The 56235-nt window shown below is 59.2% G+C and carries 55 protein-coding genes (2 of these 55 only partly in view); 44 read left to right on the top strand and 11 right to left on the bottom strand.

The window, feature by feature from the left end:
• Positions 1-641, top strand: partial view of an acyl-CoA thioesterase II gene (tesB, locus tag COA55_RS01820; RefSeq protein ID WP_063520590.1) — the 3' portion only. 238 nt of this gene lie to the left of the window's left edge; 641 of the gene's 879 nt are visible here — the last part of the coding sequence; its start codon lies off the left edge, out of view; the stop codon is at positions 639-641.
• Positions 638-1234 carry a uracil-DNA glycosylase family protein gene (locus tag COA55_RS01815; RefSeq protein WP_290500344.1) on the top strand — a complete coding sequence of 199 codons (597 nt, stop codon included), beginning with the start codon at positions 638-640 and terminating at the stop codon, positions 1232-1234. The genes tesB and COA55_RS01815 overlap by 4 nt, the downstream gene beginning before the upstream one ends.
• 13 nt (positions 1235-1247) lie before the next feature.
• On the opposite strand, the gene COA55_RS01810 is transcribed toward COA55_RS01815, so the two are convergent.
• Positions 1248-1433 (bottom strand): hypothetical protein, encoded by a 186-nt coding sequence (locus tag COA55_RS01810; RefSeq protein WP_063520592.1) that lies wholly within the window; start codon positions 1431-1433, stop codon positions 1248-1250.
• A gap of 4 nt (positions 1434-1437) precedes the next feature.
• On the opposite strand from COA55_RS01810, the gene COA55_RS01805 reads away from it, so the two are divergent.
• The 9 genes from COA55_RS01805 to nqrM all read left to right on the top strand — a co-directional run bounded on the left by COA55_RS01805 (position 1438) and on the right by nqrM (position 10577).
• Positions 1438-2877, top strand: coding sequence for a glyceraldehyde-3-phosphate dehydrogenase (locus tag COA55_RS01805; RefSeq protein WP_290500343.1), 1440 nt, complete (start codon positions 1438-1440; stop codon positions 2875-2877).
• Positions 2878-3144: 267 nt separating this feature from the next.
• On the top strand, positions 3145-4491 hold the full coding sequence (locus COA55_RS01800; RefSeq protein ID WP_290500342.1) for a Na(+)-translocating NADH-quinone reductase subunit A: 1347 nt from the start codon (positions 3145-3147) through the stop codon (positions 4489-4491).
• Between the two features lie 2 nt (positions 4492-4493).
• Positions 4494-5753 carry an NADH:ubiquinone reductase (Na(+)-transporting) subunit B gene (locus COA55_RS01795; RefSeq protein ID WP_063518774.1) on the top strand — a complete coding sequence of 420 codons (1260 nt, stop codon included), beginning with the start codon at positions 4494-4496 and terminating at the stop codon, positions 5751-5753.
• Complete coding sequence (locus COA55_RS01790; protein ID WP_063518775.1) at positions 5753-6583, top strand: Na(+)-translocating NADH-quinone reductase subunit C; 831 nt, start codon at positions 5753-5755, stop codon at positions 6581-6583. The genes COA55_RS01795 and COA55_RS01790 overlap by 1 nt, the downstream gene beginning before the upstream one ends.
• Positions 6583-7248 (top strand): NADH:ubiquinone reductase (Na(+)-transporting) subunit D, encoded by a 666-nt coding sequence (locus tag COA55_RS01785; RefSeq protein WP_063518776.1) that lies wholly within the window; start codon positions 6583-6585, stop codon positions 7246-7248. The genes COA55_RS01790 and COA55_RS01785 overlap by 1 nt, the downstream gene beginning before the upstream one ends.
• A gap of 12 nt (positions 7249-7260) precedes the next feature.
• On the top strand, positions 7261-7881 hold the full coding sequence (nqrE, locus tag COA55_RS01780; RefSeq protein ID WP_007150757.1) for an NADH:ubiquinone reductase (Na(+)-transporting) subunit E: 621 nt from the start codon (positions 7261-7263) through the stop codon (positions 7879-7881).
• A 15-nt stretch (positions 7882-7896) separates the two neighbouring features.
• Positions 7897-9126, top strand: a complete 1230-nt coding sequence (nqrF, locus tag COA55_RS01775; RefSeq protein ID WP_063539375.1) for an NADH:ubiquinone reductase (Na(+)-transporting) subunit F — start codon at positions 7897-7899, stop codon at positions 9124-9126.
• Between the two features lie 202 nt (positions 9127-9328).
• Positions 9329-10339 (top strand): FAD:protein FMN transferase, encoded by a 1011-nt coding sequence (locus COA55_RS01770; protein ID WP_290500339.1) that lies wholly within the window; start codon positions 9329-9331, stop codon positions 10337-10339.
• A gap of 1 nt (position 10340) precedes the next feature.
• Entirely contained in the window at positions 10341-10577 is a 237-nt protein-coding gene (gene nqrM / locus COA55_RS01765; protein ID WP_290500337.1) for a (Na+)-NQR maturation NqrM, read from the top strand.
• A gap of 198 nt (positions 10578-10775) precedes the next feature.
• Here nqrM and COA55_RS01760 read toward each other — a convergent pair whose 3' ends face one another.
• The gene (locus tag COA55_RS01760) at positions 10776-11900 is read right to left on the bottom strand and encodes a GNAT family N-acetyltransferase/peptidase C39 family protein (protein WP_290500336.1); all 1125 of its coding nucleotides are present in this window, start codon (positions 11898-11900) and stop codon (positions 10776-10778) included.
• Positions 11901-12030: 130 nt separating this feature from the next.
• Here COA55_RS01760 and COA55_RS01755 point away from each other — a divergent pair, with 130 nt between their 5' ends.
• Entirely contained in the window at positions 12031-13200 is a 1170-nt protein-coding gene (locus COA55_RS01755; protein ID WP_290500334.1) for a patatin-like phospholipase family protein, read from the top strand.
• On the opposite strand, the gene COA55_RS01750 is transcribed toward COA55_RS01755, so the two are convergent.
• Positions 13164-13964: a glycerophosphodiester phosphodiesterase gene (locus COA55_RS01750; RefSeq protein ID WP_290500333.1), complete on the bottom strand. Its 801-nt coding sequence runs from the start codon at positions 13962-13964 to the stop codon at positions 13164-13166. The genes COA55_RS01755 and COA55_RS01750 overlap by 37 nt on opposite strands.
• Before the next feature lie 120 nt (positions 13965-14084).
• Between COA55_RS01750 and COA55_RS01745 the strand changes: the two genes are divergently transcribed.
• The 3 genes from COA55_RS01745 to COA55_RS01735 all read left to right on the top strand — a co-directional run bounded on the left by COA55_RS01745 (position 14085) and on the right by COA55_RS01735 (position 17369).
• Complete coding sequence (locus tag COA55_RS01745) at positions 14085-15254, top strand: sulfotransferase (protein ID WP_290500332.1); 1170 nt, start codon at positions 14085-14087, stop codon at positions 15252-15254.
• A gap of 206 nt (positions 15255-15460) precedes the next feature.
• On the top strand, positions 15461-16639 hold the full coding sequence (locus COA55_RS01740) for a glycosyltransferase (protein WP_290500331.1): 1179 nt from the start codon (positions 15461-15463) through the stop codon (positions 16637-16639).
• Positions 16629-17369, top strand: a complete 741-nt coding sequence (locus COA55_RS01735; protein ID WP_290500330.1) for a polysaccharide deacetylase family protein — start codon at positions 16629-16631, stop codon at positions 17367-17369. The genes COA55_RS01740 and COA55_RS01735 overlap by 11 nt, the downstream gene beginning before the upstream one ends.
• Positions 17370-17450: 81 nt before the next feature.
• Here the strand turns inward: COA55_RS01735 and COA55_RS01730 are convergent, their stop codons facing one another.
• The 3 genes from COA55_RS01730 to COA55_RS01720 are packed head-to-tail and all read right to left on the bottom strand — an operon-like array spanning position 17451 to position 20450.
• Positions 17451-18344 carry a carbon-nitrogen hydrolase gene (locus COA55_RS01730; RefSeq protein WP_290500329.1) on the bottom strand — a complete coding sequence of 298 codons (894 nt, stop codon included), beginning with the start codon at positions 18342-18344 and terminating at the stop codon, positions 17451-17453.
• A gap of 49 nt (positions 18345-18393) precedes the next feature.
• Complete coding sequence (locus COA55_RS01725; protein ID WP_290500327.1) at positions 18394-19401, bottom strand: agmatine deiminase family protein; 1008 nt, start codon at positions 19399-19401, stop codon at positions 18394-18396.
• Positions 19402-19442: 41 nt separating this feature from the next.
• Complete coding sequence (locus COA55_RS01720; protein ID WP_290500326.1) at positions 19443-20450, bottom strand: hypothetical protein; 1008 nt, start codon at positions 20448-20450, stop codon at positions 19443-19445.
• Positions 20451-20631: 181 nt separating this feature from the next.
• Between COA55_RS01720 and COA55_RS01715 the strand changes: the two genes are divergently transcribed.
• Both COA55_RS01715 and lolD read left to right on the top strand, forming a co-directional pair.
• Positions 20632-21867: a lipoprotein-releasing ABC transporter permease subunit gene (locus COA55_RS01715; protein WP_290500324.1), complete on the top strand. Its 1236-nt coding sequence runs from the start codon at positions 20632-20634 to the stop codon at positions 21865-21867.
• Positions 21860-22546 carry a lipoprotein-releasing ABC transporter ATP-binding protein LolD gene (gene lolD, locus COA55_RS01710; protein WP_290500322.1) on the top strand — a complete coding sequence of 229 codons (687 nt, stop codon included), beginning with the start codon at positions 21860-21862 and terminating at the stop codon, positions 22544-22546. Before COA55_RS01715 ends, lolD begins: the two co-directional genes overlap by 8 nt.
• Here the strand turns inward: lolD and COA55_RS01705 are convergent.
• Entirely contained in the window at positions 22529-23131 is a 603-nt protein-coding gene (locus COA55_RS01705; protein ID WP_290500320.1) for a DUF2062 domain-containing protein, read from the bottom strand. The two genes, lolD and COA55_RS01705, sit on opposite strands and share 18 nt — an antisense overlap.
• A 332-nt stretch (positions 23132-23463) precedes the next feature.
• Here COA55_RS01705 and COA55_RS01700 point away from each other — a divergent pair, with 332 nt between their 5' ends.
• From COA55_RS01700 to murB, 8 genes are all read left to right on the top strand, one after another.
• Positions 23464-25692, top strand: coding sequence for a DNA internalization-related competence protein ComEC/Rec2 (locus COA55_RS01700; RefSeq protein ID WP_290500318.1), 2229 nt, complete (start codon positions 23464-23466; stop codon positions 25690-25692).
• Between the two features lie 30 nt (positions 25693-25722).
• On the top strand, positions 25723-26352 hold the full coding sequence (locus tag COA55_RS01695) for a MotA/TolQ/ExbB proton channel family protein (RefSeq protein ID WP_039925832.1): 630 nt from the start codon (positions 25723-25725) through the stop codon (positions 26350-26352).
• Positions 26349-26774 (top strand): biopolymer transporter ExbD, encoded by a 426-nt coding sequence (locus tag COA55_RS01690; protein ID WP_063519846.1) that lies wholly within the window; start codon positions 26349-26351, stop codon positions 26772-26774. Before COA55_RS01695 ends, COA55_RS01690 begins: the two co-directional genes overlap by 4 nt.
• The gene (gene msbA, locus COA55_RS01685; RefSeq protein ID WP_290500316.1) at positions 26771-28519 is read left to right on the top strand and encodes a lipid A export permease/ATP-binding protein MsbA; all 1749 of its coding nucleotides are present in this window, start codon (positions 26771-26773) and stop codon (positions 28517-28519) included. The genes COA55_RS01690 and msbA overlap by 4 nt, the downstream gene beginning before the upstream one ends.
• A 9-nt stretch (positions 28520-28528) precedes the next feature.
• Positions 28529-29524 carry a tetraacyldisaccharide 4'-kinase gene (gene lpxK, locus COA55_RS01680; protein ID WP_290500315.1) on the top strand — a complete coding sequence of 332 codons (996 nt, stop codon included), beginning with the start codon at positions 28529-28531 and terminating at the stop codon, positions 29522-29524.
• A 111-nt stretch (positions 29525-29635) separates the two neighbouring features.
• Positions 29636-30391: a 3-deoxy-manno-octulosonate cytidylyltransferase gene (gene kdsB / locus COA55_RS01675; RefSeq protein WP_290500314.1), complete on the top strand. Its 756-nt coding sequence runs from the start codon at positions 29636-29638 to the stop codon at positions 30389-30391.
• Positions 30391-30864: a low molecular weight protein-tyrosine-phosphatase gene (locus tag COA55_RS01670; protein WP_290500312.1), complete on the top strand. Its 474-nt coding sequence runs from the start codon at positions 30391-30393 to the stop codon at positions 30862-30864. The genes kdsB and COA55_RS01670 overlap by 1 nt, the downstream gene beginning before the upstream one ends.
• Positions 30861-31904: a UDP-N-acetylmuramate dehydrogenase gene (murB, locus tag COA55_RS01665; RefSeq protein ID WP_290500310.1), complete on the top strand. Its 1044-nt coding sequence runs from the start codon at positions 30861-30863 to the stop codon at positions 31902-31904. The genes COA55_RS01670 and murB overlap by 4 nt, the downstream gene beginning before the upstream one ends.
• Positions 31905-32235: 331 nt before the next feature.
• On the opposite strand, the gene rne is transcribed toward murB, so the two are convergent.
• The gene (gene rne, locus COA55_RS01660) at positions 32236-35481 is read right to left on the bottom strand and encodes a ribonuclease E (protein WP_290500308.1); all 3246 of its coding nucleotides are present in this window, start codon (positions 35479-35481) and stop codon (positions 32236-32238) included.
• 637 nt (positions 35482-36118) lie between these two features.
• Here rne and COA55_RS01655 point away from each other — a divergent pair.
• Genes COA55_RS01655 through sppA form a run of 3 tightly spaced genes read left to right on the top strand, consistent with a single transcriptional unit; the run spans position 36119 to position 38735 of the window.
• Positions 36119-37072, top strand: coding sequence for an RluA family pseudouridine synthase (locus COA55_RS01655; protein ID WP_063519616.1), 954 nt, complete (start codon positions 36119-36121; stop codon positions 37070-37072).
• Positions 37069-37758 carry an HAD-IA family hydrolase gene (locus COA55_RS01650; RefSeq protein WP_063519617.1) on the top strand — a complete coding sequence of 230 codons (690 nt, stop codon included), beginning with the start codon at positions 37069-37071 and terminating at the stop codon, positions 37756-37758. Before COA55_RS01655 ends, COA55_RS01650 begins: the two co-directional genes overlap by 4 nt.
• A 2-nt stretch (positions 37759-37760) precedes the next feature.
• Entirely contained in the window at positions 37761-38735 is a 975-nt protein-coding gene (sppA, locus tag COA55_RS01645) for a signal peptide peptidase SppA (RefSeq protein ID WP_063519618.1), read from the top strand.
• A gap of 134 nt (positions 38736-38869) precedes the next feature.
• On the opposite strand, the gene COA55_RS01640 is transcribed toward sppA, so the two are convergent.
• Complete coding sequence (locus COA55_RS01640) at positions 38870-39463, bottom strand: nucleoside triphosphate pyrophosphatase (RefSeq protein ID WP_290500306.1); 594 nt, start codon at positions 39461-39463, stop codon at positions 38870-38872.
• Positions 39464-39599: 136 nt separating this feature from the next.
• On the opposite strand from COA55_RS01640, the gene COA55_RS01635 reads away from it, so the two are divergent.
• The 15 genes from COA55_RS01635 (at position 39600) to COA55_RS01565 (ending at position 53433) form a co-directional block, all read left to right on the top strand.
• Positions 39600-40115 carry a YceD family protein gene (locus tag COA55_RS01635; RefSeq protein ID WP_063519620.1) on the top strand — a complete coding sequence of 172 codons (516 nt, stop codon included), beginning with the start codon at positions 39600-39602 and terminating at the stop codon, positions 40113-40115.
• A 33-nt stretch (positions 40116-40148) separates the two neighbouring features.
• Positions 40149-40337, top strand: coding sequence for a 50S ribosomal protein L32 (rpmF, locus tag COA55_RS01630; protein ID WP_007151009.1), 189 nt, complete (start codon positions 40149-40151; stop codon positions 40335-40337).
• A 213-nt stretch (positions 40338-40550) separates the two neighbouring features.
• On the top strand, positions 40551-41567 hold the full coding sequence (plsX, locus tag COA55_RS01625) for a phosphate acyltransferase PlsX (protein ID WP_063521667.1): 1017 nt from the start codon (positions 40551-40553) through the stop codon (positions 41565-41567).
• 127 nt (positions 41568-41694) lie between these two features.
• Positions 41695-42624, top strand: a complete 930-nt coding sequence (fabD, locus tag COA55_RS01620; RefSeq protein WP_290500303.1) for an ACP S-malonyltransferase — start codon at positions 41695-41697, stop codon at positions 42622-42624.
• A gap of 2 nt (positions 42625-42626) precedes the next feature.
• Positions 42627-43358: a 3-oxoacyl-ACP reductase FabG gene (gene fabG, locus COA55_RS01615; protein ID WP_063519207.1), complete on the top strand. Its 732-nt coding sequence runs from the start codon at positions 42627-42629 to the stop codon at positions 43356-43358.
• A 186-nt stretch (positions 43359-43544) separates the two neighbouring features.
• Positions 43545-43778: an acyl carrier protein gene (acpP, locus tag COA55_RS01610; protein WP_007149764.1), complete on the top strand. Its 234-nt coding sequence runs from the start codon at positions 43545-43547 to the stop codon at positions 43776-43778.
• A 187-nt stretch (positions 43779-43965) separates the two neighbouring features.
• Positions 43966-45204 carry a beta-ketoacyl-ACP synthase II gene (gene fabF, locus COA55_RS01605; RefSeq protein ID WP_290500302.1) on the top strand — a complete coding sequence of 413 codons (1239 nt, stop codon included), beginning with the start codon at positions 43966-43968 and terminating at the stop codon, positions 45202-45204.
• A complete protein-coding gene (pabC, locus tag COA55_RS01600) occupies positions 45204-46016 on the top strand; it encodes an aminodeoxychorismate lyase (RefSeq protein WP_290500300.1) in 813 nt (270 codons plus the stop codon). The genes fabF and pabC overlap by 1 nt, the downstream gene beginning before the upstream one ends.
• A gap of 10 nt (positions 46017-46026) precedes the next feature.
• A complete protein-coding gene (mltG, locus tag COA55_RS01595) occupies positions 46027-47085 on the top strand; it encodes an endolytic transglycosylase MltG (RefSeq protein WP_290500299.1) in 1059 nt (352 codons plus the stop codon).
• The gene (gene tmk / locus COA55_RS01590; RefSeq protein WP_290500297.1) at positions 47082-47708 is read left to right on the top strand and encodes a dTMP kinase; all 627 of its coding nucleotides are present in this window, start codon (positions 47082-47084) and stop codon (positions 47706-47708) included. The genes mltG and tmk overlap by 4 nt, the downstream gene beginning before the upstream one ends.
• A complete protein-coding gene (locus COA55_RS01585; protein WP_290500296.1) occupies positions 47699-48706 on the top strand; it encodes a DNA polymerase III subunit delta' in 1008 nt (335 codons plus the stop codon). The genes tmk and COA55_RS01585 overlap by 10 nt, the downstream gene beginning before the upstream one ends.
• Positions 48707-48757: 51 nt before the next feature.
• A complete protein-coding gene (locus COA55_RS01580) occupies positions 48758-49105 on the top strand; it encodes a PilZ domain-containing protein (RefSeq protein ID WP_007148593.1) in 348 nt (115 codons plus the stop codon).
• Between the two features lie 289 nt (positions 49106-49394).
• Positions 49395-50186 carry a TatD family hydrolase gene (locus COA55_RS01575; protein ID WP_290500295.1) on the top strand — a complete coding sequence of 264 codons (792 nt, stop codon included), beginning with the start codon at positions 49395-49397 and terminating at the stop codon, positions 50184-50186.
• Entirely contained in the window at positions 50183-51532 is a 1350-nt protein-coding gene (locus COA55_RS01570) for a DNA recombination protein RmuC (RefSeq protein WP_290500293.1), read from the top strand. Before COA55_RS01575 ends, COA55_RS01570 begins: the two co-directional genes overlap by 4 nt.
• A gap of 254 nt (positions 51533-51786) precedes the next feature.
• On the top strand, positions 51787-53433 hold the full coding sequence (locus COA55_RS01565; RefSeq protein ID WP_290500292.1) for a serine protease: 1647 nt from the start codon (positions 51787-51789) through the stop codon (positions 53431-53433).
• Here the strand turns inward: COA55_RS01565 and COA55_RS01560 are convergent.
• Both COA55_RS01560 and COA55_RS01555 read right to left on the bottom strand, forming a co-directional pair.
• Complete coding sequence (locus COA55_RS01560) at positions 53398-54240, bottom strand: hypothetical protein (RefSeq protein WP_063521294.1); 843 nt, start codon at positions 54238-54240, stop codon at positions 53398-53400. The two genes, COA55_RS01565 and COA55_RS01560, sit on opposite strands and share 36 nt — an antisense overlap.
• A gap of 48 nt (positions 54241-54288) precedes the next feature.
• Entirely contained in the window at positions 54289-55422 is a 1134-nt protein-coding gene (locus COA55_RS01555; RefSeq protein WP_290500290.1) for an aminotransferase class V-fold PLP-dependent enzyme, read from the bottom strand.
• 203 nt (positions 55423-55625) lie between these two features.
• Between COA55_RS01555 and COA55_RS01550 the strand changes: the two genes are divergently transcribed.
• Positions 55626-56235 carry the 5' portion of a TetR/AcrR family transcriptional regulator gene (locus COA55_RS01550; protein WP_290500289.1) on the top strand. Its footprint extends 26 nt past the window's final position, so 610 of the gene's 636 nt are visible here — the first part of the coding sequence; its start codon is at positions 55626-55628; the stop codon falls past the right edge of the window.

Here is a 56235-nt window from a genome sequence, read left to right as displayed (position 1 = left end):
GTATCCGTGACGGCAAGAGTTTCACCACACGCCGGGTGAACGCGATCCAGCATGGCCGGCCGATTTTTTCTCTGGCGGTGTCTTACCAGGTGGCCGAGGAGGGCGTTTGCCACCAGGCGCCCATGCCGGACGTGCCGGGCCCGGAGGGGCTGGAAAATGATGAGGCGATTCGCATGAAGTTGGTGGATCGTTTACCTGAGCAGTACCGGCAGGATTTCCTGACCGAGCGCCCGGTGGAATTCCGCCCGGTAACGCCGAAAGATTCCATTTCTTCGGAGCCCAAGGCGCCGATCCGGGAAGTCTGGTTTCGGGTGGTGGATCGGGTAGATGCAGACCCCATGACCCAGCGTGCGCTGCTGGCCTATTGCTCGGATTTCGGCCTGATGGGCACCGCCATGCTGCCCCACGGGATGAATTTCTGGCAGCCCAATGTGCAGTGCGCCAGTATCGACCACGCCATGTGGTTCCATGAGGACTTCCGTATTGATGAATGGCTGCTGTATCGCAGTGATAGTCCTTTCGCAGGCGGTTCCCGTGGCCTGAACTTTGGTTCCATCTACCGCCAGGACGGCACTCTGGTGGCGTCGGTGGCCCAGGAAGGGCTGATGCGTTTGCACCCCTCTGACAGCCCGGCGGAATGACGCAGCTGATTGACCTGCTGGAAGAGGTACACGCTTGCCGGCTGTGTGAGCCGCACCTGCCACTGGGGCCGCGGCCGGTGGTACAGGCCGGGGAGGGCGCTCGGTTATTGATTGTGGGCCAGGCGCCGGGGACCCGTGTTCATGAAACCGGTATCCCCTGGAATGACCCGTCCGGTGAGCGTTTACGAGACTGGCTGCAGATCAGCCCTGAAACGTTCTACGACGCGGACCAGGTGGCGATTGTGCCCATGGGGCTGTGCTACCCGGGGCGCGGAAAGGGCGGTGATCTGCCGCCGCGCCCGGAATGTGCCCCCCAATGGCACGACCGGTTGCTGGCGGAGTTGCCGAACCGGCGCCTGACGTTGCTGGTGGGGCAGTACGCCCAACGCTATTACCTGCCGGAGCCGGGTAAAACCCTCACCGACAATGTGCGCCATTTTGCCCGGGCGCTGGAGGCGGGTTTTTTCCCGTTGCCCCATCCCAGCCCCCGCAATCGCCTGTGGCTGCGCCAGCGGCCCTGGTTTGACGACGAGGTGGTGCCGGTGCTGCGTGAACAGGTTGCCACCGCTTTGCAGGCACCGCCTGCGGGATGATAAGGCTGATGTATTAGCGGTTTGTTTCCGACAGGGCCGGCTCCCTGGGCTTGTAGCGCGCAATATCCCCGTAACCCGGGTGGATAAAGCCGCTTTTTGGCGCTATTATGCGCGCCCCGAACTCCACCACCGCAGGTGGGCCAGGAAGCAGGGCAATGACGCCGCTTTCCGCCGCCTGAACCCAAACTGAGAGGGCCATCTCCGTGAGCAAACTGGAAGACCATTTCGGACGCTGGAAAAACCGCGAAGAGATTGCAGAAGCCATGATCCCCATGATCGGCCGCCTGCATCGTGAAAAGAACGTTACCACGACCGTGTACAGCCGTTCCCTGGTCAACAAGTCTGTTATCCAGATTCTGAAGAGCCACCGTTTCGTCAAGCAGGTCGAGGACTCCGAGCTGTCTGTGGTCGATACCTTCCCGATTCTTCAGGAAGTGGTGAAGTCGGATCTCGGCCCTTGCCGTATTGATATCGGCAAACTGGCGGTGGAGTACAAGAAAGACAATCGCGGCCTGTCTATTGAAGACTACGTGCGCGAGGAGTTGGCAGAAGCGGTGAGCAGCAAGGTTGGCATGCCTGAGCGTACCGATGTGGTGCTGTACGGCTTCGGTCGTATCGGCCGAATTCTGGCCCGCCTGCTGATCGAAAAAGCCGGTTCCGGCGATGGCCTGCGCCTGAAGGCTATTGTGGTACGCGAGTCTGGCAAGGGTGATCTGCACAAGCGCGCCAGCCTGCTGCGCCGTGACTCCGTTCATGGCCCGTTCGCCGGCACCATTGCCGTGGACGAAGAAGAGAACGCGATCATCGCCAATGGCAACTTCATCAAGGTGATCTACTCCAGCGACCCGTCGTCCATCGATTACACCGCTTACGGCATCAGCAATGCCGTGGTGATCGATAACACCGGCAAGTGGCGCGATGAAGAAGGCCTGTCCCAGCACCTGCAGTGCAACGGTGTTTCCCGCGTGATGTTGACGGCGCCGGGCAAGGGCAACATGAAGAACATCGTTCACGGCGTGAACAATGATCTGATCCAGGACAGCGACAAGATCATTTCTGCTGCCAGCTGCACCACCAATGCTATCGTTCCGCCGCTGAAAGCGCTGGAAGACAAGTTTGGTATCGAGTTTGGCCACGTGGAAACCGTGCACTCCTACACCAACGACCAGAACCTGCTGGATAACTTCCACAAAGGTCCCCGTCGTGGTCGTTCTGCACCCCTGAACATGGTGCTGACTGAAACCGGTGCAGCCACTGCGGCCACCAAGGTATTGCCGAATCTGGACGGTAAGCTGACCGGTAACTCCATCCGCGTTCCAACCCCGAACGTGTCCATGGCGATCCTGAACCTGACTCTGGGCAAGGAAACCACCCTGGAAGAGCTCAACGATTACCTGCGTTGGGTAAGTCTGCATTCTCCATTGCAGCGCCAGGTGGATTTCGTGAGCAGCCCGGATGCCGTGTCTACGGATTTCGTCGGCTCTCGTCACGCCTCCGTGATCGACGCGGAAGCGACCATCGTGAATGGCCGCCACTGCGTGCTGTATGTGTGGTACGACAACGAGTTCGGCTACAGCTGCCAGGTGCTGCGTATCCTGCAGCAGATCTCCGGGGTGGAATTCCCGGTGTATCCAAAGGACTGAACCCCGGAATGAAGAAGCCCGCCCCGCGGGCTTTTTTTCGGTGCATTTCCCGTTTTTAAGTTGCACCAAGATGGTTCCATGCGACAAAAGGCGGGTCTGGCGGTGCTGGCGAACAGGCAGGTACGACTTTATAATGTGCCCGCCGGGTTTTTGTCGGCATCCATTGCATATTCCGGAATTTGCGAACATCCCCGGTAATTCCCTGTTTTTCAGGGCGATCCGGGGGTGTGCCTCGACTTCAGCAACACGCAACGTGGGCGAGAAACTATGATTAAAATCAGGAAGGGCCTTGATCTGCCCATCGCTGGTGCACCGCGCCAGACGATTGAGGAAGGTCATCAGGTTCGTTCTGTTGCCGTGCTCGGCGGTGACTATGTGGGGATGAAACCCACTATGGAAGTCCGCGAGGGAGACGTGGTCAAGAAAGGCCAGCTGATCTTCACGGACAAGAAAACCGAGGGTGTGAAATACACCGCTCCTGCTGCCGGCAAGGTGATCGCGATCAATCGTGGTCACAAGCGCGTGCTTCAATCCGTGGTGATTGAAGTGGCAGACCAGGAAGAAGAAGTCACCTTCGCCTCTCACTCTGCCGAACAGCTGGCTTCTCTGGACCGCGAAACGGTACAGCAACAGCTGGTAGATTCCGGTGAGTGGACCTTGCTGCGCACCCGCCCGTTCGGCAAGGTGCCCGCACCGGGCAGTACCCCCAATTCCGTTTTCGTTTCCATTCTCGATACCAACCCCCTGGCGCTGGACCCGGCGGTGGTGATCAAGGAAAACGAACAGGCCTTCCGCAATGGTCTGGCGGTGCTGAGCCGCTTGACGGACGGCCCGGTATGGGTGTGTCGTGGTCCGAATACGGACCTGCCGAGCTTTGCCGGTGGCCAGGTGCGTGAAGAAGCGTTTGCGGGCAAGCACCCGGCAGGCAATGTGGGCACCCACATTCATCACCTGGATCCGGTGGGCCTGAAGAAAACCGTCTGGTCCGTGGGTTATCAGGACGTGATTGCCATTGGCAACCTGTTCACCGACGGCAAGATCAGCTCCGCCCGTGTGGTTGCGCTGACCGGCCCGCAGGCAAAAACACCGCGTGCCCTGCGCACCCGTGTTGGTGCCAGCGTGGACGATTTCGTTCAGGGCGAGCTGAAAAGTGGCGATAACCGCCTGGTATCCGGCTCTGTGTTGAACGGCCACAACGCCCGTGGTCCGGTGGCCTGGTTGAGCCGCACCACCAGCCAGCTGACGGCCCTGCGTGAAGGCCATGAACGCGAGCTGCTGGGTTACATCTCACCCGGCACCAACCGTTTTTCGGTGATGAACATCTACCTGTCCAAGCTGATGCCGGGCAAGCGCTTCAATTTCACCACCACCACCAATGGCTCCGAGCGTGCCATGGTGCCGGTGGGGGCCTATGAAGAAGTGATGCCGCTGGACATTCTGCCGACGCAGCTGCTGCGCGCATTGGTCGTTGGTGATACTGACAGCGCCACGGCCCTCGGTGCCCTGGAGTTGCTGGAAGAAGACCTGTCCCTGTGCACTTTCGTGTGCCCGGGCAAATATGAATACGGTCCGATTCTGCGCGACAACCTGACCACGATTGAGGCGGAGGGCTGAGCATGGGTATGAGAAAGTTTCTGGATGACAAAGTGTCCCCCCATTTCCATGAGGGTGGCAAATTCGAGAAGTATTACACCTTCTACGAAATGTTCGACACCATGCTCTACACCCCGGATTCGGTGACCCGTTCCGCGGCCCACGTGCGTGATGGTCTCGACCTGAAGCGGATCATGATGACGGTGTGGTTCTGCACCTTCCCGGCGATCCTGTTCGGTCTGTGGAACACCGGTTATCAGGCCAACCTGCAGATTGCCGAGCTCGGTGCCAGCCCGCTGGCCGGCTGGCGCAGTGACCTGGTGGCAGCGCTGACCGGGTTTGATCCGGCCAGTATCTGGGCCAACGTGTTGCATGGTGCGGTCTACTATATTCCTATTCTGATTACCGTCTACCTGGGTGGTTTCATCTGGGAAGGCCTGTTCGCGTGGAAGCGTGGCCATGAGGTTAACGAAGGCTTCTTCGTGACCGGTATTCTGTTCACCCTGATTCTGCCGCCGTCCATTCCGCTGTGGCAGGTTTTCCTGGGGATTTCCTTTGGTGTCGTTATCGGCAAGGAAGTGTTCGGGGGAACCGGCAAGAACTTCCTCAACCCGGCATTGGTTGGCCGTGCGTTCCTGTACTTTGCCTACCCGGCGCAGATGTCCGGTGATGCAGTCTGGACCGCCGTGGACAACTTCTCCGGCGCTACCTCCCTGTCTCTGGCCGCTTCTGGCAGCCTGAACTACGCGGCTGGCCTGACCGGTAACGCCCTGACTGAAGGCGCGGCGGCGGCGACCGCCAGCCTGAGCTGGATGAATACCTTCCTGGGTAACATCCAGGGCAGCATCGGTGAGACGTCCACTCTGGCTATCCTGATCGGTGGCGCGGCCCTGTTGATGACCAAGATCGCTTCCTGGCGCATTGTGCTGGGCGTGTTCTTGGGCATGGTGGGCATGTCTGCGCTGTTCAACGTTATCGGGTCCGAGACCAACGCCATGTTTGGCATGCCGTGGTACTGGCACCTGAGCGTGGGCGGTTTCGCCTTCGGCATGATTTTCATGGCTACCGATCCTGTGTCTGCGTCCATGACCAACACCGGTAAATACATCTTCGGTGCCCTGATTGGTGTGATGACCGTTCTGATCCGGGTCATCAACCCGGCCTTCCCGGAAGGCATCATGCTGGCAATTCTGTTCGGTAACCTGTGTGCGCCGCTGATTGACTACTTTGTCACTCAGTCAAACATTCGCCGTCGTCTGCGTCGTACCGGGGGAGAAGTGTAATGGCTGGAAAAAATGAAAGCGTCAGCAAGACTCTGCTGGTTGCCTTCCTGGTGTGTGTGGTCTGCGGTGTGGTGGTTGCCACCGCCGCGGTGAGCCTGCGCCCGGTGCAGAACGAAAACAAGCTGATCGACAAGCGCATGAACATCCTGCTTGCCGCCGGCATGTACGACGCTAGCCAGGACGTGAACGAGCAGTTCAAGTCCATCGAGCGCAAGTTTGTCGACATCGAAAGCGGTGACTATGTAGAGATGCCGGAAAGCTATGATCAGCGTACCGCCGCCAAGGACCCGGCCCAGTCCGAGCGCCTTAGTGGCGACGTGGACATTGCCGGTATCAAGAACCAGGCGGACGTGGCCGAGGTATACCTGGCCCGTGGTGATAATGGCGAACTGAGCCGTATCATCCTGCCGGTTCACGGTTATGGCCTGTGGTCTACCCTCTATGGTTTCCTGGCGCTGGAGCCGGATGCCAACACCGTGGCTGGTCTGGGTTTTTATGAGCATGGCGAAACCCCTGGCCTGGGCGGTGAAGTGGATAACCCCAAATGGAAGGCCCTTTGGGAAGGCAAGAAGCTGTACGGTGATCAGGGCGAAGTGGAAATTCAGGTCATCAAGGGTACGGTGGAAAGCAACACCCCGAATGCTGAACACAAGGTAGACGGCCTGGCCGGTGCTACCCTGACCAGCAAGGGTGTCAGCAACCTGCTTCGCTTCTGGGTCGGCGAGAACGGCTTTGGCCCCTACCTGAAGCGCATGCAGCAAGGTGGCGGTGATGTGGCTCAAGCCACCGATGCCGTTGAATCCAGCGAGCAGCCGGAAGGAGACGCGTAATGGCGGAGAAAACCAAGGACATTCTGTTAGGTCCGATTTTCGACAATAACCCCATCGCGCTGCAGATCCTGGGTATCTGTTCCGCGCTGGCGGTAACCAGCAACCTGAGTACTACGGTCACCATGTGTATCGCATTGACCGCAGTAACCGCGTTCTCGAACTTCTTCGTAAGCTCGATTCGCAACAGCATTCCTTCCAGCATTCGGATCATCGTGCAGATGACCATTATTGCGTCACTGGTAATCGTGGTGGATCAGTTTCTTAAGGCGTACGCCTACAGCATTTCCAAGCAGCTGTCGGTGTTCGTGGGGTTGATCATCACCAACTGTATCGTGATGGGCCGTGCGGAAGCCTTTGCCATGAAGAATCCACCGCTCCCGTCTTTCCTGGATGGTGTGGGCAATGGCCTGGGCTACTCCGCGATCCTGTTGGGCCTCGGTTTTACCCGTGAATTGCTGGGTGCCGGTAGCCTGTTCGGTCATCAAATTCTGCCCAAGGTGTCTGAGGGTGGCTGGTACATGACCAACGGCATGATGCTGCTGCCGCCGAGTGCTTTCTTCCTGATCGGGTTGTTCATCTGGGCCATCCGTGCGTGGAAGCCGGAGCAGGTAGAGCCGGACGACTTCAAGATGAAGCCACACACCCGTGTCAGCGACGCGTTTTAACGGAGACGAGTAATGTTTGAACATTATCTGAGCCTGTTCGTCCGCGCCGTCTTTGTTGAAAACATGGCGCTGGCCTTCTTCCTGGGCATGTGTACGTTTATTGCCGTATCCAAGAAGATCTCGACTGCGATTGGCCTGGGGATTGCCGTGGTGGTGGTGCTGACCATCACCGTGCCGGTGAACAACCTGCTGCTAACCTACCTGCTTGATGAAGGGGCGCTGGCCTGGACCGGTGTACCGGCGCTGGCCGAGCTGGATCTGCGTTTCCTGGGGCTGCTCAGCTACATTGGCGTTATCGCCGCGCTGGTGCAGATTCTGGAGATGACGCTCGACAAGTATGTGCCGAGCCTCTACAACGCGCTGGGTATCTTCCTGCCGCTGATCACCGTGAATTGCGCCATTCTGGGTGCGTCCCTGTTCATGGTGGAGCGTGATTACACCCTGGGTGAGTCCATGGTATACGGCGTGGGTGCCGGCACCGGGTGGGCGCTGGCGATCACATTGCTGGCGGGTATCCGGGAAAAGCTCAAGTACAGCGACGTACCGGATGGTCTGAAAGGTCTGGGCATCACTTTCATTACCGTGGGTCTGATGTCACTGGGCTTCATGTCATTTTCCGGCGTGCAGCTGTAAGGGGAGAGTTGAATCATGAGTGTTGAGATTATTCTCGGTGTCGTCATGTTCACTGCCATTGTGCTGGCGCTGGTGGCGGTGATTCTTGCTGCCCGTTCCCGTCTGGTGGCAACCGGTAACGTACACATCGATATTAACGACGATGCCGAAAAAGGCATTGATGCGCCCGCCGGCGGCAAGCTGCTGGGCACCCTGGCAGACCAGGGTATTTTCCTGTCTTCAGCCTGTGGTGGCGGTGGTACCTGTGCGCAGTGTCGCTGCCAGGTGCTCGACGGTGGGGGAGACATTCTTCCCACCGAAGAAGGCCACTTCACCAAAGGACAGATTCGCGATGGCTGGCGCCTGAGCTGCCAGGTCAACGTGAAGCAGGACATGAAAATCCAGGTGCCGGAAGAGTTCTTCGGCGTGAAGAAGTGGGAATGCGAGGTTATTTCCAATAACAACGTTGCCACTTTTATTAAAGAGCTGACGCTGAAATTGCCGGAAGGCGAAAACGTGGATTTCCGCGCGGGTGGTTATGTGCAGCTGGAAGCACCGCCCTTTGATGTGAAGTTTTCCGACTTTGACATCGATGAGGAATACCGCGGTGACTGGGAGCGTTTCAACTTCTTCGATTTGAACACCAAGAACAACGAAGAAGTGATTCGCGCCTATTCCATGGCCAACTACCCGGAAGAGAAGGGCATCCTGAAGTTCAATATCCGTATCGCGACGCCGCCTCCGGGGTCCAAGGATATTCAGCCCGGGATCATGAGTTCCTACGTCTTCAACCTGAAGCCGGGTGACAAGATCACCGTATTCGGACCCTTCGGTGAGTTCTTCGCCAAGAAAACCGATGCGGAAATGGTCTTCATCGGTGGTGGTGCGGGCATGGCACCCATGCGTAGCCATATTTTCGACCAGCTTAAGCGGTTGAACTCCAAGCGCAAGATCAGCTTCTGGTACGGTGCGCGGAGTGTTCGTGAGTGCTTCTATAACGAAGAGTACGACTTGCTTGCGGACGAGAACGATAACTTTGAGTGGCATCTGGCCCTGTCAGACCCGCAGCCCGAAGACAACTGGGATGGTCTCACCGGTTTTATCCATAACGTGCTGTTCGAACAGTATCTCAAGGACCATCCGGCTCCTGAAGACTGCGAGTACTACATGTGTGGTCCGCCGATGATGAACGCCTCGGTAATCAAGATGCTCGAAGATCTTGGTGTGGAACCGGAAAATATCCTGCTGGATGACTTTGGCGGATGATTCCAAACGCCGGCCTTCGGGCCGGCGTTTCTTTAAGTTCAAAGTTCAAAGTTGAAAAGGTAAGCGGTGATCTTGTGCATTTCCCTGCGAAATCGCTCGTCGCGGCTATAGCAGTGTCAGTGTAGTGCCTGGGCAACGCGCGTTTTAACTTTAAACTTTGAACTTTCAACTTGCGCTCCTTGTTAACCACCGGAACATGACAATGCCTCGCATTCTTCCTCTGCTGATTGTTTCCCTGGCGCTGCTGCTGACGGGCTGTGACGACAGCAAGAATCGCCTGTCGGTACTCAGTGGCCCCACCATGGGAACCACCTGGAGCGTAAAATACAGCGGCACTCCGGACGAAGGCGTAGAAGCGTTGAAGGGTGATATTGAAGCGGCGTTGGAGCAGGTAAACGCCCAGATGAGCACCTACCGACCGGATTCCGACCTTAGCCGTTTCAACAGCGCCGAGCCGGGGACGCTGATGAATCTGCCCTCGGATACCGTTAAGGTGATGACTGCCGCCTTTTCCCTGTCGGAACAAACCGGCGGCGCCTATGACGTGACGGTGGGGCCGCTGGTTAACCTGTGGGGCTTCGGGCCGGACCCGGACCGGTTTGAGCCACCAGAGGCCAGCGAAATCGAGACAGCGCAGGAACGGGTTGGCTGGCAGAAACTGCTGCTCAGCGACCAGCAACTGCTGCAGCCCGGCGGCATCTATGTGGATTTGTCGTCCATTGCGAAAGGTTTTGCGGTGGACAAGGTGGCGGCCTTACTGGATAGCCATGGGTTGAATAACTACCTGGTAGAGGTGGGCGGAGAACTGCTGGGCAAGGGCAGCAAACCCTATAAACAGCCCTGGCGGGTTGCCGTAGAACGCCCGATTGCGGGTGTTCGCGAGGTGGAGCAGGTGGTAGACCTGAAGAATATGGCCGTGGCTACCAGTGGCGATTACCGTAACTTTTTTGAGTCGGACGGCCGCTTGTATTCCCATACCATTGATCCCCGTACCGGCTACCCGGTGGAGCATCAGTTGGCCTCGGTGTCCGTTTTGCACAAAAGTGCCATGATGGCCGACGGTCTGGCCACCGCCATGACGGTGCTGGGCCCGGATGAAGGGATGGCTTTCGCCAAAGACCAAGAACTGGCAGTGTTTTTTATTGTCAGAACCAATAAGGGCGTGGAAGAGTTATCGACTCCCGCCTTCGATGCAATTGTGGAGGGTAAGTAACATGTTCATGACCATTGTGGCAGCAGTAGTTTTCATTGGCCTGCTTTTCGCCGGCATGGCCGTGGGCGTGATTCTTTCCAACAAGCCGGTCAAAGGCTCCTGTGGTGGCCTGGCCTCACTGGGCATGAAACAGGACTGTGAAATCTGCGGCGGTAACGACGACGAATGCGAAGAGAATACCCGCAAGGTGAACAGCGAAAAAGCGGCGGCATTGGGTAAAGACGTGATGAAGATGTAAGCCCGCGCCCGGCAACAAGAAGCCCGCCCCGTGCGGGCTTTTTTGTGCCTGAACGGCCCGCAGGAGCGATAACAGCAGTCGCGAGTTGCGAGAAGCGAGTGTCGAAAAGCACAACCTCAAAGAGCGGAAACTTCAGGTTTTCGCGACTCGAAACTGCTTTATTGTGCAGCCAGCGCCGCTCCTGCAGCAAGGCGCTATTCAGAAGCTGCTCAATATCACCGCCGTACGCAGCTTTGCCTGGCCGTACTGCCGCATCTGCTCAAACTTTTGCCGGGTGATCGGTACGTGCTGGCAATCCATGGGGACCTGATCTTCGCCCGGGTCCGGGTCATGAATGTAGAAGCATTCTCCGTCGCTGCCGCTGATGGCAACCCAGTGTGGAGCCTTGCGTCCGTCCAGCCGCCAGGTGCTGATCAACACCAGGACAATGCTGCCGGCGGCAATGGCCTTGTCTACCTCATCGGCGCCGAAATCTTCGTAGCAAACAGGCACTTTTTGCCGTGCACATTCGCTGACAAAGTGGTCGTGTACCGTGGTAATCACCGCTTTCTTGTCGCTGTCGCGCACTGAGTCCACAAACAGGGGGCCAGTCTGGTTACACCAGACGCGGGCGTTGAGCCCACGCTGCCGGGCGGCCAACGCCAGCCCCAGCGGGTGGCAGCCGCCATGGCCTGCGGTCATGAAAATGGTGGTGGCTTCGCGCCACAGCAACAGTTCTTCTGTGGTCGTGGGCGTTTGTTGTTTCAGTACGGCCAGGGCCATTAGCAGGCAGGCCGGGCCACAGGTGAACGGGGTGGTCTGCTGGACCCAGGGCAAGTGCCGAGGCGTCGGCTTGTCGCGCTGATTTCCGGGTGGGTTGCCGGGTTGATAGTGCAGCCGTTTCTGGTAACGCAGGGCGTCTTCATGATCCTCGTAATAGTCCGCCGTCTGGGCAAAAAGGCGATAGCCCAGGCGTTCATACAGGGCGATGGCTGCCGCGTTATCCTTGCGCACTTCCAGTCGCAGGAACAGGCGCCGTTGCTGGTGCGCATAGTCTTCGGCGGCGTCCAGTAAACGTTCCCCGAGTTTTTTGCCACGCTGCTGTGGGTCGACAGCGATGGAATAGAGCCGCGCCAGGCGTGTGCCGGGCTGAAGCAACACCAGGGCATAGCCGGCCAGCTGCTGCTGTTCGTCCAAGGCAACAATCAGTCCCGCGTGTTGACGGTTAAGCCATTGGCGAAAGCTGCGACGAGACAGGCGATCGGATGAAAAGCAACGCTGTTCCAGCGCAGTGAGTGCATCCAGATCGTCGGGAAGAGCAGGGCGGAGGGAGAAAGCGCACATAATCCTGTGTCCTTGAGAGCGTTCAGAATAAGGCAGCGCGTATTGTCCCGCCAGTATTATTCATGTGCTGGCCGGTGGTGGCGTGGCGGGCAGCGCGGCATACTGAGCGCAACAAACAGGGAGGGTATCAATGAACAAGCAGGATCCGGTGAGAGGACTGATATTGTCCGGCGGCGGGGCGCGTGGCGCTTACCAGGTCGGTGTCCTGGCGGCGATTGCGGAAATGGTGCCGCGCGGTGCGCCCAACCCGTTTCCGATCATCTGCGGTACCTCGGCAGGGGCGATCAATGCGGCGGCGCTTTCAGCCAATGCGGGCAACTACCGCGCTGCTGTGCGAGGGCTGGAACGGGTCTGGTCGAACATTACCGCTGAACAGGTCTACCGTACGGACCTGTATGCCTGTCTGCGTGGCGTCATGCGCTGGTTTTTCTCCGGCGTGGCCACGGGTAAAACTCCGGAACGCAGTTCACTGCTCGATAACACGCCGTTGCAGCGTCTGTTGTCGCTGGTGATTAATTTTCGCCGTATCCAGGAGAGTCTGGATCAGGGACACCTGCGGGCATTGGCGATTACGGCCTCTGCCTATGCCAGTGGCGAGTCGGTGAGTTTTTTCCAGGGCGCCGACGAGCTGCCCGAATGGATCCGTGCGCGCCGCAAGGGTAAGCGTTCGAACATCGGGGTGGAGCATTTATTGGGGTCGGCGGCCATTCCTATCCTGTTCCCCGCCAGCAATGTGGATGGTGCCTACTACGGCGATGGGGCACTGCGTCAGCTGGCACCGTTGAGCCCGGCGCTGCATCTGGGGGCCACGCGCTTACTGGTGATTGGTGTCTCCGGCAACGTCAGTGCCGGGCATCAGCGCCGGCTTGGTGGTTATCCTTCCATGGCACAGGTGTTGGGCCACGTTCTGAACAGTGTGTTCGTGGATACGCTGGAAGGGGATGTGGAGCGGCTTGAACGAATCAACCACACCCTGTCTGCGCTGGGCGAGCGCACCCGCAGAAAGCATGGTATCAAACTGCGCGAAGTGGACGTGCTGAAGATTTATCCCTCGCGGCCCATTGATGAAATCGCGGCGGAGCATATTCGTGAATTGCCCCGCACCTTGCGGTTCTTCCTACGGAGTTCCGGGGCGACCCGTTCCCCCGGGGCCAGCGCCATGAGTTATCTGCTGTTTGAGCCCGGTTTCACCAATGCCTTGATCGAGATGGGGCGCAAGGACGCCATGGCCCGTAAAGAAGAGATCATGGCGTTTCTGAATGATCAGCCGTTGATGGAGGCCGCTTCTGAAGAGCCATAACGGTGTTTGCGGCGGAAGTGGCTGACAAAGCTGGTGGGAAAGTCAGTGATGATGCTGTGCACTTTCAGCTTGGCCAGCCGTTCGGCTTCGGTCAGGTCGTTCACCGTCCACACGGACACCTTCAAGCCCCTCCGTTTGGCACGGCGCATCAACGCGGGGCCAACCAGCGAGTAATGGGCGATCACCCAACTGCAGCCCAGCCCTTTGGCGCGGCGAGTGGGTTGCAGGTAACGATACTGGCACACGTAACCGCGTTCGATATCCGGGGCCATGGTGCCGATCATGCGTAGAAAGCCGGTGTGGCTGGACGTAATCACCACCCGTGATTGCAGCTGCTGATCATGGATCATGTGCGTGAGGTGATGGGCCAGCTGGTGGAGGACGGTACGGTTTGCACCTTTGACCTCGAACTGAAAACGCATTTCCGGGCCGCACAGTTCAACCACTTCCTGCAGTGAGGGAATGCCGGTGGGGCTGTGCCAGCCGGGGGTGTTGCGGCGGGCATCCATCACCCCAAGCTGGGCACGGGTGTACTGGCGCACATTGCCACGGACACCGGTGGTGCGGGTCACGTCGCTGTCGTGCAGCACGATCAGCTGGCCATCGGAAGATAGCCGCACGTCCAGTTCCATTTCCGTCACACCGGCTTCTATTGCCACTTGAAAGCTGGCCAGCGTGTTCTCCGGCGCTTCGCCGCGGGCGCCACGGTGACCCACCAGAGCAGGGTAGGTTGAAGGTGTCAGTTCGGTCATTGGCAGTGTCATAGCGCTATTCTTTGCGAGAAAGATGACAGCGCTGTGACCTGGACACAAGAGGCGGTGTTGTCATTTTTGTGACTTGAAACTGTTTTATTGTTTCAACGTTTCTTCCCTTCGAGCCTGACCATGCCAACGCTGTTGAAACGTTATACCGCACTGTTTGCCGCCAGCTGGTTCCCCGGCTACCAGGGCCAACTGCGCGGATTCTCGTTGCAGCGGCTGCTGGTAATGCTGCTGTTCTGGCCGGTATTCCTGCTGGTGCAGGGCATCAATGGCATCGGCCTGGGGCTGGATTATCTGCTGTTCCCGGCATTCCGGCGGGTGGCGGTGCGTCAGCCGTTGTTTGTGACCGGAGTGCCGCGAAGCGGCACGACCTTTCTGCATCGCCTGCTGGCCATGGATACGCGTTTCACCACCACGGCGCTGTGGGAGCTGCTGTTTGCGCCCTCGATTACCCAGCGTTATTTCTGGACCGGTGTCGCTCGTCTGGACAAAGTGATCGGTCGCCCGGGTGCGCGGCTTCTGTTCTGGGCGGAAAGGCGTTTGTTGGGCGGACTGGACGGGGTGCACAAAACCGGGCTTCTGGATCCGGAAGAGGATTATCTGGGATTGATCCCGGTGTGGGGCTGCTTTCTGCTGGTGCTTGTGGTGCCTGTTCCTGCCCTGTGGCAACTGACGTTTCTGGACCGCGATGGCCGCCCGGAAGAAAAACAACGGCTGATGCGCGCTTACCGCCGTTTTATTCAGCGCCACCTTTACTTCCACGGCCCGGAAAAAATCCTGCTGTCGAAGAACCCGTCGTTTACCCCGTGGATGGAAACCTTGGCCGACGCTTTCCCGGATGCCCGTTTTATTGGCTGCCTGCGTAGCCCCACCGCGGCGGTGCCATCGCAAGTAAATTCCATCCTTATAGGCGCGCGCCTGTTCGATGGCCGCGACACCACCGCCTACTGGCGTGAGGGGTTTCTGGCGATGCTGGAATACTACTATCGACACCTGCTGGAGGTGGTAAATCAGCTGCCGGAACAGCGCCAGGCGCTGTCGGTGATGGAAACTCTGGCATCTGCTCCTGGCGAGACTGTACTGGGTTTTTATCAGCGGTTTGGCTGGCAGCCCGACGCGCAATTTTGTCAGCGGCTGCAGGAACAGGACCGCAAAGCGAGCCAGTACCGCAGCGGTCATCACTACTCACTGGAAGCTTTGGGTGTCAGTGCTGAGGAGTTGCTACAGACGTTTGGCTGGGTGTATGAGCGCTTCGGATACCCGCTCCCCAGCACTGATGAAAAACCGCTGTAGGAGCGCCGCTTGAGGCGCGAACCAAAATAGTTTCGATTTTCGAAACTCGCTTCTCGTGGCTCGCAGCTGATGAGGCAAGCAGATTCGCGCCTCAAGCGGCGCTCCTACGGCGAGTTCGGGGTTCGTTACATCTTGTCGCAATTACACCGTCATGGTGCGACGCTCCTGTCACATTATCGACATGAGCGGCCCGGATACTGCCGGCCATGGATACCAAAGAGCTACGCATACTGTTTGTGGTGGATGCGATCAAGGGGCGGAATGGCGTCGGCGCCTACTTCCAGGACCTGGTCTCGCATCTGAAAGATCAGGTGGCGCAAGTGGAACTGGTGCAGCCCTGCATGCAGGATCCACATTCCTGCCAAGGCGCGTCCATCCCGATTCCCGGCGACCCCACCCAGCGGCTGTTCTTTCCCAAAGTGCGTGAGCTCAGTGCGCTGGTCTGGGAAATGAAACCGGATGTGATCGTGATTCCGGGGCCCGGTATTTTCTCCATGATCGGCTACTGGATCGCCAAGAAATGGGGGATTCCGGTGTGCGTTACCTTCCAGACAGATTACAACCGCCTGGTGGAGTTGTATTGGGGAAAACGGCTGGCGCGATTGGCTGGCGGTTTTCTCAACTGGGTTAACCGCACCCTGTTTCAGGGCAGCGAAACCGCCGCTACCATCTGCGAATCGATGATCGCCCAGGCCCGGGCCGCGGGGGCGCGCAATCCACAGCTGGTGGGCACACCGCTGGCCCGCGAATTCGTGCATACGCCAGTGGTCGAGCTGGATAACACCGTGCAGCGGGTTTGCTATGTGGGCCGGCTGGCGGCGGAAAAGAACATTGAATCCTTCCTCGCGCTGGCGTCCCGTCGCCCGGACCTGCAGTTTGACATTGCCGGCGACGGCCCCTTGCGCGGCAAGGTGGAAAAAGCCTGCGGCGAGCAGGGTAACCTGCATTTCCACGGCTGGTGTACCCGAGAGCAAGTAGTCAGCATGCTGGATCGCTGTCAGGTGCTGGTGTTGCCCTCATCGGTGGAAGCCTTTGGCACGGTAGCGCTGGAAGCCATGGCGCGGGAGCGGCTGGTGATTACCACGCCGGCCTGCGGCATCAATGAATGGCCGGCCTTGGCCAACGGCCTGTGGATCATGGACGAAGGGGAAAGCCTGTTCGATACCCTCGAGCGCCTGCAATCACTCAGCCCGGTGACGCGCTCGCTTAAGTCCGAGCAGGCCCGCCAGGCCGCATTATCCATGAACAACCATGCGGTGACGCAGTGGACGGCGGTGCTGGCCCACTGCGCCACGCTGGCACCCAACCCAAACCCGGCGCTGCCTTCTCCCACCCTGGCATTGCTGCGCCGCCTGAGTAGCAGTTATATCCGCAATGCGCTCTGAGCCATTAACCGCACTGGTTTCGATTCACGATGTGATGCCCGAGACCCGCACGCGCGTCACCGCCATGCTGGCGCGGCTCAACCTGCCTGCCCAAGCAGTGACCTTGCTGGTTGTTCCCGGTAAAGACTGGCAGGCCGATGACCTGGATTGGTTGCGGGCTCTGCAGGAGGCGGGGCATCCGTTGGCCGGCCATGGCTGGTCTCACCGTTGTCAGCCACCCATGACGCTTTATCACCGCTTGCACAGCGCACTGTTGTCACGGGATGTGGCAGAGCATCTGTCGTTCTCGGGCGACGGCATTCAGCGGCTGGTGTGGGACTGTTATCGCTGGTTTATCCGTAACGGTCTGACCCCGTCGCCATTGTACGTGCCGCCGGCGTGGGCATTGGGCGTGCTGACCCGGTCACAGCTAGCCGGGTTGCCGTTTCGGTATGTGGAAACCTTGTCTGGTGTTCACGATACCCACAAACACACCTTCACCCGGCTGCCGTTGGCAGGTTTTGAAGCGGACACCGCGTTTCGTGCCTGGACGTTACGCTTTTTCAATGCCATCAATATCAGCCAGTCCCGCCGCACTGGAATACCGATACGCATCGGGCTGCATCCGGACGATTTTGAGTTGCGGCTTGCCAATACGATTTTGCCTTTGGCGGCGTCGTTGTCACAGACGTTTTCTTATTCCCAGGCACTGGAAGTGTTAGTTAAGCGCTCTGCAGCTATCCCGTTATAGTGGCCGGGTTAGAATGAATGACTTTCTGTTTCTGTCCCGCTTTTTGATTATCCGCCAGACAAGCCGAAGGGCCGTTGGAGGCTAGTCCCGATAACGTTTGCGCAAGTCGCCATAGGCGTCCACGCGGCGGTCGCGCAGGTAAGGCCAGATTCGGCGTACGGATTCGCTGCGCTGCAGGTCCACGTCGGCCAGGAGCACCTGTTCATTATCGCTGTCGGCCTGGGCCAGGAATTCGCCCTGTGGCCCACAGATAAAGCTGTTTCCCCAGAATTGAATGCCGCTGTCGTCCGCCGGGCTTTGTTCAAAGCCGGTGCGGTTGGCGACCAGCACCGGTAAACCGTTGGCGACTGCATGGGCGCGCTGGATGGTGATCCAGGCGTCGAGCTGGCGTTTCTGCTCATCCTGTTCATCGGTGCGGTCCCAGCCGATGGCGGTGGGGTAGAGCAGCAGGTCGGCGCCGGCCAGTGCCATCAGGCGGGCGGCCTCCGGGTACCATTGGTCCCAGCACACCAGCAGGCCCAGTTTGCCCACGCTGGTTTCGATGGGGCTGAAGCCGCTGCGGCCATCGTTGAAGTCTGCATCGCCGGGGGTGAAGTAGAATTTTTCATAGAAGCCCGGGTCGTCGGGAATGTGCATCTTGCGGTAGATGCCGGCCAGGCTGCCGTCTTTTTCCAGCACCACGGCGGTGTTGTGGTACAGGCCGGTGGCGCGCTTTTCGAACAGACTGCCGACGATGACGATGCCCAGCTCTTTGGCCAGTGCGCCCAGGGTGTCGGTGCTGGGGCCGGGGATGGGTTCGGCCAGATCAAAGACGCGGGTGTCTTCGGTCTGACAGAAATACAGGCTGCGGTGTAATTCCTGCAGTAGCACCAGCTCCGCGCCCTGGGCGGCGGCCTCGCGCACCTGCGACAGGGAATGATCCAGGTTGGCCTGCAGGTCGGCGGTGTTTGTTTGCTGGATAACGGCAACACGCATGGGCATTTTCCTTGTACTGGGCTGGCTGGGCTCAGTGTTGAATAGATAATTAAAGCGCGCCTTGCGGCAATTGCATGGTGACACAGTGCAGGCTGCCGTGCTGTTCGATCAGTACCCGGCAGTTGACGGCCACCACGCTGCGTGGTCCGGCGACGGATTGCAGGGCATCCAGTGCTTGTTGGTCCGTGTCGCAGCCATAAATCGGCACCAGAATTTTCTCGTTGGTGATCAGAAAGTTGGCGTAGGTGGCTGGCAGGCGTTCTCCCTCGCGGCAATACTGGGCAGACGGCAGTACCAGCGGAACCAGGGTCAAATCATGCTGATCCGCCAGGCTTTGTAGTTCCTGTTCCATGGCGGCGAGACCGGGGTAGTGGCTGTCGCAGGTATCCTGGCATTGCACATAGGCCAGGGTTTTTTCGTCCACAAAGCGGGCGAGGGTGTCCACGTGGGCGTCGGTGTCGTCGCCTTCCAGCTCGCCATGGTCCAGCCACCAGATGTCACTGACGCCCAGCTGCTGTTTCAGCTGTTCGGTCAGTTCCGCTTCTGAGAGGTCCGGGTTGCGATTGGGGTTGCGCAGGCAGTGGCGGGTGGTCAGCAGGTTGCCATGGCCATCGGTATCGATGGCGCCGCCTTCCAGTACCAGGGCGTGGGTTTCCAGGGGGAGCTGCCAGGGCAGTTGCTGGTTGAGGGCGTTGTCCTTGTCGGCGGCGAACTTGCCGCCCCAGCCGGTAAAGGTGTAGTCCAGCAGCTGTGTCTGCTCGCCGTTGCGAATGGCGATGGGGCCGAAATCCCGGGCCCAGGTGTCGTTGTAGTCGGCGATCACCACCTGCAGGCGCTGGGCGTCGATGCCCCGCGCAGCGACCTGAGCGTGAATATGTTCACGGATGTGGGCGTTACGGCACACCAGCAGCACATGCTCGTGATCAAGCAGGGCAGCGAGGATATCCAGATAACAGGTTTCGGCGTCGGCCAGGTGATCGGCCCAATCGGTATGGGCGTCGGGCCAGGCGAGCAGGACCCCCCATTGGGGAGCCCATTCAGGAAGCAGTTGGCGCATAGCGAAGAGTGTCCGCAGGGTTGGCTATGCGCGCGAGTGTGCTACTGGCTGGCCCCCCAGTCAATATAGAAGCCGCCGTCATCGGCCGTGTCTTTTACGTCGTTCGCCGCGTCCTCTGCGGCCTGTTGGGTCTGCTCTGCCTGCTCGACGTGTTCTTCCACGTTTTGCTCGGCTTCAGCCTGGGCAGCCTGTGCTTTCTCGTTGGCGTCATCAACGGCGCTTTGCGCTTTGGCCTGGCTGTCTTCTACCGCTTGATTGGCCGCTTCGCTGGCCTGGTCAACGGACTGCCGGGCTTCTTTCTCTACGCTGGCGGCCTTCTTCTTTGCCGCCTGTTCTGGTGTGTCTTCGCCGGCGATGATGATGCGGCCGGTGACCGGGTCAAAGCGGAATTCGCCTTCAGCATTGCTGTCCGAGGCAGGGGCCGTTGCCGATGAAGCCGGGGCGGTTTTCGCTGCAGCGGCACCTGTGCTCGCGGTGGGGGCGGGTGCGGTTTTGGCTGTGCTTTTTGCTGGCGTGGCAGGGGCGGGTGTCGGGGCCGTGGTTGACTCTGAAGTGGCTGGCGCTGTCGTCGCGGCGGCCGCAGGGGGGGCGGCTGGTTTCGGCTCAGCGCTGCTGGCCGTTGCAGCGTCGTTGCCGCTGTTGTCTTCGCTGACAAAACGGCCGGAAACCGGGTCAAACATCAGCCCGCCTTTGTCTTCACCATTATCCGCAGTGGCGGGCGCTGGCTCGCTGGATTGCGCTGCCGTTTTTCCCTGAAGGGGGGGCAGGGTGTCGACCTGCTGGCCGGAGACCACATCCGGTGCCGCGCTCACGGGGCGATCAACCACGGTGTGCAAAGCGGTGTTGTTTTCGAAGTAAACGGTGAAACCGTTGTAGAACCAGCGGGTGATGGCGGGGCTGCCCACCGGGCCCTTGCTCTGGTTGGGGGCGCCGAATTCGGCCCGGACCTGGGATTGGGACATGCCGCGCTGGGGAACGTCGGCCGCCAGTGAGGCAGCGGGCATGGCCAGCGCTGCTGAGGCCAGCAACGTCATTATTCTTATCTTCATTTCTTCCCCCGGCGAGATTGTATTTTCTTTCGATATTAGAAAGTTAGGTAGACTTATTCAACCATTTTGCTAGCACAGGAACGCTGACGCCGATCACAAAGCGAACCCCTGGTGCATTCGTGCCGGTTTCTGACCGTGATGGCCGTAGTATTTGCCCCGGGTTTCGGGTTAAATGCGCTGCATGTTTCGACCTCTATCCTTCTATGTGGGGCTGCGCTATACCGGCGCCCGTGCCCGCAACAGTTTTATTTCGGTGATTACACTGATTTCGGCATTGGGCCTGATGTTGGGCGTCGCGGTGCTGATCACAGTGCTATCTGTCATGAACGGCTTCGATCGTGAGCTGCAAACCCGCATTCTGGGCATGGTGACGCACCTGTCGGTGCATGGCCGTGAGCCCGTGCAGGATTGGCAGGCGCTGGCCAACCGGCTGGATCACCATGACCAGATTGAGGCGGCGGCGCCTTTTGTACAGCTTGAAGGCATGCTGACCCATCGCGGTAATGTGGCCGGGGCGCTGATTAACGGCATTGAACCTGAAGCCGAGCGCAAAGTGTCCATCGTCGGGGATTTCATGCATCAGGGCGAGCTGGAAAGCCTTGCGCCGGGTGAGTTCGATGTGGTGCTGGGCTATGGGCTGGCGCGGCGTCTGGGCGCTGAACTGGGCGATAAAATCACCCTGGTGCTACCGGAAGCCACGATCTCGCCTGCCGGGGTGATGCCCCGCTTCAAACGGTTTACGGTCACCGGGATTTTCCGGGTGCGGGCGGAAGTCGACTCTCTTTATGCCTATGTGAATATGGCTGACGCGGCCAAACTGGCTCGCCAGGCGGGCACTGTGCAAGGGGTGCGATTGAAGCTGAACGATTTGTTCAGTGCCTCCAATCTCGGTTGGAAGTTGCAACAGGAGCTGGGGCCGAATTACTACACCAGTGACTGGACTCGCAGCCACGGCAATCTGTTCCAGGCCATCAAGATGGAAAAGACCATGATGACGCTGTTGCTCAGCTTCATTGTGGCGGTGGCTGCTTTCAATATCATTTCCAGCCAGGTGATGCTGGTGACTGAAAAGCGCGGCAACATCGCAGTGTTGCGCACGCTGGGGGCGTCACCGGGCACGATCATGCGCATTTTCATGGTTCAGGGCACCTTGATTGGGGTGGCGGGCACCTTGCTGGGGACCGTGCTTGGGGTGCTGTTGGCCACCAATGTGAGCAATATTGCCGAGTGGGTAGAGCGAACGTTTAACACCCGTTTGTTTGATGCCTATTTTGTGAATTATCTGCCGTCCGAGTTGCAGTGGTCCGATGTGGGCACCATTGTGGGGATCGCGCTGTTCATTAGCTTCTCTGCCACCCTGTATCCTTCCTGGCGCGCTAGCCGGGTACAACCTGCGGAGGCGCTGCGTTATGAATGATTCGACGCCTGTCCTGCATGCGCAAACGTTGGTGAAAGCCTACGAAGAGGGCAATAACGAACTGGAAGTGCTCAAGGGTGTGGACCTGACTGTGCACAAGGGCGATATCCTGGCGATTATCGGTGCGTCCGGTTCGGGGAAGTCGACCTTGCTGAATCTGCTCGGCGGGCTGGACCACGCTACCCGTGGCTCGGTTTCTATCGCTGGCACTTCGCTGACAGCTCTGAATGATCGGGAAACCGGACGGCTGCGCAATCGCTACCTGGGGTTCGTTTACCAGTTTCACCATTTGTTGCCGGAATTTACTGCCTTGGAAAATGTGGCCATGCCGCTGTTGATCCGTGGGGAGAAGCCGGCGGATTGTCAGGCCCGGGCCGCGGCGATTCTGGAGCGGGTGGGGCTTGAGCATCGTCTCAAGCACAAGCCTTCCGCGCTGAGTGGCGGCGAGCGTCAGCGGGTGGCCATTGCCCGTGCGCTGGTGACTGAGCCGGCACTGGTAATGGCGGATGAGCCCACCGGGAATCTGGATGAGCGTACTGCTGCACAGGTGCAGGCGCTAATGATCGAGTTGAATGAGAATCTGGGTACGGCATTCATGATCGTTACCCATGACCGGGAGTTCGCCTCCCGCTGCCCGCAGCAATATGAGCTGCACGATGGGTTACTGCGGCGGCTTTGAGTCGTCGCGGGCCTCGTCGGCCTCGCGCTTTGCCGCTTCTTTGGCGTTTTCCTTTGCTTCCTGTCTGGCCTCCCGGCGTTCTGCCCGGGCGCGCCGGTGTGCGCGCAGGTTCCAGCTACGAATCACCGCCAGTCGCCAACTGACCTTGACTGCCAGGTAGGCCAGCCCGCCGAACAGAAATGCGCACAGCAACGAGCCCACCCACAGGGGAATCAACTGCTCCACAAACCAGGCCACGGTAATGCCTTCGCCGCTGTGGGGCGGCATGCCCAGCAACCAGGCACCGATGCGGTAGGTGAAATAGAAGATGGGGACATAGGTGACCGGGTTGGAAATCCAGACCAGCATCACCGACAGCGGCAGGTTGCAATGAAAGCGTACCGCCAGTAACGCGGCCAGCCCCATCTGCAGGGGTATGGGTAGCAAACCGGAGAAGATGCCGATAAAGGCGGCGCCCGCCAGTGAGCGGCGGTTGATATGCCAGAGATTGGGGTCCGACAACACCTCCCCGAGAAAGCTCAACGACTTGGTCTGCCGAATGCGTTCGGGTGTTGGCAGGTATTTGCGGAATATCCGTTTTGGCATGAACTCGCATCTACTGGCTGGGGTGGGGAGCGTCTGGCGGCCCCGGTACATTCTGGCGGGCGTTATCTCGCCGTCCACGAACGCACTCTATCAGTTCGTTGCTATGCCCGGTACGTTCGTGCCGGGATTAACCGCGAAAAAAGTGGGGCAAAAGGGCGTGTGTGCTCCCTTCCTGTTTCCCCGCGGGCGCTATTATGCCCGCATCGATAAAAAAGGCATACTCCTTCGCTGACGGCTTTCAGGATTGTTGGGTTCGTCAACAGAATCGCCATGTTGTGATGTCTGTGTAATCGTTTTCACGTCGTCGTTTCAGAAAATACCGCGGAGCAAGGATGCGTATGTGGTTGACGGCAGCGGCCATGGTGGCTGGCTGCTGGCTGGGTGTGTTATGGCCGTTGCTGGTGCTTTGTGCCGTGGCGGTGGTGGGGATATGGCGTTACCGTTCCCGATGGCTCGTCTGGTTGGTGCTGGGCTACGGCTTCGGTGTGTGGCAACTGCACCAGGGGTTGGCGCAACGTCTGCCTGCAGAGCACGACCGGGCGGTGCTCAGCCTGCAGGGGCAGGTGCGGGATATTCCGGTTACCCGCCGTGAATTTCGTTTCGGCCGCTGGCAGGTTCGCCAGCAGATCCATCTGACGGTGTGGGGCAGTGAGGCATGGCCCGGCACGCACCGGGTGGTTCTCAACAGCTATGCGCCTTCGGTATTGCTGAGTGCGGGGGACCGGGTGGCTCTGGATGCAGAGCTGAAGGTGCCGCGCGGCGTGTATAACCGCTTTGGTCCGGACCGTGCCCGTGCCGACCTGGCCGTCGGGGTGGATGCCCGTGGCAAGCTCGAGCGTGTTTCGGTAATCGCCAATCACGGCGGCGTGGATGCCTGGCGGGAGGCGCTGTCCTCTCAGGTGGCGGCGTCGGTATCTGGCTCTCCCTTTGGCAAAGCGGTATTACCGGCGTTGGTAGTTGGTGACCGTGCCGGGCTGTCGTCGTCTCTCTGGCGTACCTTTCAACTCACTGGCGGGGCTCACCTGCTGGCCATTTCCGGGCTGCATATTGCCATTGTGGCGGGCTGGTTCTGGTGGCTGGGCAGAGCGCTGCTTGCGCCAGTGCTGCAAGGCGTGGTTCCAGGGCTGCGACGATATTCGCTGCAGCAACTTGCCTGGTTGCCGGCGCTGCTCGGTGCCATGTGGTATGCGGCACTGGCAGGTTTCAGCCTGCCCACCATGCGTGCACTGGTAATGCTGATCGTAGTGGCACTGGCCCAGTGGTGGCGAGTGCCGGTTTCGCTGTGGCGGGCGTTGGGCATGGCACTGTTGGTGGTGTTGTTGATCACGCCTCTGGCTGCGCTGTCAGCGAGCCTGTGGCTGTCTTTCGGTGCGGTCGCCTGTATCGCCATGCTGACCCGCAGCCATGCGCCCTGGCGGTTGATGTTGTTGCTGCCGGTGGTGATGGCCGTGGCGGGTGCGGTGCTGTTTCAGCAGTGGACACCCAGTGCCCCGCTGGCAAACCTGATTCTGGTTCCGCTCTACACCTTGTTGGTTATCCCTGCGGCATTGCTGGGGACGCTGCTCCAGCAGCCCTGGTTGTTGGGGGCTGCCGCCACCGGGGTGGAATTTTCCGTGTGGGTCATGATGTGGCTGGCGAATCTGGGCGTGCCGTCATGGCTCAGGCTGCCGTCCATGCCCGCAGGTATCGTCCTGATGATTGGGGTGATGTTGCTGCTGATGCCATTTTTGCCATTTCCTCGACGTTTGCTGCCGCTTTTCCTGCTGCCCTGGTTGACGCAGAAGCCGGCAACACTGGCGCCGGGGGAGTGGTCACTGACGGCTTTTGATGTGGGGCAGGGGCTGGCATTGGCAATACGTACCCGTGAGCACCTGCTGATTTATGATGCCGGGCCGTCCTGGCCCGGTGGCAGCATGGCGGCCCAGAGTATGAGGCCGTGGCTGTCGGTCACGGGGCAGCAGGTAGACCGCACGGTGATCAGCCATGGCGACAATGACCATGCCGGTGGGCTGACTGACTTGCCGGCACCAGGCCTGTTGCTCAGTGGCGAGCCGCACAGGGTGCCAGGCAGCCAATTATGCCAGGCCGGTGATCAGTGGCGCTGGGACGGCGTGACCTTCACGGTGCTGTGGCCCCGCGAGCCAGGGCCGGCCGGGAACGGCGCCAGCTGTGTGCTGCATGTTGATGGGCCATTTGGTTCCGCCCTGTTGCCTGGCGATATCGGCATCCAAGAGGAATACCGTTTGCTTGGGGCGTTGGCGCCCGTGGACCTGCTGGTGGTAGGCCATCATGGCAGCAAATCCAGTACCAGTGATGCCTTGCTGCGTCAGCTGCAGCCCGATGTGGCACTGGTTAGTGCCGGCTACCGTAACCGGTTCCGCCACCCTCATCCGCAGGTGCTGCACAAGCTGGACAGCGCGGGCATCACAGTTCTGCGCACGGACCTGGATGGCATGATTGTGTTTCGACAGGGGGGCGTCGATAATGGCCGGCTTATAACAAAATGGCGGCAAACGGTTGCCCGGCCCTGGCATGGACCGGCCCGTTGGCGCTTTTGGTAACCCGATTTGTGAGCAAGGGGAGAAGTTAAGGTGCAGGATCTTGTGCAGTCCGGGGGCTGGATGATGCTCCCGATCTTGATCTGTTCGGTAGTGGCGCTGGCCATCGTGGTAGAACGTTTCTGGACCTTGCGGCCCAGCAAATTAGCGCCGGCGGATACGGTGCCCCAGGTGCAGACGCTGCTGAAACGCGGCCTGCTTAATGAAGGCAATCTGGTGAAGCTGCGCGACAGCTCGCCGTTGGGTCGTATTCTGGCGACCGGTCTGGCCAATGCGCGCCATGGTCGTGACATCATGAAAGAAAGCATTCAGGAGAGTGCCACTGGTGTGGTGCACGAACTGGAGAAATTTCTCAGCACCCTGGGTTCTATCGCGGCGATTACTCCACTGTTGGGCTTGCTAGGCACCGTGGTCGGCATGATCGATGTGTTTGCAGCGATCATGATTCACGGCACCGGTGATGCGGCACAGCTGGCTGGTGGTATTTCCCAGGCACTGCTGACCACTGCAGCGGGGCTGGTGGTTGCCATTCCGGCAATCTTCTTTCACCGGTTCTTTGTACGCCGGGTAGAAGAAATTACCGTGGAATTGGAGCAAAGCGCCGTTCATGTGGTGGATCTGGTCCACGGTGATCGTGAGGCAGAACCGGGAGAGAAGGCGTGAAATTTCCCCGGCCCAGCCAGGAGGAAATCAGCGTTAACCTGACACCCTTGATTGATGTGGTGTTCCTGCTGCTGATTTTCTTCATGGTATCGACCACGTTTGATGACAAGACACAGTTGTCGATCACCTTGCCGGAAGCCGATGGCGCTCCGCAGGCCCAGGTGGATGATCAGGTTGAAGTGACGATTACCTCCACGGGCGATTACCTGGTGAACGGCGAGAAGCTGGCGGCCAGTGACAGCAATGCGCTACGCACTGCGTTGCTGCGTCTTGGGCAGGATAAAACGGATCAACCGTTGCAAATTTATGCGGACGCCAATGTGGCGTATCAGGCTGTCGTGCGTGTTTATGACGTGGCCGGGCAGCTGGGTTTTGTTAAGCTGTCGCTCACCACTCGCGAATCCCCCAACGAGGCACAATGAGTCAACCTCTTCCCCCCGAGGACGTGTGGCCTACCTATAAACGGCTGCTGAGTTACGTCCGCCCTTACTGGTTCATGCTGATTATCAGCGTTATTGGCTATGCCCTGTATGCCGGCACCCAGGCCGGGGCGGCACAGCTGGCCGGTTACTTGGGGGAAACCATCGTCAACCCGACCGATGCCCGCGTGCTAATCGTGTCGATCGCGCCATTGGTGTTGGTGATTTTTCAGGGCCTGGGCCAGTTCATGGGCAGTTATTCCATGAACTGGGTAGCCCAGCAGATTGTGTATGTGCTGCGTAATGATGTGTTCGGTCATGTGCTGAAATTGCCCCAGTCTGAATATCACCGCAATGCGTCCGGGCGCATCATGTCGAAGATTATCTTTGATGCGCAGCAGGTCACCAGTGCGGGTACCGATGCCATCATCGTGATTATCCGTGAAGGCCTCACTGTGGTGGGGCTGTTTGGTTTCCTGTTATGGCAGAACTGGAAACTGACGCTGATTCTGGTGGCCGTGGCTCCCCTGATTGCCATGGTCATGAATATCACCAGCAAGCGATTCCGCAAGATCAGCCGTCGTATCCAGTCTTCCATGGCGAACATCACCCATTTTCTGGGTGAAGCCATTGAGGGCAGTGGCGAGGTGAAAATTTTTGGCGGCCAGAAACAGGAAGCGGACCGATTCCATAACGTCAGCCGCAGTTTTGCCAAGCAGAATGTGAAGCTCAATGCCAGCAAGATTGCCAGCACGGTTATCGTACAGCTGTTTGTGGCGGTGGGCATTGGTGCCATTACCTATCTGTATATTCACTTGATGGGTGAAGAGCTGACAGTGGGGGGCTTTCTCTCCTACATTGCCGCCGCAGGCATGATCCAGAAACCGCTCAAGCAACTCACCGATGTAAACGTGAAAGTGCAGCGGGGGGTAACCGGTGCGGCCAGCTTGTTTGAACTGCTGGATACGGAGCAGGAAGTGGATACCGGTAGCTATGCGGTGGCCACCAAGGCCGATGGCAACATCGACTTTGAGGGAGTGACCTTTGGTTATGACCCGGCGTCACCGGTGGTGCGGAATCTCAACTTTTCCATCAAGGCCGGCGAGACGGTGGCATTGGTGGGGCGTTCTGGTGCGGGGAAAAGTACCATCAGTGCCATGCTGCCGCGTTTTTTCGATCCGGATCAGGGACGAATTCTTCTCGATGGCGTCCCCTTGCCGGAGTACCAGCTCGGTGAGCTGAGGAACCAGATCGCCATGGTCAGCCAGCGGGTGGTGCTGTTTAACGACAGCGTGCGAAACAATATTGCCTACGGTGAGCTGCGCAGCGCGGATGATGCCACCATCATAAAAGCGGCACAGGACGCCCACGCCTGGCGCTTTATCGAGCAGCTTGAGCATGGCCTGGATACCTTGCTGGGCCAGGATGGTGTGCAATTGTCCGGTGGCCAGCGGCAGCGGATCGCCATTGCCCGGGCGCTGCTCAAGGATGCGCCGATCTTGATTCTTGATGAAGCGACCAGTGCACTGGATAGCGAATCTGAGCACCACATCCAGCAGGCCCTGGAGCAGGTGATGGAAGGGCGAACTACCCTGGTCATTGCCCATCGCTTGTCTACCATCGAAAAAGCGGATCGTATTATGGTGCTGGATCAGGGCCAGTTGATCGAGCAGGGCTCGCACCAGGAATTGCTGGAAAAAAACGGGCTTTATACGCAGATGTACCGGATGAATTTTGCCGAGGAGTAAGCGGGCGACATGGGGGCACTGAGCGAATGGATTCAACAGGGGTGGTATAAGGGCAGTCCCTGGCTGGTTCCGCTGCGGCCTCTGTCTGCGCTGGTGTCTTTTGAGGCGCGGCGCCGTCTGCAACAATTCAGGAAACAACGCCCAAGCCCTCCCGTTCCGGTGTTGGTGGTGGGCAATATCACTGTCGGTGGTACAGGCAAAACCCCATTGGTGATTGCGTTGGTGGAAGCGGCGCGCTCGCGAGGCTTGAAAGTGGCGGTGGTATCCCGTGGCTTTGGCGGTAAAACCGAACAGTATCCCCAGCATGTGTCCGCTAGCAGTGATGCGCTGGAAGTAGGGGATGAGCCAGTGTTGATTGCTCGCCGCACCGGGGCGCCGGTGGTGCTGGATCCGGATCGGCGCAATGCCCTGGACGTGGCGATTCGCGAGTACGCCCCGGACCTGGTGATCAGCGATGATGGCTTGCAGCATTATGCGCTGCCGCGCAGCGCCGAAGTGGTGGTGGTGGATGGTCAGCGTGGCCTGGGTAATGGCCGTTGTCTGCCGGAAGGACCATTGCGGGAGCCGGCCACCCGCCTCAAGGAGGTGGACTTCGTGATCAGCACCGGCGGTGGCTGGACCGGGGCCTATCCCATGATCATGCGTCCGTCAGGCATGACATGCCTGGCCGACGACCGTACTCTCTCCCCTGACGATTTCCTGCGCCAGCACCCCCAGGTCCATGCGGTTGCCGGCATTGGCAATCCCAAACGTTTCTTTAATCTGCTCAGTATTCTGGGGCTCAGCACGACGCCTCACGTTTTCCCCGACCATCATGCCTATCAGCCGGCGGATCTGGCCTTTGCCGATGGGTTGCCTGTCCTGATGACAGAAAAGGACGCGGTGAAATGTGCCCCCTTTGCCGAACCCCACTGGTGGTTTCTTCCGGTGACTGCGAGCTTGCCGGACGGGTTGCTGGATCAGATGATTGATCGGGCGTTGGGAGTGAACGGTCAAGAGAGTTGAAAGTTAAAAGGTAAAGTTGAAACGTGAGGATGTAAGGCATGGGTTTGAACGGTTTTTTCAACTTTGAACTTTAAACTTCCAACTCGGCCCTGATTTTTTTCGAGGTAGTGAATGAGTTTTTACGTAGTGGTGCCGGCGCGGTATGCGTCTACCCGTTTGCCGGGCAAGCCGTTGGTAGACATTGCTGGAAAAACCATGGTGGAACGGGTGGCGGAGCGCTGCCAGCAAAGCCATGCCGAGCAGGTATACGTGGCCACGGATGATGCGCGCATTGCCGATGTGCTGGATGGCATCGTGCCCGTGGTCATGACCCGCGACGATCACCCCTCCGGCACGGACCGCCTGCAGGAAGTGGCCGCCAAACTGGGGCTGGCTGATGATGACATCATCGTCAATGTGCAGGGCGATGAGCCGTTGATTCCCCCGGCGGTGATTGATCAGGTGGCGGCGAATCTGGCCGCCAACCCGGACTGCCAGATGTCCACCCTGTGTGAACCCATTGAACGAGCTGACGATCTGTTTAACCCGAATGTGGTGAAAGCCGTGTTCGATGACAGCGGCAAGGCGCTGTATTTTTCCCGGGCGCCGGTGCCCTGGCATCGTGATGCCTTTGCCGATGGTAAGCAGGACATGTCCGCAGGGCAGTGGTGGCGGCATATCGGCATCTACGCGTACCGGGTAGCGTTCTTGCACCGGTATGTGCAATGGCCGCCCGCGACCCTGGAGCAGCTGGAATCTCTGGAGCAGCTGCGGGCCATGGCCAATGGCGTGGCTATCCACATTGAACCTGCCTGTGAGGCTGTGCCCGGTGGGGTCGATACCCAGGCGGATCTTGAGCGTCTGCGGTCAGAGTTGGGAGGCCGGTAATGAGCGTATCAGTATTGTTCGTTTGCCTTGGCAACATCTGTCGTTCACCCACCGCTGAAGTGGTCTTTCGTGAACGCGTGAAGGCAGCAGGCCTGGAAGATCGTATTCGTATTGATAGCGTTGGAACCGGCGATTGGCATATCGGCAAGGCGCCGGATCCTCGTACCCAGGAGGCCGCGTTGCGCCGAGGCTATTCCATGGCTGACCTGCGCGCGAGGCAAGTCAGCCCGGCGGATTTTGCGGACTATGATTGGGTGCTGGCCATGGATGACGCCAACCTGGAGGATCTGAAGGCCATGCGACCCGCATCGTATCAGGGTACTCTTGCCCGTTTTCTGGACTATGCACAGCACACTTCGGTGCGGGAAGTACCTGACCCTTACTATGGCGGTGAAGACGGATTCGATACCGTGCTGGATCTGATTGAAGATGGCGCTGAAGGATTGTTGAGCCGTGTGCGGGAGCAACTGTGAGCCAGACGGCGCCACCGACCGGTTCGGTTGAGCAGATTTGCGATGCGGATCTGACGTCGCTGAATACCTTGCGGTTGCCGGCGCGAGCCCATCGCCTGGCACGGCCGAACACACTGGATGCATTGTCACAGGTGCTGGCGGAACGTAATCCTGCAGAGCCACTTTTCGTGATTGGTGAAGGCAGCAACCTGGTAATTCGTTCTGATCTGCCGGGGCTGACACTGAGCCTGGCTATTGATGGCATGGCGCAGGTGAAAGAAGACGACACCCATGTTTGGGTCGCCGCCGGTGCTGGCGTGCACTGGGATGATCTGGTGGCCTGGACCGTCGAGCAGGGTTGGCAAGGGCTGGAAAACCTGTCCTTGATTCCCGGTACGGCGGGGGCGGCACCTTTTCAAAATATCGGTGCCTATGGCGTCGAGTTGTCCCAGGTACTGGAGCAGGTGACGGTGATGGATGTGGTCACCGCTCAGGTAGACCATTTTGCCGGCCATGAATGCGAATTTTCCTACCGCGACAGTCGTTTCAAAAGCGGTGATCGTGGCCGCTATATCATTACCGGCATCGAGCTTCGTCTGAATAAAATACCGCAATGCAATGTGAGCTACGGGCCGCTCCAGGCGCGTTTTGGCCACTTGTCGCAAGCGGATATTTCCCCCGCCGCGGTTCGCGAGCATGTGATTGCGGTGCGTCAGAGTAAGCTGCCGGACCCTGCCGTGTTGGCTAACGCGGGCAGTTTTTTCAAAAACCCGGTTGTCACCAAAGAACAGGGTGATGCGCTAAAGATGCGCTTTGCGGATGTGGTGGCGTACGCACAAGAAGATGGCGTGAAACTGGCAGCAGGGTGGCTGATCGAGCAGGCCGGCTGGAAGGGGAAGCGACTGGGGCCTGTTGGTATGCATAGTGAACAGGCGCTGGTGCTGGTCAATCATGGCGGTGCTACCAGTGCGGATGTGGTGGCGTTGGCAGAGGCGGTGTGTGCCGATGTGCTGGCGATGTTTGGTGTGTCGTTGGAGCAAGAGCCGGTGCTGTTACCATAGCCAGGAGCCTCCAGGCCCCTATAGACGCATGGGATGCATGAGACCCATGGCCACAATTGATTTCAGCATGTAGCTGGAGCAATACCTGATTATTGTCTGAATGATGGCCCTGACAATTCCTCAAAGAAACCCTCAAAAATACCTCTCAAAAAAGATACCGCAAAACGATAGCTGTTCAGGCTAAGGGGGTTACGCCAGGCATTCGGCGTCGGGTATTTACTCGCGATAAACCCTGTAGACGACGAGAAGCGTGTTATTCACTCTAATCCGGGAAGAACCATAAGCCACAAAAAAGCCCGCACGAAGCGGGCTTTTTTGTGGCTGGATGTCCTCAGTCTTCCGAGGACGATTCCGCTTGTTGCGCCTTGGCAGCGGCTTCCTGGGCGGCGAGCTGCTCACGACGACGCTGGCGTGGGTCGTTGCTGGCGCGGCCCTGCTCGGCGGCGGCGGGCTTCACTTCTGCCTTGACCGCTTTCACTTCCGTGGCACGGCTGGGCAGCTCATTGCTGGCCGGTGCCGGCTTGGGCTTTTCTTCCGCCTTTGGCGCCGGGGCTGCCGGGGTGGGTTTGTAGCCCGGGGAGCGTGGATCATTGCTGGCCCGGTTTGGAGCTGCTGGCTCAGCGGCGGGGGCTTCGGCTTTGGGGGCTTCGGCCTCTACCGCTTTCTCTGCCTGCTTTTGCTCTACCGGTTTGGTCGGCGCTGGCGCCTCAGCCGGTTTGGCCGCTTCTGGCTGAGCTGCCGGAGCGTCTTTGGCGGCTTCCGCTTGGGGAGCGGGTTGCGCTACGTTCTCGGCATCAGCGGTTTTCGGCGCATCAGCCTTGGGCTGCTGCGGCTGGCTTTCGGCAACCGGCTTTTCCTGCGCAGGAGTAGCGGCAGCAGTGTCACTGGTTGCCTGCTGAGCGCTGGCCGGTTTGTCGTCCTCGGCTTTCGGCGCGGCGGTGTTTTGCTCGGCCGGGGCCTGGGCGGCCGGTTGTTGCTCGGCAGCAGGTTGCTGCGGCTGAGCCGGTGCAGGGGGCTGTTCCGGTTTCGGTTCAGCTGCGGCTTGCGGCTTGCTGGCCGCCGGCTGTTGCTCGGTTGCCTGAGTAGCTTTGTTGGCTACCTCTTTTTTAGCCTGATCGTCTGCCTTCACTTGCGCAGACGGCTCCTGAGCCGGAACCAGCTTGGCGGGCGGGTGACCTTCGTCATCCACGGGCGCGGGCTGTTCGTTGCGTGGTCGGGCCGGTTTGGGCGCCTTGTTGGTGCGCTGCGGTTTGTCCGCAGAGGTTTGAGCTACCGCATTCTTGCCGTCGCTATTGTTTTCCCCTTTGCCAGGACGCTGGCGTTCGCGTAGCGGACGATCGTCCTTGGCATCGGTGCGGCGGGGGGCTTTCGGGCCCTTGTCGTTGCTTTTGCTGTCGGTGCTGTCAGCAGCATTGTCCGGCTTGCGGTTGTTACGCGGTTTGCCGCTGTCATTTGCCTTGTTGTCGTTACGACCGTCGCCACGGTTGTCATTGTTGCGGTTGTTGCGACGGTTGTCATTACGGCCACGACGCTCGTTACGGTTACCGTCGTCCTTGTTATCGCTACGGTTATCGTTGCGATTGTCGGAAGCGCGATTGTCTGCCTGGCGGTTGTCGTTCTTGCGGCCGCCATCCTTGTCGTTCTGGCGCTTGTTGCGGTTATTGCGATTGTCGTTATCGCTCGCTTTGCCGCCATCGCGCTTGTTGCGGTTGTCGTTCTTGCCGCGGTTATCGTTGTTGCGGCCGTCATTACGATTGTCGTTGCGGTTGCGGTTGTTGCCACCACGGCCACGGGCGTTCTGCTGCTGGCGCTGCTTGTTATCGCTTTTGCGCTGGGGCTGTTCTTTCTTCACCTTGGCGGGCTTGGGCTCAGCGGTAAAGACCTGGGCAAGCCAGGTGAACAGACGCGCCAGCAGACCCAGGTTCTGGGCCTGCGCTGTCGGTGCGGCAGCTGCCGGTTTGGGCGGCGGTGGGGCGGTGTCCGGAGCCATCAGTTTGACGGCGGGCTCCTGGGTCTTGATTTCCGTGTCCTGGGCGGAGGCGATATCTGCATCCTTGTTGCCCTCCAGCAGGTCCATCTCGTGGCTCAGCTGAGCGGACGTCTGGTCATCACGGATGCGCTCCACTTCGAAGTGGGGCGTGTCCAGGTTCTGGTTGGGAATGATGACCACGCGAACATTGTGGTTCTTCTCAATGGCGCGCAGGGGATCACGCTTTTCATTGAGCAGGTAGGTGGCCACGGCCACCGGCACCTGGGCCTGAATCTCGCCGGTGCGCTCTTTCATCACTTCTTCTTCGATAAGACGAAGAATGCTCAGCGCCAGTGATTTCACATCACGAATATGGCCCTGGCCGTCGCAACGCGGGCAGACGATGCTGGATGTCTCGCCGAGGCTGGGGCGAAGCCGTTGACGGGACAGTTCCAGCAGGCCGAAGCGGGAGATACGGCCCAGCTGGATGCGGGCCCGGTCTTGCTCCAGCGCATCGCGCATGCGGTTTTCCACGTCACGCTGGTTGCGTGCGGGGCCCATGTCGATGAAATCCACCACGATCAGGCCGCCGATATCACGCAGGCGCAGCTGCCGGGCGATTTCTTCGGCGGCTTCCAGGTTGGTGTTCAGGGCGGTTTCTTCGATATCCGCGCCCTTGGTGGCACGGGAGGAGTTGATGTCGATGGACACCAGTGCTTCTGTCGGGTCGATGACAATGGAGCCACCGGAGGGCAGCTTCACTTCCCGCTCGAAGGCGGTTTCGATTTGCGATTCAATCTGGAAACGGGAGAACAGTGGGGTCTCGTCGTCGTACAGTTTGATCTTGTGCTGGAAGTCCTGCATCACCTGCTGAACAAAGCCCTGGGCTTCGTCGTAGACTTTTTTGGAGTCGATCAGCACTTCGCCGATGTCTTTGCGCAGGTAGTCGCGGATGGCGCGAATGATGACGTTGGATTCCTGATAGATCAGGAAGGGCGCTTTGCGATCCTGGGAGGCATCGTCAATGGAGGTCCACAGCTTCAGCAGGTAGTTCAGGTCCCACTGCAGCTCTTCAGCACTGCGGCCCAGCCCGGCGGTGCGCACGATCACGCCCATTTCGTCGGGAATGGTCAGTGCACCCAGCGCTTCTTTCAGTTGCGCGCGCTCTTCCCCTTCGATGCGACGGGAGATGCCGCCGGCACGGGGGTTGTTGGGCATCAGTACCAGGTAGCGGCCAGCCAGGCTGATGAAGGTGGTGAGGGCGGCGCCTTTATTGCCGCGTTCCTCCTTGGCCACCTGAACGATGACTTCCTGGCCTTCCTTGATGACTTCCTTGATGTTAACGCGACCCTGAATGTCTTTGGGGTCTTTCTGGAAGTACTGGCGGGAAATTTCCTTGAGGGGAAGGAAGCCGTGGCGCTCGGCGCCGAAGTCTACAAAAGCCGCTTCCAGGGACGGTTCTACCCGGGTGATCTTGCCTTTGTAAATGTTGGCTTTTTTCTGTTCCCGTGTGCGGTGTTCAATATCCAGGTCATACAGACGTTGTCCGTCGACCAGAGCCACTCGTACCTCTTCAGGGTGAGTGGCGTTAATAAGCATACGTTTCATGGTGCTACCACAAGTTTGTGGTGGCATGGGGCAGGGCCGGGTGCAACCGGTAGCAGACCAGGGGGAGTGCTGTGGCAGGCATGTCACGGATTGGGCGCACGCTGGGCGTGTGATTCGCTTTCCTTGGTGATCGTGTTGCCTGAGTCAGCGGCTCTCCGAGTTGTGTGCAATGTTTAGTGCGTAATCATGCTGGCAGCTGGCCAGTCTGTAATGCTTCACGCGATTGCCGTGGTTGTGGAGTATGAATGTCTCCTTGCGCCACACAGCAATGTGTAAACTCTTGTCTGTCTGTTTTCCAGGTCGTTTGACCGGCGCTGCAGGCCACCATCGTTAATGTTCAGGGCCCGTTTTCGGGCGCTGTAAATGGGTCTTCTGCAGCGTGTGCCCAGTTCCGTGAGGGTATTTCCCTTCTGGAAGGTGGGCTTAACGCTTTTTCTGTGACCTGGGGGCGGGCTCTGTCTTCATCGGCTGTAGCCGGAGAGGGCCAAACGGCGAATGTTCGCTGCGCGTCGCCGTTGCCTATTTCAGGTCGACGCTTGACTATAGCAATAAAAGGCCAGCGGGATCAATCAGATAGATTGCTGACATGCTTGCGCCAGATGCAGACATTTCCGCCGATCACGCTTAGAATCGCGCCATGTCAGAAGATACCCCCGCAGCGAACCGGGTGACGTTTGTCACCATAGATGAAGGCCGGCATGGTCAGCGCCTGGATAATTTCCTGTTTACCCACCTTAAAGGGGTGCCTAAATCCCGTGTTTACCGGATTATTCGCTCCGGTGAGGTGCGCGTTAACAAGGGGCGCGCCAAGCAGACCACCCGACTGGCCAGCGGTGATGTGGTGCGTATTCCGCCCATTCGCACCAGTGAATCCGCCGCACCGCCGGCGGTGAGTGAGGGGTTGGCCGAGCGCTTGCGCCGGGCCTGTGTTTATGAAGATGACCAGCTATTCATTTTCAACAAGCCGGCAGGCCTGGCGGTGCATGGTGGCAGTGGTGTCAGTCTGGGGCTGATCGAAGCCTTGCGGGTGATGTATCCCGATGAAAAGGAAATGGAGCTGGTGCACCGGTTGGACCGCGACACCAGTGGCCTGATCATGGTGGCGCGGCGGCGTTCGTTTCTGCGCAAGCTGCAGCGCCTGATGCAGGGCGGCCAGGTGGAGAAGCGTTACTGGTTGCTGTGTCAGAGCTTCAAGGGCAAGGAGCGCACGCTTGATGCGCCCTTGCTGAAAATGATGAATGGCAACGAGCGCATCGTGCGGGTCTCCCGCGAGGGTAAGCCCTCGGTGACCCATTATCGCCTGCTCGAGCGGTTTGCTCAGGCGCAATTGGTGGAGGCCACTCTGGAAACCGGTCGCACCCATCAGATTCGGGTGCATAGCCAGTTTGGCGGCTTTCCCTTGTTGGGGGATGACAAATACGGAATTGCGAAAGGGGAGGCCCTGCTGACTGAGATCGGCCGCCGTCGCCTTTGTCTCCATGCCCGCACCCTGGTGTTTGTGCACCCGAACACGGGCAAGCGGCTGACGGTTACCGCGCCGCTGGATGACGATTACGAGGCGATTCTGACGGCCCTCAGGAGTCAGCGATGAATAATGCGCGTCCTTATGACCTGGTGATTTTCGACTGGGATGGCACGGTCATGGATTCCACCGGTCGTATTGTCAGCTGCATGCAGCTGGCGGCGCTGGATCTTGGGCTGCCTTCGCTGGCAGATCCGGTGGTATGCAGCATTATCGGGCTGGGATTGCCGGAAGCCATCGCCACGCTCTACCCGCAACTGGACGATGCGGGAATCGTCGCCATGCGCGATCGCTACGCTTTCCACTTTATCGCCGCCGAGCAGACCCCAAGCGCCCTTTATCCGGCGGCGGAACAGGTACTGACTCACTTGCGCGAAAGTGGCTTTAAGCTGGCGGTGGCCACCGGCAAGAGCCGAAAGGGGCTGCAGCGGGTGTGGGGAAATACCGGCCTGGATCGCTATTTTCATGCGTCACGCTGTGCCGATGAAAGCCAGTCCAAACCGCACCCGGCCATGGTGTTGGAGTTGCTGGAAACCATGGCGGTGGCGCCAGAGCGGGCGGTGGTGGTGGGTGATACCACGTTCGATCTGGAAATGGCCCGTGCTGCCGGGGTGGACCGCATTGGCGTGAGCTATGGTGCTCACCCGGTTGAACAATTGTTGCCGTGCGAGCCCTTGGCGGTGATCGACCGATTGGATCATTTGCTGCCGCTGGTGGGTTTGGCGGCGTCTGAATTTGTAATGGAGAGTGTGTGACTATGGAAAATCAGCCATCTTCCCGGCCCCCGCAGAATGAGCGGGAATGGAAGCTGATCGAAAAATTGCTGGGCCAGGCCCAGGATGAACAGCGCAAGTCCCGTCGCTGGGGCATCTTTTTCAAGGCGCTGACTTTTATATACCTGTTTACGCTGTTGGTGATGGTGATTCCGGGAAAAACCGGTTCAGCGGTGACCATGGCGGAAAAGCATGTGGGGATTGTTGACGTAAACGGTGTGATCGCGCCGGATCAGGATGCCAGTGCGGATTTGATCGTCACCGGCCTGACGCGGGCGTTTGAAGCGGAAAACACCACTGCCGTACTGTTGAAGATCAACAGCCCGGGTGGCTCGCCGGTGCAGTCAAATCAGGTGTACAACGCCATCAAACGGCTGCGTGCCGAGTACCCGGAAAAGAAAGTCTATGCGGCCATTACCGATGTGGGCGCCTCGGGGGCCTACTTTATCGCCTCCGCTGCGGATGAAATTTATGCTGACCCGGCCAGTATCGTCGGCTCCATTGGTGTGATCATGGCCGGTTTCGGCCTGGAGCAGGCAGCGGACAAGTTGGGTGTGGAGCGCCGTGTGCTGACCGCCGGTGAAAACAAGGACCTGATGGACCCGTTCTCGCCGATTCAGCCGGCCCATCGCAAGCATGTGCAGACCATGCTGGATGACATTCACCAGCAGTTTATTACCGCAGTGAAAGAAGGGCGCGGCGATCGCCTGAAGGTGGATGGCCACCCGGAACTGTTCTCTGGCCTGTTCTGGACCGGCGAGCGGGCACTGGATCTGGGGCTGATTGACGGCCTGATGAGCCCGGGGCAGGTGATTCGCGAAGTGGCGGGGCAGGAAGAAATGCTGAATTACAGCGCCAGCCGTTCTCCCATGGAAGAATTTATTCGCCGTTTTGGTGTATCCATTGGTGAAGGCATGGCAGCACAGTTGGGGTTGAGCGCCTCGCCGGTGATTCGTTGATCATAATAGCTACGAGCTACGAGCTACGAGCTACGAGCTACGAGCTACGAGCTACGAGCTACGAGAAGCTAGAAGCTAGAAGCTAGAAGAGGCGAGTTCCGAGAGAGATAGTGCTCGGAACTCGCCTCTTTCCTTTATATAGGCAGCTGAATCCCCTCGGCGGCCAGGAATTCGGTTAACACGATCAATGGCAGGCCCACCAGTGTATTCGGGTCGCGACCTTCCAGTGCCTTGAACAAGACAATGCCCAGCCCTTCGGATTTGAAGCTGCCGGCACAGTTCAGTGGCTGCTCTATGTCCACGTAGCGTTCGATTTGCGCCGGTTTCAGGGTGCGGAATTGCACATGAAACGGGTCACAGGCCACCTGGCTGCGACCGGTGGCGGTATTGAGCAGGCATAACCCAGTAAGGAAGGATACCCGCTGACCGCTGGCGGCGTTGAGCTGGCGGATCGCGGTGTCCCGGTCACCGGGCTTGCCCAGGACCTGATCGCCGATCACGGCGACCTGATCGGAACCGATGATCAGCGTGTCCGGGTGCTGATCGGCCAGCGCCAGGGCTTTTTCCCGGGCCAGGCGCACCACCAGCGCGGTGGGGGATTCACCCTCATGCCGGGACTCGTCGATATCCGGGCTCTGATGGATAAAATCCAGCTTCAGCTTGTCCAATAATTGCCGCCGAAAAGGCGATGAAGAGGCGAGTAACAGGGTCGGTGTCTGGTCAGTCATGGGGGTCTCCGCGCGTTGCGGGGGCAAGTGTAAGGATTATTTTTTCATGACGCACGAAAAACCCTGTTGACTCAGGTGCTTAGTGCCTCACATTAACTTTGACAGCAGGGCCTCACGGCCCTAGAATTGCGCGCTTATGTTTTCAGGGCAACTGCCACAGTTCCTCGATCCTCGCAAATATGCGGATCAGGGTCGCGTCGTTGAGGGCCAGCTTACCGTTGGAGACCTGCCTCGCCTGCAGGAATACCGCGAAAGTCTGGACCAGCCAGTAGCTATATCGCTGGCGTTCGATCGTGATGATGAGGGGCATCGGCGTATCGAGGGCGAGGTTAGCACCGTATTGGTGCTGCCATGTCAGCGCTGCCTGGAGCCAGTGAGTTATTCCATTACCGCCCATATTGATGTGGCGCTGGTGTGGAATGAAGATCAGGCCAAGGCATTGCCGGAGCGACTGGACCCCTGGTTAGTTGGCGAAGAACGTATGGTTCTCACCGATCTGATCGAAGAGGAACTGTTGCTGGCCATGCCGCTGGTGGCACTGCATGACCCTTGCCCGACAGCTTTACCGCATGATCGCGGTGAACCTGAGAAACACGAAAACGCGGATAATCCTTTTGCCGTGCTGGCCAAATTAAAAGGTCAAGGCAAGTAAATTCAGGCTGAATAAACGCCCGAGGAGCTCGAAATGGCTGTTCAAAAGAACCGTAAAACCCGTTCCAAGCGCGGCATGCGCCGCTCTCACGACGCGCTGCCCGCCGCTGCGCTGACTGAAGACACCAACACTGGTGAAGTGCACCGTCGTCACCACATTTCTCCGGATGGCATGTACCGCGGCCGTCAGGTGATCAGTCAGGGCGAATCTGACGACGAATAAGTTGTATGAAAACGGGAGCTGCGGCTCCCGTTTTTTTGTGCCCTGCTGGCTGAATGCTGTCTCTGTGCAGTGAAAGGCCGGTTTGTGCGGCACACTGAAATCCTCCTTCGGGAGGATTTTTTGTAAGTGGATTTGTGATTGAATGCGGGGAGCATGTCGCCGCCAGGCGTTTTTTGTCAGAATGCCCCCAAATTTGAATAAAGGAAGCAGCCCATGCCGGTTGTGACGTTAGCAGTGGATGCCATGGGGGGCGATCACGGCTTGTCCGTAACAGTGCCCGCAGTGGCAGCCATGCTGTCTCGCCATGCGCACATGCACATTATCCTGGTCGGCCAGCCCGAGCCGCTGGCTGACGCCTTGTCCCAGGCCAGTATCGCTGACCATCCCCGTATTACCGTCCAGCCTGCTTCTGAAGTGGTGGCCATGGATGACCCGGTTGCCGTGGCTCTGCGGCAGAAGAAAGACTCATCAATGCGCGTGGCCATTAATATGGTCAAGGAAGGGCGGGCCCAGGCGGCAGTCAGTGCCGGTAACACCGGTGCCCTGATGGCGGTGAGCCGCTTTGTGCTGAAAACTCTGCCAGGGGTAGACCGGCCTGCTATCTGCACGGCGATTCCCACGGCCAATGGCCACTGTCACATGCTCGATCTGGGTGCCAATGTGGATTCCGAACCCGTCCACCTGTTGCAATTCGCCCTGATGGGGCAGGCGGTCGTGCGTGCCGTCGATGGGGTGGAGCATCCCCGGGTCGCGCTACTCAACATTGGTGAGGAAGATATCAAGGGCAATGAGCAGATCAAGGAAGCGGCGGGCCTGTTGCGTGAAGCCGGCGACCTGAACTATGTGGGCTTCGTGGAAGGGAATGGCATTTTTGCCGGCGAAGCCGATGTGGTGGTCTGTGACGGCTTTGTCGGTAATGTTTCGCTGAAAACCATGGAAGGCGTGGCGAAAATGATCGGCAACATGTTGCGCGAAGAAATCAAGCAATCCTGGTTGCGTAAACTGTGTGGTCTGTTTGCCTTGCCGGTTCTGATCGGGCTGAAAAAGCGTATGGACCCGGACCACTATAACGGCGCCAGCCTGGTTGGTCTGCGCGGAGTGGTGGTGAAAAGCCACGGTGGTACCAGCAAGGAAGGCTTTGCCTGCGCGCTGGAAGTGGCGCAACTGGAAGCCCGGCGCAATGTGCCTTCTCTGATCAGTGATGCACTGGGCCAGGCCAGCACCGACTGAAATCCTGTGTCGGGGTCGGCTGGCCTCGATGCTGTTCATACTTTGTTTCAGGCCCGACCGGACAGCGAAAGCGAAAGCCGGCATACTGCGGCCTGCCTATTCCTGTCTATTTTCAAGGGGATGTTGAATGTCGAAGACAGCCTTTATTTTTCCCGGTCAGGGCTCTCAGAGTCTGGGGATGCTGAGTGAGTTTGCCGAACGCCCAGCAGTGAAGCAGACCTTTCAGGAAGCCTCCGGTGCACTGGACCAGGATCTCTGGGCGCTGGCCCAGGAGGGGCCGAAAGAGGCACTGAACCAGACTGAAATTACCCAGCCGCTGCTGCTGACAGCCGGTGTCGCCCTGTGGCGGTTGTGGGAACAAAGTGGTGGTCCGCGGCCGGATGTGTTGGCCGGGCATAGCCTGGGTGAATACACCGCCCTGACCTGCGCGGGTGTGGTTAATCTGGGTGATGCTGTGCGGTTGGTTCGCACCCGTGGCCAGCTGATGCAGCAGGCCGTAGGGCAGGGTGAGGGCAGCATGGCCGCTATCCTGGGCCTGGATGATGAACAGGTCCGTTCTGCCTGTGCGCAGGCTGCACAGGGCGGCGTGGTTGAAGCAGTCAATTTCAATGCCCCCGGTCAGGTGGTGATTGCGGGTTCTGCGGACGCGGTAGAGCGAGCTATTGCGGCCTGTAAAGAGGCCGGAGCGAAGCGCGCCATGGCGCTGCCGGTGAGCGTGCCATCTCACTGCGCGTTGATGAAACCGGCGGCGGAACAGCTGGCCGAGACCTTGAGCGGCACGCGTTTTCATGCGGCGGAAATGCCCGTGATCAACAATGTGGACGTGGCCATGGAAACGGATCCGGAGAAAATTCGTGATGCGTTGATTCGCCAGCTCTATTCGCCGGTACGCTGGGTGGAAACCATCCAGGCACTGAAAGAGCAGGGTGTTGGGCATCTCTATGAGTGTGGTCCGGGCAAGGTGCTGTGCGGGCTGGTGAAGCGCATTGATCGTGATTTGGCGGCTCGTCCGCTGGAAACAGAGGCGGCTTTCACGGCGGCCCTGCAAGGAGAATAAGAATGTCGGAAAAGAAAGTGGCGCTGGTCACTGGTGCAAGCCGGGGGATTGGCCGGGCGATTGCCGAACAGCTGATTGCCGACGGTTTCTTCGTTATCGGCACGGCCACCACAGATAAAGGGGCCGCTGCCATTGGCGATGCACTGGGCGAAAACGGTGCCGGCAAGGTGCTCAATGTCGCGGACAAGGAATCGGTGGACGCGACGATCAAGAGCATTAATGACGAGTTCGGTGCTCCCCTGGTACTGGTGAATAACGCCGGTATTACCCGCGACAACATCATGCTTCGGATGAAAGAAGATGAGTGGGAAGATGTCATCAATACCAACCTGAATTCCCTTTATCGCGTTAGCAAGGCATGCTTGAAGGGCATGACCAAGGCGCGTTGGGGCCGGATCATTAATATCAGTTCGGTGGTCGGTACCATGGGTAACGCCGGGCAAGCCAACTATGCGGCCGCCAAAGGCGGTGTGGAAGGTTTCTCCCGGGCGTTGGCTCGCGAGCTTGGCTCACGTAACATCACGGTGAATTCTGTTGCGCCGGGCTTTATCCAGACGGACATGACAGAGGCTTTGCCGGAAGCCCAGAAAGAGGCGCTTTTGCAGGGGATTCCCCTGGGGCGCCTGGGGCAGCCGGCGGAGATTGCCAGTGCTGTCGCCTGGCTGGCCAGTGATGGAGGTGGTTACGTAACCGGAACCACTTTGCACGTCAATGGGGGTATGTTTACCGGGTAGCTCAAAAAATGGGCATCCGAACGTTTCTGGGAAAGCTGTCTAATTGACTGTTTTCGCAGAAGAAAATATTTGGAAAAACTTCAAGGAAAGGCATCGGTCCAGTCGGCTTGCAAGCGCAAACAGCGTTCACCTAGAATAGCCGCTGACAGGTGCTAGCACACCATTAATCAGGAGAGTAATACGATCATGAGCAGCATCGAAGAACGCGTAAACAAAATCATCGTTGAGCAACTGGGTGTTAAACCGGAAGACGTAAAATCAGAAGCGTCCTTCGTTGAAGATCTGGGTGCAGACTCCCTGGACACCGTTGAGCTGGTGATGGCCCTGGAAGAAGAATTTGAAACCGAAATTCCGGACGAGGAAGCTGAGAAAATCAGCACCGTCCAATCCGCTGTGGATTACATCAAAGCGCACAGCTGAGTTCGGTTGTTCGAATAACAGAAAAGCCGCAGGTTCGATGAGCTTGCGGCTTTTTTGTGGCCAGAATATTTGCGGCGGCAAGTGACGTTTTCTTACATTACGGCGACCAGTTGTGGGTTGGCTTGTAGTAATCTTGTCGCATTAAGGTCTTTAAATGGCCTCAAATAATGGATTGGGAGGTAATCGGGTGACGTCACGTCGAGTCGTTATTACAGGGTTGGGAATGCTCACGCCGCTGGGAGTGGATGTGGCTTCTACCTGGGAAGGTATCAAGGCGGGCAAGAGTGGCATTCGCAATATCGAGCACTTTGATACGGAGCCCTTTGCTACCCGTTTCGCTGGCCTGGTGCCTGACTTTGATATTTCCGAGTACCTGTCTCCCAAAGACGCTCGCAAAATGGACGTCTTTGTTCAGTACGGGCTGGTAGCAGCCATCCAGGCCGTACGCGATGCGGGCCTGGATATGGAAAAGGAAGATGCCGAGCGTGTAGGGGCGGCGATCGGCTCCGGTATCGGTGGCCTCACCAATATCGAAGACAACCACCGAAAGCTGCTCGATTCCGGCCCCCGCAAGCTGTCACCGTTCTTTGTTCCGGGCACGATTATCAACATGATCGCGGGCAATCTGGCGATCATGTACGGCATGAAAGGTCCCAACTTTGCCACGGTAACGGCATGCACCACTGGCACCCATAATATTGGCTTTGCTGCTCAGCAGATTGTGCTGGGGCAAGCGGACGTGATGGTTGCCGGCGGTGCCGAGAAAGGCTCTTCGCCGCTGGGGCTGGGCGGTTTCGCCGCCGCCCGCGCGCTATCCACTCGCAACGATGACCCGCAAGCCGCCAGTCGCCCTTGGGACAAGGATCGGGATGGCTTCGTGCTGGCCGATGGTGCCGGCGCGGTGGTGCTGGAAGAATACGAGCACGCCAAGGCCCGTGGCGCCACGATTTATGCCGAGCTGGCAGGGTTTGGCATGAGTGATGATGCCTACCATATCACCTCCCCGGCGGAAGGTGGCGACGGCGCCATGCGGGCCATGCGCAATGCGCTTCGCAATGCCGGTGTCGAGCCGACCCAGGTGGATTACATCAATGCCCACGGCACCTCCACGCAAATGGGGGATGTGGCGGAAGCCATGGCAGTGAAAACTCTGTTTGGCGACCATGCCCATAATCTGGCGGTCAGCTCCACCAAATCCATGATCGGGCACCTGCTGGGTGCGGCGGGTGCAGTGGAGGCGATTTTCTCCATTCTTGCCATACGCGACTCAGTGGCACCGCCCACCATCAATCTGGATAACCCGGACGAAGGCTGCGATCTGAACTTCGTGGCGAACCAGGCGCAGGAATGTACCATCAACTACGCGCTGTCCAACTCGTTCGGTTTCGGTGGCACCAACGGCACCTTGCTGTTCAAGAAGGTGTAATGCCACTGAATCCCCGTGACCGCGGTTTCGCCTACGGAGACGGTGTGTTCGAAACCGTGCGCGTGGCCGCCTCCGGTGAACAGCCCTTGTGGCCGCGGCATCGTGCCCGCCTGGTTGGTGGGCTGCGAGCACTGGGCATTGCGCTGCCCGATGAATCCCGACTGGACGCTGCCCTTAACGAGGGCGTTGCTGCGCTTGGCGGTGAGGCCGGGGTGGTAAAGCTCACGGTCACCCGCGGTGTCGGCGGTCGGGGATATTTGCCCCCGGTACCCGCTCAGCCCACGGTTGTGTGGCAGAGCGGCGGCTTGCCCGTCTGGCCTGAACGCCATCGCCGCGAAGGCCTGGTGCTGGGACTTTGCCAGGCTCCGCTGTATCCTGACCTGCTGGCCGGATTCAAGCATCTGAACCGTCTTCCACAGGTCATGGCACGCCGGGAAGTGGCACGGCAGGGTTGGGACGAAGGGTTGCTGCTCAGTACCCGCAGGCAGCCTCTGGAAGCCACTTCCATGAATCTCTTTGCCCGCTTTGCCAATCACTGGTGGATGCCGGATCTGGATGCTGCCGGAGCTGGTGTGGCCGGTGTGATGCGGGCGCACTTGCACGAGACATTGCTGCAACGCGGCGAGAAAGTGGTCTGTGATCTGCGGCCACTGTCACAGCTGCGCACAGCCGATGGACTGTTTCTGTGTAACAGTGTTGTCGGCGTGCTCCCGGTGCGTAAACTGGCGCAATGGCATTGGCCGGTGCTGGCATCGGTCCGGGAACTGCAACAGTCGACAGAAACCTTTTTGGCCGGCTCACTGAAGGTCTAATAACCGCACTATGCGCAAAAAAATCCGTATTTTTGGACTGCTGGTTGTCTTGCTGGTAGTCGCTGTACCTGTGGCGGGGGCCTGGGTCAGCAGTTATCTACACCGCCCATTACCGGTTTCTGAAGCATTAACGGTGGAAGTGCCCCGGGGCGCCGGCTTGAGCCGTGTGCTGTATAACCTCAAAGAGGAGGGCATCCTGGGTGAGGGCCTGGAAGCCCGTTTCCGCCGGGTGGGAGCGCGAATCTATTCCGCTTTCACTGGCATGGACGGCCGTATGCATGTGGGTGAGTATCAGCTCAAGCCGGGCGACTCGTTGTTGTCTCTGCTGGAGAAAATCGATCGGGGTGATGTGCTGCAACGCAGCCTGACCCTGGTGGAAGGCTGGAACTTCCGCGAATTACGTGCCCGGCTGGCCTCCCAGGAGACCTTGAGTCACCGCCTGAAAGAGTTGACCGACGAGCAAGTGATGGCGGAGCTGGGGCGCCCGGACCGCCACCCGGAGGGATGGTTTGCGCCAGAAACCTATTTTTATACCCGTGGCACCTCAGACCTGACCATTCTGGCCCGGGCACTGGCGCGCCAGGAAAGTATTCTCGACGCTGCCTGGCAGCAGCGGGCCAAGGATTTGCCCTACGACACCCCATACGAAGCGCTGATCATGGCGTCTATCGTGGAAAGGGAAACCGGCGTGCCGGAAGAGCGTCCGGAAATTGCCGGCGTTTTTACCAATCGTTTGAACAAGGGCATGCGCCTGCAAACCGACCCGACGGTGATCTACGGCATGGGGGAGGCCTATGACGGAAATATTCGCCGCTCCGATCTGCGTCGCGCTACCCCTTACAATACCTACGTGATCAGCGGGTTGCCGCCCACTCCTATCGCCATGCCCGGCCGGGAAGCCATTCTGGCGGCGGTGAACCCGGGGAAAACCGAGTCCCTGTATTTCGTGGCCCGTGGTGATGGCAGCCATTCTTTTTCCAAAACCCTGGCCCAGCACCGCAAAGCCGTGCGTGAGTATCAGCTGCAACGCCGTGAAGGCTACCGTTCTTCACCCGGAGGCGGACAATGAGTGGCCGTTTCATCACCCTGGAAGGCGGCGAGGGCGCGGGCAAAAGCAGCAATCTGGAATGGCTGGCCGACGCTCTCAGAGCCGCCGGCAAGACGGTGACAGTGAGCCGCGAACCCGGCGGCACCGCCTTGGCGGAATCGATCCGTGGTGTACTGTTGGCGCCCGGTGATGAACCTATGGCGGATGATACGGAGTTGCTGCTGGTGTTCGCCGCCCGCGCGCAGCACCTGGAGCAGAAGATTCGTCCGGCACTGGCCCGTGGCGAATGGGTGCTGTGTGATCGTTTTGTGGACGCCACCTGGGCTTACCAGGGGGCAGGGCGAGGGCTGGACAGCGCAGCCATTGCCGACCTGGAAAGCCTGGTCATTCGCGACACCCGCCCGGACATGACCGTACTGTTTGATGTGCCGGTAGATGTGGGCATGGCACGTGCCGGCAAACGTGCCGCTCTGGATCGCATCGAACAGGAAGACCGGGCTTTTTTTGAACGTATCCGCCAGTGTTATCTGGCCCGTGCAGCCCAGGAGCCCGGTCGGTTCCGCACCGTGGATGCGGGGCAGCCGTTGGGGTCGGTACAGCAGCAGCTGGCCGCGATAGTCGAGGAGATGCTGGCATGGCCGTAACCGGCGCAAAAGTTCAGGCACCGTGCCCCTGGCATGGCGAGGTCATGGCGCAGTTGCTTGACCAGCACGCCCAGGGGCGGCTGCCCCATGCTTTGCTGCTGACCGGTGCCAAAGGCATCGGCAAGCTGCGCTTGGCCGAATCCCTGGCCCAGACCCTGCTTTGCGAGAAACCTTCCGCAGGGCTGCCCTGTGGCCACTGTCAGGGGTGTCAGCTCAGCACCGCCGGTACTCACCCCGATCTGCACCGCCTCAGCCCGGAAGAAAAAAGCAAAACCATCAAGATTGACCAGGTCCGCAAGCTGGTGGCGTTTGCCACCCGCACCGCTCAGTACAGTGGTTACCGGGTTGCCATTGTGTATCCGGCGGAAGCGCTCAACCGCAATGCCCAGAATGCCTTGCTGAAAACCCTGGAAGAGCCGGGCGCGCAGACCCTGTTGCTGCTGGTCAGTGATCAGCCGACGCTGTTGTTGCCGACCATTCGCAGCCGTTGCCAGCAGCGCACCTTGCCGTTACCGGAGCATGACCAGGCGCTGCAGTGGTTGCAGAGCCAGGTGGGCGAGAGCGCTGCCTCGTTACTGGATGCCGCCCAGGGCGCGCCGCTACAGGCGCTGGCACTGGAGCAGGCGGACTGGTTTGGCGACCGGGCCCGTTTGCTCGATACCCTGGTCAGCGTGGCAGAAGGGCGCCAGTCGGTGGCGCAAGCGTCGCCGGTGCTCGCCAAGCATGACCCTACCGAGATGGCCGGGGTGATTTATGGCTGGTTGTCACGCTGTTTGAATCAGCGCTTCTCCGGCCAGCAGAGCGCCGACGCATCCCTGGCTCCACTGCTGGAGCGACTCAGCAAGGCGGTGCCACCGGCGCGTTTGTTGCGGGCTGCCCAGCGGGTGCTGGAAGGGCGCCGCGCCTTGCTGTCCGGGGCCAACCCCAACAAGGAATTGCTGTACGAGCAGTGGTTGCTGGTGCTGGTGGGCGTTGACGCTGCGGCAGCAGCGCACTAACCTTGAGCCGGCTGTTCAAAGATTAATAATAATTTCGTAAGAGGCTCGCTCATGAAAATGCCCGGCGGTCGTAGTGGCATTCTGTCGCTTTCCATCAAAGACAAAGCGGTGCTGTACTCGGCCTACATGCCTTTCATTACCAATGGCGGCCTGTTTATTCCCACCGAAAAGCAATACAAGCTGGGAGAAGAAATCTTCCTGCTGCTCAATATCATGGACGAAGCCGACAAGATTCCGGTGGCGGGCAAGGTGATCTGGATCACGCCCAAAGGCGCTCAAGGTAACCGTAGTGCCGGGATCGGCGTGCAGTTCTCTGACCAGGATGACACTGCCCGCGTCACCATCGAAAATCACCTGGCAGGCTCGCTGGAATCGGATCGACCGACGCATACGATGTAGAACGCCGGACGCCGGACGCCGGACGCCGGACGCCGGACGCCGGACGCCGGACGCTAGAAGCTAGAAGCTAGAAGCTAGAAGCTAGAAGCTAGAAGCTAGAAGCTAGAAGCTAGAAGCTAGAAGCTAAATCCCGGCGTTGAGTCATTCAGTTTTAAAGCGGCAATACCCCAAGGTATTGCCGCTTTTGCGTTTAGCATCCGGCGTCTGGCATCAAGCGTGCCCACGTGCGGCGTGTCGCCTGTTGCCTATCTGCTCTACAATGCCAGCGTTTTTAACCTCGGAGTGTTCCATGTCTGCTACCCCTTTTGTGGATTCCCATTGCCATCTGGATCGCCTGAATCTTGACGCCCATGGTGGCGATTTCGAGACGATGATGGCGGCCACGGCGCAGGCGGGGGTCAGCCATATGCTGTGTATCGGTGTGGATCTGGAAAGCTTCCCGCAGGTGCAGGCACTGGCCGAGCAGTATGAGAACGTGTTTGCCAGCGTTGGCGTGCATCCTCTCTACAAGGAATCCCGCGAGCCACAACCTGGCGAATTGGTGGAGCGGGCCGGGCACCCCAAGGTGGTGGCGATTGGCGAGACCGGGCTGGATTACTTTTACGCCAGGGAAGAGCGTGAGTGGCAACAACGCTACTTTGTGGCCCATATTCAGGCGGCCCGGGAAACCGGCCTGCCGTTGGTTGTGCATACCCGTGGCGCCAAGGAAGACACGCTGGCGTTGTTGCGTGAGCATGGTGGTGGTCAGGTGCGCGGGGTGTTGCACTGTTTCACCGAGGATCTGGACATGGCCCTGCAGGCCATTGAGTTGGGTTTTTATATTTCCATCTCCGGCATTGTGACCTTCCGCAATGCCCAGGCCCTGCGCGACACCGTGAAGCAGCTGCCGCTGGAGCGGCTGCTGATTGAAACCGACTCGCCCTGGCTGGCGCCGGTGCCGTTCCGTGGCAAGCCCAATGAACCGCGTTACGTGGCGCATGTGGCTGAATGCGTCGCCGAGCTTCAGGGGGGCAGTGTGGCGGAGCTGGCCAAGGCCACCGCGGATAATTTCTTTTCCCTGTTTAACAAGGCGCAGGCATGAATCTGTATGCAATGATGGCGCTGGCAGCGCTATGTGGTGGAGCCGTGGCGGCACTGTTGGCTGTGCTGATCGAGCGGCGCCGGGCGGCGGTTCGCGAGGCGGCGCTGTTGGCGGAAAAGCAGGCCTTGAGCGAGCCCTTGGCCCAGGTGCCGTTGCTCAAGCAGCAGCTGCAAGAGCAGCAACAGCGTCAACGGGACAGCGACGCGCAGTTGCAACAGTTGGGGTCCGAGAAAGCGCGGCTGGAAGAACGTCTGGCTGGCCAGCAGGAGAAACTGGCCTTTTCCGAGCAAAGCCGCAACCAGCTGAAACAGGAGTTTGAAAACCTGTCAGGGAAGGTGCTTGAGCAGCGCGGCAAGCAGCTGCAGGAGCAGCACCAACAGGGCCTGGATGGCATGCTCAAGCCGTTTCGTGAGCAGCTGGCGGATTTCCGTCGCCGGGTGGACCAGATTCACAGTGACGAGACCCGCGCCCAGGCGTCCCTGATCGAACAGCTGGGCCACCTGAAAAGCCTGAACCAGCAGATGCACGAAGACGCCCGCAACCTGACCGATGCGTTGAAAGGGCAGGCCAAGACCCAGGGTAACTGGGGTGAAATGATTCTGGAGCGGGTGCTGGAGTCTTCCGGCCTGACCCGGGGCCGTGAATACGAAACCCAGGTCACCCTGAAGGACGAGAGCGGCCAGCGTCGCCTGCCCGATGCCATCGTTCACCTGCCGGAAAACAAGGATGTGGTGATTGATGCGAAAGTGTCTCTGGTTGCCTATGAGCGGCTGTCTGCGGCGTCTACGTCAGAGGAGCGCGAACAGGCATTACGAGATCACCTGACCTCACTGCGCAGCCATATCAAGGGCCTGGACACCAAGGATTACAGTGGCCTTGAAGGGATCCGCAGCCTGGATTTCGTGCTGCTCTTTATTCCCATCGAAGGGGCTTTCATGGTGGCGATGGAGCAGGATTCCAGCCTCTATACGGATGCCTTTGCCCGCAACATTGTCCTGGTCAGCCCGACCACGCTACTGGTGACCCTGCGCACCATCCAGAATATCTGGCGTTACGAATACCAGAACCGCAATGCGCTGGATATTGCCGATCGTGCCGGGAAAATCTGTGACCAGGTGTCGCTGATCGGGGAATCCATGGACGATCTGGGTGACAAGATCGGCAAGGCCCAGACGGCATGGGACACCACCTTCAAACGTCTCAGCAGTGGCCGCGGCAATCTTTACCGCCAGGCCCAGCAATTGAAGGATCTGGGCGCCAAAGCACGCAGGGCGTTACCGGAGCCTGGCGATGATGAGGATGATGGGGTCAGGATGACGGATCAGTCAGGCCGTAAAGAAACATAAGAAGTGTAAAATGTTTACTTTATATAAAGTAAATTTTAGATGATTTAAATGCACTGTAATTGATTGCAATTTGATGAGCTTTGTCGCTAAAAGTGGCAAAAGTGGGCGGAAAATGACGGGACTTGGTGGTCATTTTTCAGCGTCTTCAGGTACGAATGTGCCACCATTGTAATATCAGAACTGGGTCACAGGATTACGCCGAAAACCTTAGTTAGTATGCGCTCCGTAACGTAATGCTAACGAAAGGTAATCTTATGTATCGTTTGATGTTCGCCCTGATGCTGGGGATGGGCCTGGCTCAAACGGTATCGGCGCTTGACGCTCAACCTCGCATTATCGGGGGACAGGACGTAGCAACAATCCGGCCGTGGATGGCCGAAGTGGAAATCAGTCGATCCGGAAACCCTGCCTACGCTGCCACGCTGTGTGGCGGAACCTTGATTGCGCCCGGCTGGGTGCTGACGGCCGCACACTGTGTGGTGACCTCCAGCGGTGCGACCTTGCAGGCGGGGCAATTGTTTGTGGCCCTGGGGAGCCTGGATCGCACAACCGCTAGCCCGCCGGAGCGCCTGGCGGTGTCCTCGGTGCGGGTGCACCCGGATTACCGTGCTGTCACTTTCCACAATGATCTGGCGCTGTTGCAGCTGGCCTCAGACAGCACCGCCACGCCACTGGACCTGGCCAAACCGCAGACCGTGTCTGCGCTGACCAGGGGCAGTAGCGACGAAGCCCTGCAGATAATGGGGTGGGGCTCCACCTCTCCCAGCGGCAATGGCCTTTCCAATTCTCTGCGCGAAGCCCGTGTGGACTACGTGTCCAGCGGCTATTGCGCCAGCCAGTGGAGCAACCTGAGCGGTAACCAGATTTGTGCGGGTGAAATGAACCCCCGGGGTGTCGCCCAGGATTCCTGTCGGGGTGATAGTGGCGGGCCTTTGGTGTACGGCGAGCCGGGGCAGCAATGGCTGGTCGGGGTTACCAGCTACGGCCATGAGCAGTGTGCCACCGCCGGCGTGCCGGCAGTTTATACCCGTGTGGACCGTTATCTGACCTGGCTGGAACAAACCACCTCGGGCAGCCTTGTGGATCTTGCCCTGACGGGCGCCACCTCTGATACCTACAGCAGCCCAGGGGCTGCCACCACGCTGCGTACCGGTATTACCAACACCAGCCAGCAGACCCGGGCCAATAATGTGGGCCTGCGAGTCACGCACAAGAACGGGCTCACGGTACGTGTTCCCGGGTTGGCTTGTGTAAAGCGCAGTGGCTATACAGATTGCCGTGGCAGCACGGATCTGACGCTTGGCCAGCAAACCGAGACTTACAGTGTCGTTCTCAGTGCCAGTGGCCGCTGGGTGGATGAGGTTCGCGTTGAGCCGATTAGCAGTGTGTCCCATGACTATTTCGCCGGCCTGGGCGAAAGCTTCAAGTTGGTCTTCAGCAATGAGCCGGATGTGGTACTCAGCCTGACCACGCAGCGGGGCAATGATGGCCTGGTGCGGGTCAATGCCCAGGTCACCAATGCGGCGACCCATCAGGCAGCGGCGCGGGTGCGGGTTGGCTTTACCTTGCCGTCCGGGTGGAGTCCGGTGTCACTGCCTGAGAACTGTGCCGGGGGCGGCCTGGTGCAATGCGGGCTTGGCGATATGTCGCCGGGTGAAGTGGCGTCCCAGCAACTGATTCTGGACGGTCAGGGCGATGATAGCCTGGCCGTGCAGGTGTGGACCGATAACGGGGATTACCCGGCGAACGATAGCTCGGCAAGCACCCGGCCGGCCCAAGCGCGCAGCAGTGCGTCCAGTGGCGGCACTGCCAGTGGCGGGAGCGATGGCGGCGGTGGCAGTTTGCCCTGGTGGCTGCTGGCGCTATTATCCGTGGTGTCCGTTCGGCGGCTCCACCAGTGACAGGTGGCGCTGACGTTCCGGCGCCAGCGCGCCCTGATTGCCCTTCCAGGGCAGGGCGTCAATCCCCTTGGGGATGGCATCCAGCTGGAAGGGCGCCTTGATAATTTCGAAGTAGGGCGAGTGGTCGAAGTCCGCAGCAGTAATGGCTCGGGGTTGCAGCCGGAGCAAGCGGGCGGCGGGCTCGCTTTCCTTCACCAGCGGCATGACCGGGAATTGCACAAAGCTGAAGGCATCGGCGACGACGGTGCCACTGAGTGCCTTGATCAATTCACCGGCCCAGCGGCGGAACAGGCTGGTGCGCCAGCGCAGGGGTAGCCAGCGCCAGGGTAGCAGGGTCATCATGGCCAGTGCGCCCCAGGACTGGGCTCCCCCGGCGCCAATGCGGCTGATGGCGTAGCGGAGTACATCCTGGGCTTCATTGTCACTCAGGCCCTGTGCCCGGCAGACGCGAATCTGACGACCTTCCAGTGCGGACAGCGGCTCCACGATCAACCCCCGTTCCAGGCGGGCATCAATCACCAGTTGGGTATCCGGTTCGCAGGGGGTGTAATCCGCCAACAGGGCGCGCAGGGCCGGGTCGGCTACGTCGTGCAGCCGGCCAATGTAGAGTACCGCCCGCGCGTAGCGGCTATCGCCGATCACCTTGAAGGTGCGGTCCACGCTGCTGTGCCCGGCCACCAACAGCACGTCACAGGATTTCAGCACCGTACGCAGGCTTTCCAGGTCCGCGCTGGGCTGGCCACTGAACTGCTCATCACGCTGTAAACGGCGGCAGATCCATTGATAAAAGGCCAGCTGTCGGTTCATCTGTGAGGCTCCGGTATCCATGACGAGGCGCATATGAGGTTCTGGAGCTTACAGCAGGGCCAGAGCCTGGTCGATGACCGAATTGGCAGTGTAGAAGTGTGGCGAAAAGCGCACACCACCGCCGCGTTCCGCGCATACCACGCCGCCCTTTTTCAGGCGCTGGAAGGTGTCGCCCGGGGTTTCTTCGGGCAGGCGGAAGGTGACGATTCCAGCCCGTCGCTGAGGGGCCGCAGCGCTGAGCAGTGTGGCGTTTTTGTCTTGCAGCCCTTCGATCAGCCATTGCACCCGCTGTTGCAAGGCATCAGCCACCGCGTCCATGCCGGTATCCTGCAGCAGTGACAGGGAGGCATTCAGGGCATGGGCACCGAGCATGTTTGGGCTCCCGCATTCGAAGCGTTTGGCGGTAGTGGCGGGCTGCCAGTCCTTGCGGGTGTAATTGCCCGGATCGGCCACCATATGCCAACCATGCTGACGCAGAATCAATTGATCCTGCACCGCGCGGCGGCAATAGAACAGGGCGAGCCCTTCCGGGCCGAGCATCCATTTGTGGCCGTCGGCCACCACAAAATCAGCGTTTACCTGCTCTGCTGAGAACGGCAGTGCGCCGAGAATCTGGATGGCGTCCACACAGAAGAGTATGCCTTGGGCACGGCAGGCGGCGCCGATGGGAGCCATATCCATCAACAGGCCGGTGCCGTACTGGACGGCGGAAAGAGACACCAGGCGGGTGCGCGGACCCATGGCGTCAATGACATTCTGCTCCGGGTTGTCCCCCTCCAGATTGACCTCGATCACTTCCACCCCCTGGTTTGCCAGGGCCTGCCAGGGGATGCGGTTGGACGGGAATTCCTGATCACTGATGATAACCTGATCGCCAGCCTGCCATTCCAGGCCCTGGGCAATGACGGACAGGCCTTCGGAAGTGTTCTTGAGCAAGGCGATCTCTTCGCTGCTAACACCTCCCACCAACCAGGCCAAACGCTCGCGTAGCTGCTGCTCGACTTTCAACCAGTGAGGATAATCCCGCGCGCCGATGAACACGTTCTGGCGGGCGAATTCGGTTACCGCGTCCTGGGTACGTTGTGGCCAGGGGGCGACGGCTGCATGGTTGAGGTAAAGCAGGCCGTCCTGCTGGGCAAATTCGGTGGCGATATCCGGGGGGCTCCCGTCAGAGTTGGCCATGTTGTGTTGCCTCCGTGCGCTGGGTTGAGCTGATGCGTGGCGGAAAACCATGACGCTATGCTAACCGGCGCCAGGTTTCCATGGCGAGACGCTACCGAAATGCCGCGGGTTGCTATCTGATATGCGTATAAAAAGGGAATGCGTTAGAATTGCGACTGTCCAGTCGGCTTTAGGCCCGCATACCCGGGCGAAAGGAGAAATAGATGGGTGATCTGGAAAAAGCCACGCGTAAAGCTCAGGAATTTCGTCAGCGAGAACGTGAGATTCTCGATGCCGCTCTGGCCCTTTTTCTGGAAGAAGGCGAAGACCGGGTGACCGTGGAAATGATTGCGGACCGGGTGGGTATTGGCAAAGGCACTATCTACAAGCATTTCGAAACCAAGAACGAAATCTACCTGCTGCTGATGCTGCGCTATGAGGAGGACCTGGCCGGCGTGTTCCAGCAAATTTCCGATGCGGACAACAAGGAACGCCTGGCGCGGGAATATTTTCGCTTCCGCATTTCCGATCCCAAGCGTTACCAGCTGTTTGATCGGCTGGAAAACAAGGTGATCAAGGATCATGCCCTGCCTGATCTGGTGGCCAAACTGCACAGCATTCGTGAGGCCAATTTTGCGCGGCTCACGGATATCGTCAAAGCCCGCATGGAAGAAGGCTCATTGGAAGACGTGCCGCCGATGTATCACATCTGCTCCGCCTGGGCATTTGCCCACGGCGCCGTGGCACTGATGGAATCGCCGTTTTACCAGAAGCAAATTGACGACAAGGATGACTTTCTGGATTTCCTGATCGAAATCGGTATTCGCATGGGGA

The organism is Alcanivorax sp. (genome assembly GCF_002733835.1).
Taxonomy (GTDB): Bacteria; Pseudomonadota; Gammaproteobacteria; order Pseudomonadales; family Alcanivoracaceae; genus Alcanivorax.
The sequence above is the reverse complement of the archived record's forward strand: the minus strand, read 5'-3'. Positions and strand labels throughout refer to the sequence as shown.

Excerpts from the sequence above, each read along its gene's own strand:
- COA55_RS01585 (WP_290500296.1), top strand. The coding sequence starts at position 47,699 with ATGGCCGTAACCGGCGCAAAAGTTCAGGCACCGTGCCCCTGGCATGGC.
- COA55_RS01640 (WP_290500306.1), bottom strand. The coding sequence starts at position 39,463 with ATGACTGACCAGACACCGACCCTGTTACTCGCCTCTTCATCGCCTTTT.
- tmk (WP_290500297.1), top strand. The coding sequence starts at position 47,082 with ATGAGTGGCCGTTTCATCACCCTGGAAGGCGGCGAGGGCGCGGGCAAA.
- COA55_RS01575 (WP_290500295.1), top strand. The coding sequence starts at position 49,395 with ATGTCTGCTACCCCTTTTGTGGATTCCCATTGCCATCTGGATCGCCTG.
- COA55_RS01565 (WP_290500292.1), top strand. The coding sequence starts at position 51,787 with ATGTATCGTTTGATGTTCGCCCTGATGCTGGGGATGGGCCTGGCTCAA.
- fabG (WP_063519207.1), top strand. The coding sequence starts at position 42,627 with ATGTCGGAAAAGAAAGTGGCGCTGGTCACTGGTGCAAGCCGGGGGATT.
- COA55_RS01730 (WP_290500329.1), bottom strand. The coding sequence starts at position 18,344 with ATGCGTGTTGCCGTTATCCAGCAAACAAACACCGCCGACCTGCAGGCC.
- COA55_RS01735 (WP_290500330.1), top strand. The coding sequence starts at position 16,629 with ATGCGCTCTGAGCCATTAACCGCACTGGTTTCGATTCACGATGTGATG.
- mltG (WP_290500299.1), top strand. The coding sequence starts at position 46,027 with ATGCGCAAAAAAATCCGTATTTTTGGACTGCTGGTTGTCTTGCTGGTA.
- COA55_RS01570 (WP_290500293.1), top strand. The coding sequence starts at position 50,183 with ATGAATCTGTATGCAATGATGGCGCTGGCAGCGCTATGTGGTGGAGCC.
- COA55_RS01580 (WP_007148593.1), top strand. The coding sequence starts at position 48,758 with ATGAAAATGCCCGGCGGTCGTAGTGGCATTCTGTCGCTTTCCATCAAA.
- COA55_RS01745 (WP_290500332.1), top strand. The coding sequence starts at position 14,085 with ATGCCAACGCTGTTGAAACGTTATACCGCACTGTTTGCCGCCAGCTGG.
- nqrE (WP_007150757.1), top strand. The coding sequence starts at position 7,261 with ATGTTTGAACATTATCTGAGCCTGTTCGTCCGCGCCGTCTTTGTTGAA.
- COA55_RS01650 (WP_063519617.1), top strand. The coding sequence starts at position 37,069 with ATGAATAATGCGCGTCCTTATGACCTGGTGATTTTCGACTGGGATGGC.
- COA55_RS01720 (WP_290500326.1), bottom strand. The coding sequence starts at position 20,450 with ATGAAGATAAGAATAATGACGTTGCTGGCCTCAGCAGCGCTGGCCATG.
- acpP (WP_007149764.1), top strand. The coding sequence starts at position 43,545 with ATGAGCAGCATCGAAGAACGCGTAAACAAAATCATCGTTGAGCAACTG.
- kdsB (WP_290500314.1), top strand. The coding sequence starts at position 29,636 with ATGAGTTTTTACGTAGTGGTGCCGGCGCGGTATGCGTCTACCCGTTTG.
- COA55_RS01750 (WP_290500333.1), bottom strand. The coding sequence starts at position 13,964 with ATGACACTGCCAATGACCGAACTGACACCTTCAACCTACCCTGCTCTG.
- COA55_RS01715 (WP_290500324.1), top strand. The coding sequence starts at position 20,632 with ATGTTTCGACCTCTATCCTTCTATGTGGGGCTGCGCTATACCGGCGCC.
- COA55_RS01785 (WP_063518776.1), top strand. The coding sequence starts at position 6,583 with ATGGCGGAGAAAACCAAGGACATTCTGTTAGGTCCGATTTTCGACAAT.
- COA55_RS01635 (WP_063519620.1), top strand. The coding sequence starts at position 39,600 with ATGTTTTCAGGGCAACTGCCACAGTTCCTCGATCCTCGCAAATATGCG.
- COA55_RS01760 (WP_290500336.1), bottom strand. The coding sequence starts at position 11,900 with ATGTGCGCTTTCTCCCTCCGCCCTGCTCTTCCCGACGATCTGGATGCA.
- msbA (WP_290500316.1), top strand. The coding sequence starts at position 26,771 with ATGAGTCAACCTCTTCCCCCCGAGGACGTGTGGCCTACCTATAAACGG.
- lpxK (WP_290500315.1), top strand. The coding sequence starts at position 28,529 with ATGGGGGCACTGAGCGAATGGATTCAACAGGGGTGGTATAAGGGCAGT.
- COA55_RS01670 (WP_290500312.1), top strand. The coding sequence starts at position 30,391 with ATGAGCGTATCAGTATTGTTCGTTTGCCTTGGCAACATCTGTCGTTCA.
- COA55_RS01790 (WP_063518775.1), top strand. The coding sequence starts at position 5,753 with ATGGCTGGAAAAAATGAAAGCGTCAGCAAGACTCTGCTGGTTGCCTTC.
- fabD (WP_290500303.1), top strand. The coding sequence starts at position 41,695 with ATGTCGAAGACAGCCTTTATTTTTCCCGGTCAGGGCTCTCAGAGTCTG.
- rne (WP_290500308.1), bottom strand. The coding sequence starts at position 35,481 with ATGAAACGTATGCTTATTAACGCCACTCACCCTGAAGAGGTACGAGTG.
- COA55_RS01770 (WP_290500339.1), top strand. The coding sequence starts at position 9,329 with ATGCCTCGCATTCTTCCTCTGCTGATTGTTTCCCTGGCGCTGCTGCTG.
- nqrM (WP_290500337.1), top strand. The coding sequence starts at position 10,341 with ATGTTCATGACCATTGTGGCAGCAGTAGTTTTCATTGGCCTGCTTTTC.
- nqrF (WP_063539375.1), top strand. The coding sequence starts at position 7,897 with ATGAGTGTTGAGATTATTCTCGGTGTCGTCATGTTCACTGCCATTGTG.
- COA55_RS01700 (WP_290500318.1), top strand. The coding sequence starts at position 23,464 with ATGCGTATGTGGTTGACGGCAGCGGCCATGGTGGCTGGCTGCTGGCTG.
- COA55_RS01795 (WP_063518774.1), top strand. The coding sequence starts at position 4,494 with ATGGGTATGAGAAAGTTTCTGGATGACAAAGTGTCCCCCCATTTCCAT.
- COA55_RS01800 (WP_290500342.1), top strand. The coding sequence starts at position 3,145 with ATGATTAAAATCAGGAAGGGCCTTGATCTGCCCATCGCTGGTGCACCG.
- COA55_RS01755 (WP_290500334.1), top strand. The coding sequence starts at position 12,031 with ATGAACAAGCAGGATCCGGTGAGAGGACTGATATTGTCCGGCGGCGGG.
- sppA (WP_063519618.1), top strand. The coding sequence starts at position 37,761 with ATGGAAAATCAGCCATCTTCCCGGCCCCCGCAGAATGAGCGGGAATGG.
- COA55_RS01815 (WP_290500344.1), top strand. The coding sequence starts at position 638 with ATGACGCAGCTGATTGACCTGCTGGAAGAGGTACACGCTTGCCGGCTG.
- pabC (WP_290500300.1), top strand. The coding sequence starts at position 45,204 with ATGCCACTGAATCCCCGTGACCGCGGTTTCGCCTACGGAGACGGTGTG.
- COA55_RS01740 (WP_290500331.1), top strand. The coding sequence starts at position 15,461 with ATGGATACCAAAGAGCTACGCATACTGTTTGTGGTGGATGCGATCAAG.
- COA55_RS01705 (WP_290500320.1), bottom strand. The coding sequence starts at position 23,131 with ATGCCAAAACGGATATTCCGCAAATACCTGCCAACACCCGAACGCATT.
- COA55_RS01560 (WP_063521294.1), bottom strand. The coding sequence starts at position 54,240 with ATGAACCGACAGCTGGCCTTTTATCAATGGATCTGCCGCCGTTTACAG.
- COA55_RS01725 (WP_290500327.1), bottom strand. The coding sequence starts at position 19,401 with ATGCGCCAACTGCTTCCTGAATGGGCTCCCCAATGGGGGGTCCTGCTC.
- COA55_RS01655 (WP_063519616.1), top strand. The coding sequence starts at position 36,119 with ATGTCAGAAGATACCCCCGCAGCGAACCGGGTGACGTTTGTCACCATA.
- COA55_RS01810 (WP_063520592.1), bottom strand. The coding sequence starts at position 1,433 with ATGGCCCTCTCAGTTTGGGTTCAGGCGGCGGAAAGCGGCGTCATTGCC.
- rpmF (WP_007151009.1), top strand. The coding sequence starts at position 40,149 with ATGGCTGTTCAAAAGAACCGTAAAACCCGTTCCAAGCGCGGCATGCGC.
- COA55_RS01555 (WP_290500290.1), bottom strand. The coding sequence starts at position 55,422 with ATGGCCAACTCTGACGGGAGCCCCCCGGATATCGCCACCGAATTTGCC.
- lolD (WP_290500322.1), top strand. The coding sequence starts at position 21,860 with ATGAATGATTCGACGCCTGTCCTGCATGCGCAAACGTTGGTGAAAGCC.
- plsX (WP_063521667.1), top strand. The coding sequence starts at position 40,551 with ATGCCGGTTGTGACGTTAGCAGTGGATGCCATGGGGGGCGATCACGGC.